At 59.3% G+C, this 57,069-nt stretch carries 58 protein-coding genes (2 of these 58 only partly in view); 27 read left to right on the top strand and 31 right to left on the bottom strand.

Annotated elements, in window-relative coordinates; all coding sequences use genetic code 11:
• From JH25_RS18805 to JH25_RS18755, 12 genes are all read right to left on the bottom strand, one after another.
• Positions 1–365: the 5' portion of a tail protein gene (locus JH25_RS18805; protein WP_032877508.1), read on the bottom strand. Its footprint begins 802 nt before the window's first position; the window shows 365 of its 1,167 coding nt (coding positions 1–365); it begins with the start codon at positions 363–365; its stop codon lies off the left edge, out of view.
• A 2-nt stretch (positions 366–367) separates the two neighbouring features.
• A complete protein-coding gene (locus JH25_RS28620; protein WP_003189022.1) occupies positions 368–541 on the bottom strand; it encodes a hypothetical protein in 174 nt (57 codons plus the stop codon).
• An 85-nt stretch (positions 542–626) separates the two neighbouring features.
• On the bottom strand, positions 627–863 hold the full coding sequence (locus JH25_RS27895; protein WP_032877509.1) for a tail fiber assembly protein: 237 nt from the start codon (positions 861–863) through the stop codon (positions 627–629).
• An 11-nt stretch (positions 864–874) separates the two neighbouring features.
• The gene (locus JH25_RS18795; protein WP_032877510.1) at positions 875–1,627 is read right to left on the bottom strand and encodes a hypothetical protein; all 753 of its coding nucleotides are present in this window, start codon (positions 1,625–1,627) and stop codon (positions 875–877) included.
• Positions 1,628–1,716: 89 nt separating this feature from the next.
• Complete coding sequence (locus JH25_RS18790; RefSeq protein WP_032877511.1) at positions 1,717–2,253, bottom strand: hypothetical protein; 537 nt, start codon at positions 2,251–2,253, stop codon at positions 1,717–1,719.
• Positions 2,250–2,888, bottom strand: a complete 639-nt coding sequence (locus tag JH25_RS18785; protein WP_032877512.1) for a phage tail protein I — start codon at positions 2,886–2,888, stop codon at positions 2,250–2,252. The genes JH25_RS18790 and JH25_RS18785 overlap by 4 nt, the downstream gene beginning before the upstream one ends.
• Positions 2,885–3,880, bottom strand: a complete 996-nt coding sequence (locus tag JH25_RS18780) for a baseplate J/gp47 family protein (RefSeq protein ID WP_032877513.1) — start codon at positions 3,878–3,880, stop codon at positions 2,885–2,887. The genes JH25_RS18785 and JH25_RS18780 overlap by 4 nt, the downstream gene beginning before the upstream one ends.
• On the bottom strand, positions 3,877–4,209 hold the full coding sequence (locus JH25_RS18775; protein WP_005785388.1) for a phage baseplate protein: 333 nt from the start codon (positions 4,207–4,209) through the stop codon (positions 3,877–3,879). Before JH25_RS18775 ends, JH25_RS18780 begins: the two co-directional genes overlap by 4 nt.
• A gap of 9 nt (positions 4,210–4,218) precedes the next feature.
• Complete coding sequence (locus tag JH25_RS18770; RefSeq protein WP_032877515.1) at positions 4,219–4,830, bottom strand: phage baseplate assembly protein V; 612 nt, start codon at positions 4,828–4,830, stop codon at positions 4,219–4,221.
• 3 nt (positions 4,831–4,833) lie between these two features.
• The gene (locus JH25_RS18765) at positions 4,834–5,349 is read right to left on the bottom strand and encodes a hypothetical protein (RefSeq protein ID WP_032877517.1); all 516 of its coding nucleotides are present in this window, start codon (positions 5,347–5,349) and stop codon (positions 4,834–4,836) included.
• Between the two features lie 23 nt (positions 5,350–5,372).
• Positions 5,373–5,711: a phage holin family protein gene (locus JH25_RS18760; RefSeq protein WP_005785384.1), complete on the bottom strand. Its 339-nt coding sequence runs from the start codon at positions 5,709–5,711 to the stop codon at positions 5,373–5,375.
• A 591-nt stretch (positions 5,712–6,302) separates the two neighbouring features.
• On the bottom strand, positions 6,303–7,046 hold the full coding sequence (locus JH25_RS18755; RefSeq protein WP_177327421.1) for a LexA family transcriptional regulator: 744 nt from the start codon (positions 7,044–7,046) through the stop codon (positions 6,303–6,305).
• Positions 7,047–7,279: 233 nt separating this feature from the next.
• Between JH25_RS18755 and JH25_RS18750 the strand changes: the two genes are divergently transcribed.
• The 4 genes from JH25_RS18750 to fdxA all read left to right on the top strand — a co-directional run bounded on the left by JH25_RS18750 (position 7,280) and on the right by fdxA (position 11,471).
• A complete protein-coding gene (locus JH25_RS18750) occupies positions 7,280–7,768 on the top strand; it encodes a Panacea domain-containing protein (protein WP_032877518.1) in 489 nt (162 codons plus the stop codon).
• The gene (locus tag JH25_RS18745; protein WP_032877520.1) at positions 7,761–8,132 is read left to right on the top strand and encodes a hypothetical protein; all 372 of its coding nucleotides are present in this window, start codon (positions 7,761–7,763) and stop codon (positions 8,130–8,132) included. Before JH25_RS18750 ends, JH25_RS18745 begins: the two co-directional genes overlap by 8 nt.
• 281 nt (positions 8,133–8,413) lie before the next feature.
• Entirely contained in the window at positions 8,414–11,005 is a 2,592-nt protein-coding gene (gene mutS, locus JH25_RS18740) for a DNA mismatch repair protein MutS (RefSeq protein WP_032877521.1), read from the top strand.
• Positions 11,006–11,147: 142 nt separating this feature from the next.
• Positions 11,148–11,471, top strand: a complete 324-nt coding sequence (gene fdxA, locus JH25_RS18735; protein ID WP_003208688.1) for a ferredoxin FdxA — start codon at positions 11,148–11,150, stop codon at positions 11,469–11,471.
• Between the two features lie 462 nt (positions 11,472–11,933).
• Here fdxA and apbC read toward each other — a convergent pair whose 3' ends face one another.
• Positions 11,934–13,028 carry an iron-sulfur cluster carrier protein ApbC gene (gene apbC, locus JH25_RS18730; RefSeq protein WP_032877523.1) on the bottom strand — a complete coding sequence of 365 codons (1,095 nt, stop codon included), beginning with the start codon at positions 13,026–13,028 and terminating at the stop codon, positions 11,934–11,936.
• Positions 13,029–13,200: 172 nt separating this feature from the next.
• Between apbC and metG the strand changes: the two genes are divergently transcribed.
• The 4 genes from metG (at position 13,201) to JH25_RS18710 (ending at position 17,292) form a co-directional block, all read left to right on the top strand.
• On the top strand, positions 13,201–15,252 hold the full coding sequence (gene metG, locus JH25_RS18725; RefSeq protein WP_032877525.1) for a methionine--tRNA ligase: 2,052 nt from the start codon (positions 13,201–13,203) through the stop codon (positions 15,250–15,252).
• Between the two features lie 87 nt (positions 15,253–15,339).
• Positions 15,340–16,308, top strand: a complete 969-nt coding sequence (rsxB, locus tag JH25_RS18720; RefSeq protein WP_032877526.1) for an electron transport complex subunit RsxB — start codon at positions 15,340–15,342, stop codon at positions 16,306–16,308.
• Positions 16,309–16,366: 58 nt separating this feature from the next.
• The gene (gene nth / locus JH25_RS18715) at positions 16,367–17,005 is read left to right on the top strand and encodes an endonuclease III (RefSeq protein ID WP_032877527.1); all 639 of its coding nucleotides are present in this window, start codon (positions 16,367–16,369) and stop codon (positions 17,003–17,005) included.
• A 107-nt stretch (positions 17,006–17,112) separates the two neighbouring features.
• Positions 17,113–17,292 carry a PA3496 family putative envelope integrity protein gene (locus JH25_RS18710; protein WP_005785279.1) on the top strand — a complete coding sequence of 60 codons (180 nt, stop codon included), beginning with the start codon at positions 17,113–17,115 and terminating at the stop codon, positions 17,290–17,292.
• Positions 17,293–17,374: 82 nt separating this feature from the next.
• Here the strand turns inward: JH25_RS18710 and JH25_RS18705 are convergent, their stop codons facing one another.
• The 3 genes from JH25_RS18705 to JH25_RS18695 form a co-directional block, all read right to left on the bottom strand.
• On the bottom strand, positions 17,375–18,007 hold the full coding sequence (locus tag JH25_RS18705; protein WP_005785278.1) for a response regulator transcription factor: 633 nt from the start codon (positions 18,005–18,007) through the stop codon (positions 17,375–17,377).
• Between the two features lie 632 nt (positions 18,008–18,639).
• On the bottom strand, positions 18,640–19,857 hold the full coding sequence (locus JH25_RS18700; protein WP_005785276.1) for an argininosuccinate synthase: 1,218 nt from the start codon (positions 19,855–19,857) through the stop codon (positions 18,640–18,642).
• Positions 19,858–19,985: 128 nt separating this feature from the next.
• Positions 19,986–20,894 (bottom strand): flagellar protein MotY, encoded by a 909-nt coding sequence (locus JH25_RS18695; protein WP_032877528.1) that lies wholly within the window; start codon positions 20,892–20,894, stop codon positions 19,986–19,988.
• 156 nt (positions 20,895–21,050) lie between these two features.
• On the opposite strand from JH25_RS18695, the gene pyrC reads away from it, so the two are divergent.
• Both pyrC and rnt read left to right on the top strand, forming a co-directional pair.
• A complete protein-coding gene (pyrC, locus tag JH25_RS18690) occupies positions 21,051–22,097 on the top strand; it encodes a dihydroorotase (protein ID WP_005785273.1) in 1,047 nt (348 codons plus the stop codon).
• The gene (gene rnt, locus JH25_RS18685) at positions 22,094–22,765 is read left to right on the top strand and encodes a ribonuclease T (RefSeq protein WP_005785271.1); all 672 of its coding nucleotides are present in this window, start codon (positions 22,094–22,096) and stop codon (positions 22,763–22,765) included. The genes pyrC and rnt overlap by 4 nt, the downstream gene beginning before the upstream one ends.
• Before the next feature lie 66 nt (positions 22,766–22,831).
• Here the strand turns inward: rnt and JH25_RS18680 are convergent, their stop codons facing one another.
• A complete protein-coding gene (locus tag JH25_RS18680) occupies positions 22,832–23,434 on the bottom strand; it encodes a peroxiredoxin (RefSeq protein ID WP_003172097.1) in 603 nt (200 codons plus the stop codon).
• A gap of 244 nt (positions 23,435–23,678) precedes the next feature.
• On the opposite strand from JH25_RS18680, the gene JH25_RS18675 reads away from it, so the two are divergent.
• Both JH25_RS18675 and bfr read left to right on the top strand, forming a co-directional pair.
• A complete protein-coding gene (locus JH25_RS18675; RefSeq protein WP_005785268.1) occupies positions 23,679–23,897 on the top strand; it encodes a bacterioferritin-associated ferredoxin in 219 nt (72 codons plus the stop codon).
• Between the two features lie 200 nt (positions 23,898–24,097).
• Positions 24,098–24,568: a bacterioferritin gene (bfr, locus tag JH25_RS18670; RefSeq protein ID WP_032877530.1), complete on the top strand. Its 471-nt coding sequence runs from the start codon at positions 24,098–24,100 to the stop codon at positions 24,566–24,568.
• A 61-nt stretch (positions 24,569–24,629) separates the two neighbouring features.
• Here the strand turns inward: bfr and grxD are convergent, their stop codons facing one another.
• Positions 24,630–24,968 carry a Grx4 family monothiol glutaredoxin gene (gene grxD / locus JH25_RS18665; protein ID WP_005785264.1) on the bottom strand — a complete coding sequence of 113 codons (339 nt, stop codon included), beginning with the start codon at positions 24,966–24,968 and terminating at the stop codon, positions 24,630–24,632.
• A gap of 86 nt (positions 24,969–25,054) precedes the next feature.
• On the bottom strand, positions 25,055–27,163 hold the full coding sequence (locus tag JH25_RS18660) for a molybdopterin oxidoreductase family protein (RefSeq protein WP_032877531.1): 2,109 nt from the start codon (positions 27,161–27,163) through the stop codon (positions 25,055–25,057).
• Positions 27,164–27,596: 433 nt separating this feature from the next.
• Between JH25_RS18660 and argF the strand changes: the two genes are divergently transcribed.
• Together argF and JH25_RS18650 are read left to right on the top strand one after the other, a co-directional pair.
• On the top strand, positions 27,597–28,517 hold the full coding sequence (gene argF, locus JH25_RS18655; protein WP_032877533.1) for an ornithine carbamoyltransferase: 921 nt from the start codon (positions 27,597–27,599) through the stop codon (positions 28,515–28,517).
• Entirely contained in the window at positions 28,514–29,557 is a 1,044-nt protein-coding gene (locus JH25_RS18650; RefSeq protein ID WP_032877535.1) for an ABC transporter ATP-binding protein, read from the top strand. The genes argF and JH25_RS18650 overlap by 4 nt, the downstream gene beginning before the upstream one ends.
• A gap of 62 nt (positions 29,558–29,619) precedes the next feature.
• Here JH25_RS18650 and ybaK read toward each other — a convergent pair whose 3' ends face one another.
• Positions 29,620–30,090 carry a Cys-tRNA(Pro) deacylase gene (gene ybaK, locus JH25_RS18645; protein ID WP_005785257.1) on the bottom strand — a complete coding sequence of 157 codons (471 nt, stop codon included), beginning with the start codon at positions 30,088–30,090 and terminating at the stop codon, positions 29,620–29,622.
• Between the two features lie 327 nt (positions 30,091–30,417).
• Here ybaK and JH25_RS18640 point away from each other — a divergent pair, with 327 nt between their 5' ends.
• The 11 genes from JH25_RS18640 (at position 30,418) to JH25_RS18590 (ending at position 42,873) form a co-directional block, all read left to right on the top strand.
• Entirely contained in the window at positions 30,418–31,272 is an 855-nt protein-coding gene (locus JH25_RS18640; RefSeq protein ID WP_032877537.1) for an MIP/aquaporin family protein, read from the top strand.
• A 76-nt stretch (positions 31,273–31,348) separates the two neighbouring features.
• Positions 31,349–32,854 carry a glycerol kinase GlpK gene (gene glpK / locus JH25_RS18635; RefSeq protein WP_005785253.1) on the top strand — a complete coding sequence of 502 codons (1,506 nt, stop codon included), beginning with the start codon at positions 31,349–31,351 and terminating at the stop codon, positions 32,852–32,854.
• A gap of 73 nt (positions 32,855–32,927) precedes the next feature.
• Positions 32,928–33,683, top strand: coding sequence for a DeoR/GlpR family transcriptional regulator (locus JH25_RS18630; RefSeq protein ID WP_003188962.1), 756 nt, complete (start codon positions 32,928–32,930; stop codon positions 33,681–33,683).
• Between the two features lie 276 nt (positions 33,684–33,959).
• Positions 33,960–35,498, top strand: a complete 1,539-nt coding sequence (glpD, locus tag JH25_RS18625) for a glycerol-3-phosphate dehydrogenase (protein WP_032877538.1) — start codon at positions 33,960–33,962, stop codon at positions 35,496–35,498.
• A gap of 362 nt (positions 35,499–35,860) precedes the next feature.
• Entirely contained in the window at positions 35,861–36,787 is a 927-nt protein-coding gene (locus JH25_RS18620) for a glutamate/aspartate ABC transporter substrate-binding protein (protein ID WP_005785249.1), read from the top strand.
• A gap of 193 nt (positions 36,788–36,980) precedes the next feature.
• The gene (locus JH25_RS18615) at positions 36,981–37,727 is read left to right on the top strand and encodes an amino acid ABC transporter permease (RefSeq protein ID WP_003188956.1); all 747 of its coding nucleotides are present in this window, start codon (positions 36,981–36,983) and stop codon (positions 37,725–37,727) included.
• Complete coding sequence (locus tag JH25_RS18610) at positions 37,727–38,398, top strand: amino acid ABC transporter permease (protein ID WP_003188954.1); 672 nt, start codon at positions 37,727–37,729, stop codon at positions 38,396–38,398. Before JH25_RS18615 ends, JH25_RS18610 begins: the two co-directional genes overlap by 1 nt.
• Positions 38,395–39,129, top strand: a complete 735-nt coding sequence (locus tag JH25_RS18605) for an amino acid ABC transporter ATP-binding protein (RefSeq protein WP_003188952.1) — start codon at positions 38,395–38,397, stop codon at positions 39,127–39,129. Before JH25_RS18610 ends, JH25_RS18605 begins: the two co-directional genes overlap by 4 nt.
• Positions 39,130–39,299: 170 nt before the next feature.
• Entirely contained in the window at positions 39,300–41,201 is a 1,902-nt protein-coding gene (locus JH25_RS18600; protein ID WP_032877539.1) for a sensor histidine kinase, read from the top strand.
• Positions 41,198–42,535 (top strand): sigma-54-dependent transcriptional regulator, encoded by a 1,338-nt coding sequence (locus tag JH25_RS18595; RefSeq protein ID WP_032877540.1) that lies wholly within the window; start codon positions 41,198–41,200, stop codon positions 42,533–42,535. Before JH25_RS18600 ends, JH25_RS18595 begins: the two co-directional genes overlap by 4 nt.
• Positions 42,535–42,873 (top strand): GlpM family protein, encoded by a 339-nt coding sequence (locus tag JH25_RS18590; RefSeq protein ID WP_032877541.1) that lies wholly within the window; start codon positions 42,535–42,537, stop codon positions 42,871–42,873. Before JH25_RS18595 ends, JH25_RS18590 begins: the two co-directional genes overlap by 1 nt.
• Positions 42,874–42,932: 59 nt before the next feature.
• Here the strand turns inward: JH25_RS18590 and JH25_RS18585 are convergent, their stop codons facing one another.
• From JH25_RS18585 to JH25_RS18560, 6 genes are read right to left on the bottom strand one after another with little or no spacing between them, the layout of a single operon-like run.
• Complete coding sequence (locus JH25_RS18585; RefSeq protein ID WP_005785239.1) at positions 42,933–44,330, bottom strand: sigma-54-dependent transcriptional regulator; 1,398 nt, start codon at positions 44,328–44,330, stop codon at positions 42,933–42,935.
• On the bottom strand, positions 44,320–46,098 hold the full coding sequence (locus tag JH25_RS18580) for a sensor histidine kinase (RefSeq protein ID WP_032877543.1): 1,779 nt from the start codon (positions 46,096–46,098) through the stop codon (positions 44,320–44,322). Before JH25_RS18580 ends, JH25_RS18585 begins: the two co-directional genes overlap by 11 nt.
• Complete coding sequence (locus JH25_RS18575) at positions 46,098–47,222, bottom strand: GNAT family N-acetyltransferase (protein ID WP_032877545.1); 1,125 nt, start codon at positions 47,220–47,222, stop codon at positions 46,098–46,100. Before JH25_RS18575 ends, JH25_RS18580 begins: the two co-directional genes overlap by 1 nt.
• A 58-nt stretch (positions 47,223–47,280) precedes the next feature.
• Positions 47,281–48,174, bottom strand: a complete 894-nt coding sequence (locus JH25_RS18570; protein WP_005785233.1) for an alpha/beta hydrolase — start codon at positions 48,172–48,174, stop codon at positions 47,281–47,283.
• Positions 48,171–49,565: an aspartate aminotransferase family protein gene (locus JH25_RS18565; protein ID WP_005785231.1), complete on the bottom strand. Its 1,395-nt coding sequence runs from the start codon at positions 49,563–49,565 to the stop codon at positions 48,171–48,173. Before JH25_RS18565 ends, JH25_RS18570 begins: the two co-directional genes overlap by 4 nt.
• Positions 49,558–50,262: an MtnX-like HAD-IB family phosphatase gene (locus tag JH25_RS18560; RefSeq protein ID WP_032877547.1), complete on the bottom strand. Its 705-nt coding sequence runs from the start codon at positions 50,260–50,262 to the stop codon at positions 49,558–49,560. The genes JH25_RS18565 and JH25_RS18560 overlap by 8 nt, the downstream gene beginning before the upstream one ends.
• Before the next feature lie 226 nt (positions 50,263–50,488).
• On the opposite strand from JH25_RS18560, the gene JH25_RS18555 reads away from it, so the two are divergent.
• Positions 50,489–51,259 (top strand): MipA/OmpV family protein, encoded by a 771-nt coding sequence (locus JH25_RS18555; protein ID WP_005785228.1) that lies wholly within the window; start codon positions 50,489–50,491, stop codon positions 51,257–51,259.
• A 108-nt stretch (positions 51,260–51,367) separates the two neighbouring features.
• On the opposite strand, the gene JH25_RS18550 is transcribed toward JH25_RS18555, so the two are convergent.
• The 5 genes from JH25_RS18550 to JH25_RS18530 form a co-directional block, all read right to left on the bottom strand.
• On the bottom strand, positions 51,368–51,772 hold the full coding sequence (locus tag JH25_RS18550; RefSeq protein ID WP_032877548.1) for a transporter: 405 nt from the start codon (positions 51,770–51,772) through the stop codon (positions 51,368–51,370).
• A complete protein-coding gene (locus JH25_RS18545; protein WP_032877549.1) occupies positions 51,769–52,149 on the bottom strand; it encodes an EamA family transporter in 381 nt (126 codons plus the stop codon). Before JH25_RS18545 ends, JH25_RS18550 begins: the two co-directional genes overlap by 4 nt.
• Positions 52,146–53,066, bottom strand: a complete 921-nt coding sequence (locus tag JH25_RS18540; RefSeq protein ID WP_032877551.1) for an arginase family protein — start codon at positions 53,064–53,066, stop codon at positions 52,146–52,148. Before JH25_RS18540 ends, JH25_RS18545 begins: the two co-directional genes overlap by 4 nt.
• Before the next feature lie 159 nt (positions 53,067–53,225).
• Entirely contained in the window at positions 53,226–53,879 is a 654-nt protein-coding gene (locus tag JH25_RS18535; protein ID WP_032877552.1) for a DsbA family oxidoreductase, read from the bottom strand.
• Between the two features lie 55 nt (positions 53,880–53,934).
• Positions 53,935–54,954 carry an alpha/beta fold hydrolase gene (locus tag JH25_RS18530; RefSeq protein WP_032877553.1) on the bottom strand — a complete coding sequence of 340 codons (1,020 nt, stop codon included), beginning with the start codon at positions 54,952–54,954 and terminating at the stop codon, positions 53,935–53,937.
• 281 nt (positions 54,955–55,235) lie between these two features.
• On the opposite strand from JH25_RS18530, the gene JH25_RS18525 reads away from it, so the two are divergent.
• On the top strand, positions 55,236–57,069 hold the beginning of the coding sequence (locus JH25_RS18525) for a dermonecrotic toxin domain-containing protein (protein ID WP_050549339.1). Its footprint extends 3,737 nt past the window's final position; the window shows 1,834 of its 5,571 coding nt (coding positions 1–1,834); its start codon is at positions 55,236–55,238; its stop codon lies beyond the right edge, outside the window.

A 57,069-nucleotide genomic window follows, 5' to 3' on the forward strand; every position in this document is an offset into this window, starting at 1 on the left:
CTCAGGGCCGCCAGGCCCAGCTTGCGACCGGTGACCGGGTCGTTGCCGCCGATCACATTGTTGATCGTATCGGCCGGGGTGGCGCCTTCTTCGACGATGACCACATAGACCGGCACCTTGACCACTTTGAGGATCTGATACACCGCCTGGAACAAGGTGCCCGACTCGGTGCCGGTGGGGTCCAGCAGCGCCTGGGTGGTGAAGCTGTTGATACGGAACGGGGCGTTTTTCGGGATCGATGCGTGGGCGTTGGGGGCAGTGCCGACCAGGCCGATCACGTTATCGCCAAGGCCACCCATGGCCTCGGGGGATTCAGTGGCATTCACAGTGATGCCGTTGTGCTCGAAGTTCAGGACTTCTGCCATGGTTATTCAGCCTTCTTGGGGGTGGAGTTGAGGACGCTGGTCAGTTCCAGGCGGCCAGCGGTGCGCAGGGCGGATGCTTCGACGTCGAGCAGTTCCAATTCCTCGCCAGCGGTGGACCAATGGCCGTTGCCGATGGGGAATGGGATGAGGACGGTGTAGGTTTGGCGGGTGGGCATGGGTGGAAATCTCCGGGTGGAAAATGCCAAAGCCCCTGCGGGGAGGGGCTTGGGGGAGGCGAAAAAAAACCGCTTTCGCGGTGGGTTATTTCAGAAAACCAGGTTTAGGGGGCCATACAACTGCATCAGGATCGCTGCCTTGATCGGGAATATCTCGCAAGCCCTGACGGTAGGCCATAAATACAGGACGATCCTTATCGAGCATTGGATAGTCAGGCATGGCAGCATAATCACTGGCCGCCAAGTCAGCATCACGAGCTTTACGAATCAGTGTCCATTTAATCAGCGGGTGAATCTCAGCAAGTGTAAATTCAGGTTTCATCAGTATTTTCCTTAACCCAGAGCCAACATAGTTCCCCAATCGGATGGGTGAGTGACGACACCTGTACAGGCACCGCCAAGCATGACTTCAACTAGTCCACTATTAGAAGTACGCATAGGGTGAATATGCATATAGTGAGAAAAGAACCCTGTCGGTGGTACAGGCACAGCGCACCAGCGCCATTTACCCTTTTTGTTGCCGGTAGTCCATGTGCCATCGACAGAACCCTCTACCACCCGAACAAAAGCAGCTATCGTCATATGGGTGTTGAGAGGCACAGGTGTTGTTCCGCTCAATCGTTCCATATCGACCGCACAAGGGAACGCAAGCCACGGACTGACATTGTCCTCCGACCATTTCATCTGCCAGACATGAATCGGGTTTCGCCAATACTCGGCTGAACTAATATCGAAATCAGGAAACTGCTCACGCACATCTGCCTGAACCTGGCGCATAAAATCGACGTCTGCCTGAGGGCGTCCCGCCGACTGAGCTACCTGAGTAATCGTTCGTGTTTTTGTCGCCGTGACTTGGGTATGAACATACCAGCCGTCAATCAGGTTGCCCGTCGCATCGGGAGCCATATGAAAGTTTTTTGTCATCGCCACTCTGGGTATATGGCGACTCAAACTCAAAAGCTGGTCTTCATACTTCCTCTGGGCATCTGCAAGGGCTTTGTCAATTTCCCCTACCTTACCCGCCACAGTATTCGTCAAGTTGTTTGCCGCGCTGACAACGGCGGCCAATTGCTGTTCAGTACTCAATGTTTGAGCTCCTTGTTTTACTGGTCATCCCTTAACGGCTTTCAATCAAGCCAACGTATTCCGTCCTCAGGGTCATTTGAAAGAGGCGGTTAAACTGTTCTCTCCTCCAGCGCCATCAGGCGAAATAGAACCCCGATACCCCGTGTCATATTGTCGATGCTCGCTGCCGAGAGTGAAGCCAGCTCTTCCGTTAGTAAGACATTGAGATTCTCAGTCCCCACCACTACTGTCACGCTATCCGCCGGCAAGGGCGATACATCCAACGTAAACTTCTGCAGCACCCGAGCCGCCGCCGCCTTATACGTCAGCAACTTCCCCGCCACGGAATACACCGCCAGCAAAGTCCCGCTTGCGAGGTAAAAACCGAACTCGCCAATCTCATATTCACCGTCGCCATCAAACAGCGCGGCCATCCTGAGTTGGCGCGCGCCCAGGTCTTCGTAATCGACGATGGCCACCCGTTGGCGCTCATCGCGCAAGGCTACCTCGCTACCGTCGGGGGTATAGCGGCCAGTGCCGGCGCCGATATGGGTAATTTCGCCTTTGAGGCCCTGGTTCTTTGCCTGCAGCACTTCATCCAAACCTTTGGAAGTGAAGCGCACCAGGCGCGTGATTTCATCTGTCATGGCTGCGCCCTGAGGTCGTAGTCGTTAATAGTGTAGTGCTGGGCAACCCCGGCACTGTTAAGCCGAGCAACCAGCGCCAATTCCGGCAACGCGCCGTTTAGATAAAACTCGCCGTCGCTTAAAGGGGCATCTAGCACTTGCGTGAATGCAAGCTGACCTTCGGTTTCATGCACGATGGTGATCGTCGCCTGGTCGCGCTCACTTTTCGCTGCGTTGATACGCCGGATCAGCCGGTTGTGGTCGCCGCTGGACCAGCTGCGCCCGATGATCGCCTGTACGTCGAAGGTGTAAGGCACACCCAAGGGGCGCTGCTGATACCAGGCGCTGATGTTGGGAGTGAAGCCCAATGACTCCACCGCATGACTGAGTGCCTTGGGCGTGCCGGCCTGGCGCTGGATTTGCCAGGACAAGGCCACGGTCAGGCGCTTTTCCGCCTCGCTGGCCTCGGCATCCCATTCACTGACGCCGCGGTCGGCGGCCAGGTAAGGCAGGAATTCGCTGGGGGTTTGCAGCGGGTTCATCAACGCTGGAAACGGCGGTGTGACGCGCTCGAGCAATGTGCCGAAACCCAGGTCCAGCGCCTTTTCCAGCGGTGAACTGTTGGCCGGTAGCAAACTCGCTTTAGATTCACTCATAGCGTGCGCACCTCCACCTCGACGCCCGTGCAATACGGGGCCTGGAACGCGGTGCTGACGATGGGCGCCAGCGGTTCAAGAATTTGCAGCTGGGCCGCTCCGGCACTGTGGATGGCGTAATCGATCCAGCTGGGGTCCACCCGTCCTTCCAGGCGGTGGCAGGACTCAGCGTAGTCTTGCAGCAGTTTCTGCGCGGCCACTTGGGTCAGCCCCGAGTCCGGGCCGGCGTTGATCTTGGCCACCACGCGAATTTTGTAGGGTTGAATCTGCGCGCCTTGGACGCTGACCAGGTCGGTTTCGGGCCGTACATCCGGCCGTGCGAAATGTCGACGCACACCGTCAAGCAAGTCCGCAGACGGCGTGCCGTCGCCCTCGCGAGAAAGCACAGTGACCATAACTTCACCCGGTGCGGTGCGTCGGGCGTTGCCGTCCTTGACCTGGGCTGCGTAACCATCTGGATCGAAGGTGTAGGTGACCGTCACCACACCCGGCGTCGCGCTTTGCACTTTCACCGCCGGGCGCTCGCCAAGGGTGAACACTTCGCGGCGATACTGCATCCGCGAGCCGGCCGCCGGAGCATGGGGCGCCAGGTAGTAACGCAGGCGAGCGTCGTCGTCGCTTTCCAGGGTGGGCGGCACGGGCGGGAACGCCGCCGGGTCGCCAGGGTCGAGCACTTGGCGCTCCAGGCCCATATCGGCCAGGCGCGCATCCAGGTTGCTGCCGGTGGCCCACCACGCCAGCATCTGCTTGATGCGGGCGTTGTATTTGCGCTCGTGGGTTTGCAGACGCACGCAAAACGCTTCCAGGGCCAGGGTCAGCAGTTCGCTTTCATTGTCGAGACTGACTTTGAGTTTGGCCGCGCTTTGCGGAGCTCGGCTGTCAACGTAGTCGATGACAAACGCCTTGAACTCGGCGAGCAACGGTTCGAACTCATCCACCTTGATAATGGTCGGTTCCGCCAGTTGGTTCTGGCCGGGGATCAACATGCTCATGTCACGACCTCGAAGGATTGTTGGCGGTTTTTCCAGGTGCCGGCAAACCGCAGCAACAGGCCGGCGCCTTGGCGAGTGGCGACGATGACCTGGGGGTCAAAATCGCTGATGCCGTTATGGGTGTTGTAGAACGCCTGGGCGGCATGGCTCTGGGCGAGAATCAGCAGGTCGTCGCCGAGGTTTTGCCCGAGCAACTGCGGGATCAGCGAGCCATACAACGGACGCTTTTGCCGGGTGCCCACGGGGGTGGTCAGCGCTCGGGTGGCGCGCTGCACAAATTGCAGCCAGTCATCGACGGCTGCCCCGGTGTTCCTCTCGATTCCGAGCATGGGATGTCCTTATCGCGGGCTGATGACGCGTCCTTGATGGTCCACTACCGGGCCGCTGAAGTGAGCTCCGCCAGCATCCAGCAACAGGCTGGTGCCGCCGATTTGCAAAGTGATGCTCTGGGCATTCATGGTCAGGCTGGCGGCGCCGACGTTAATGTCGACCTGTTCACGGGAGCCGCTGACGGCGGTTGGGCCGTTGACCCAGTTGAAGGTATGGCTGGCGTCGTCGTAGTCGCTTTGGGTGCCGTCTTGATGGCGACGCCTGGTCAGCGTCGCGACGCTGGAGACCGGCGGAAAGCGATCACTGTTGAGGCCGAACAGCGCCACTGACTGCACGCCGCCCTCCCCACCACCGTAGTTAAGCAATAGGCATTGCTCGCCCACCGTTGGAATGCGGGTTTCCGTTTGCGCACCGGCGCTGGGGTTGAAAAAGCGGATCGCCGGGGTCAGCAAATCACCGTGGCTGACCTTGCAGGTGTTGCTGGCCGCATCGACCTGCTGGCAAATGCCAATCCGGCAGAAGCTTTCAGCGCGGCGGTAAAGGTCTTCGAGTTGGGTCTCCATCTCTGCCAGGCGTTCGACGATCGGTCCCAATTGCATGCGTAACAGCGCGTCGAACATGGGCTACTCCGCCAGTGGTTTGTATTGGGCCGGGTCGTCGATGTTGGAGACGTCCCAGGTGCAGGCAAACAGCGGCTGGCCTGTAGGATCTTCAAGTAACGGCGGCCCCAGATAGAGGGTTTGAGTGAAGGAAACCGTCCAGGTGTCGTAGTCCGCATCAAGGGTGCTGCGCACAGCCGGAGCGGCGACGATATTTGCGGGCAAATCGCACTGTGCCTGGGGCAGGTCCCAACGGTTGTCCAGCACAAGGTCCATGAGTTGGCTGGCCAGGTCGCAGGCATCGAACGGCAATGCCCCGGGGGCGACCATGGCCCTGAGTGAAATGCTCAGCACGTGAGCCTTGCGCCCTTCGCGAGAGCGAATGCCCGGGCCATTGCCTTCGACTGTGACCTGCACACCGTTTTTTTCAGTGTCGCCCTGGAAGTCCTGATGACTGCCGACCTTGAGGTCCGGGAAGGCTGCATGCAGCGCAGCGCCCACGGCCTGGGGCAGTTGGGATGGCTTTTCGATAAGCGTCATTTTATGTAGCGTCCTTGCAACGATTACTGCGGGTCCTGGCGGGAGCCTTGGTTGATCCCGATGCGCTTGGCCGCCCACCGCTCATAAAGGCCGATAGCCACGTCGGCACCGGCCATGGCGGTCAGGCAACCAATGGCGCCGGCGGTCCAGATCGACATCCCCGCTGCGTAGCACAGCATCAGAGCCGAAACCCCGCAGACCATGCACGCCCCGGAACGCAGGGCCAGGCGTCGGATCAGCGACCAACCGCGAGCCCCTTCCTTATCGGCGCGCCACATCTCGCCGGATACGCCGCCGATCACGGCCAATACGATGACCAGCCAGATAGGCATTTCCGCTAACGCTTGCTGTTCATTTGTCATGTCACGCCTCCTGGCTGAGCATTTAATAATCCATATTTCATTTACAGATGCTTCGATAGGTAGGCATTCCAAAAAGCCCGGTTGCCCGGGCTTTTCAGTAATGCTGTCCTCGGACTTTCGGCGCTACTGGCGCGGTACGGTCCTTTCCTCGATGTTTTTCCGACCACGATCCCTGTCTGCCGGATAACTGCTTCTGGTGCTTTACGCTGCACACCCGGGTCAGTTGCCAACCCTCTGAACCGTCAAGGCCGGTTCATCGCTGCCTGTTTTTGAAGCGTTGAAACTAAAGAGCGTCGGCATCCTTGCCGGTATTGCCTGGCATCCCTGCCATCGCTTCGATGGCGTCCTTGCCGATGTTGCGTGCCTTCCTTGTCTTCCTTGGCAGCATCCTTGCCACCTCCACCAGGCCTTGTTGGCTGGCTTGAGATGGAGAATATGCATGTATGCATATACAGTCAATGCATAAATGCATTTATTTTTGCTATGGAAATGCACAAATGCATTTGAGGCCTTGCCAGCATGGGGTTTGCCGGTTTTTTCGGGCCGTAAAAAAAACCCGCTCATGGGCGGGTTTCGTCTTACGCGAGGGGGTTAGCGGGCGTACATGCCCCACCAGAAAACATGACCGAGGATGCTGATCTGCTCATCCTGTATATCCTGGAAGCTGTAGTCCTCATCCGGATGCTCATCACGGTTGAAGCTGCGCAGGCGAATCCCGGAAGGCAGGCGGTAGAGCTGTTTAACTCGCAGCTGGCCGTTGTGATTGATGGCATACAGATCACCATCGACGATATCGCCAATGCCGCTTTTACCGGCGTTCACGCCAACCGTGGCGCCGTCGCGCAGTACCGGCAACATGCTGTTGCCGCGTACCGTCACGCACTTGGCCTGGTCGAACTGCACGCCGTTATGCCGCAGACTGCGCTTGCCGAACCGCAGGCTGGCCTTCTCGCTTTCCTCGATGACGAATCTTCCTGATCCAGCAGCCAATTCAACCTCGCGCAGAAAGGGGATCGACACCTCGTCATCATTGACGGGGGTGTCGTCGTCCCACAGGCTTATGTCCTTGAGTTCCGAATGCATCGGGTCGCGCCCGTCATCGCGCAAGGCTCCCACCGCAGCGCGCCCGCGCAGTTGGTCGGTGCTCACGCGAAAATACTCGGCGATACGGGAGATGTGTTTATCCGACGGATCAACGATCTTGCCGCTGAGGATCCGGGACAGTGTGGATTGAGGCACGCCGGTGCGCCGATGAAGCTCCGTGGGGGAGATCCGGTCGCGATCCAGCAGCTCTCTTAAGACGATAGAAACATTGCGTTTTTGCATAACGCGGATAGTGACGGGAGTTTTTAAGGTTGGCAAATGCTAATTTGCATATTTATGCATTAAACATCCAATTGTGTTTAGCCTGAAACAAAATACTGTATATCCAGACAGTTAAATACTCACTATTATTGCGAGCGCCTGAGGTAAGACGCGGCAAATGAACAGCCTCCCTTGCTTATCGACAATTCAGGGGCTATGTATAAAACTCGTCAATCACCTAGCCAGCAACGACGGAGGTGCTCATGGCTTATTCAGCGCTAGCTGTTGCTAACGCCTTCATTGAACGCGCGAAGGAAGGCAAGGTTTCGGGCCTGACCCCGATGAAGCTGCAGAAACTGCTGTTCTATACACAGTCCTGGCATTTGCGCGAGCGAGACCAGCCCCTGATGGATGACCACTTCGCCCGCTGGCAATATGGCCCGGTCATTCCGTCGCTTTACCATGAGCTGAAATCCTACGGTAATCGCCCGGTGACCTCGCTGCTCAGCAACCTGAAGCCCGACGCCGAAGACATTGTCTTCGTTACACCGAGGGTTCCGGAGAGCGATACCTATACCCATCGTTTGATTGACCGGATCATTAACAAATACGGCAAATGGTCCGGTACCCAACTGTCCAACCTGTCCCACGAGGACGGCACAGCCTGGGCCCTCAAGGGCGCCGACGGCTCCGCCATCGACTGGGAAGACATGGCAGCACTCATTCACCCAAAGAGCCGCATCCGTGAGTGAAGAACTCGACAACCTGGAACTCACCCTGCCCCCCGTGGCAGGGCCTGACCAGGACTCCCAGGCCGGTGGCGAGCAAGCCATAGGTACCGACGATGAAAGAAGCCAAAACCTCAAAGACCAGAAAGCCGAACGGCAACTGCGCAAGAAGTATGCAGGGCGTGCGTTTTGGTTTGCCGCCTGCGGGGTGATCTTCTGGGCGGTTCTGCTGGTGTGGAATGGCTGGTCGACGTATTACTCGGGTAAAGCGCCGTTCTCGGACAATGTATTGATAGCCATCACTACGGCGACTTCAATCAATTTGTTTGCGGCGTTTCTTGGGGTGATCAGAGGGTTGTTTCCGGCCAGTGGGCGTAGGTCCAAATAGTTTGGTCGTCTTCACGATCTGCATCCTGCATTGAGATATGAAAAGTCAGCTCATCATCTTCCAGGCACTGACCGGATTGTTTAACGCTGCTGCAATGCCTGATTAAACCGCTAACCTGTGGCGAGGGAGCTTCTTGAGGCGACGCCGCTTTCGCGTTTTACCTGGCCGTTTGCGACCTGCGAAGGGCCGACCTCGCGTGTTAACCTTGCCTCCATCGCAAAAAATGCTGGGCCAAGCGCCCCCTTTGCCCCATCACTTTCAACGAATTTGCCTACTACCCAATGAGTAAAAACACTTCAGACCTATCCTCCCACACCCCGATGATGCAGCAGTACTGGCGCCTGAAAAACCAGCACCCTGATCAGTTGATGTTCTATCGCATGGGCGACTTCTACGAGATCTTCTATGAAGATGCGAAGAAGGCCGCCAAGCTGCTGGACATTACCCTGACCGCGCGCGGCCAGTCGGCGGGGCAGTCGATTCCGATGTGTGGGATTCCTTATCACTCGTTGGAAGGCTACCTGGTCAAGCTGGTGAAGCTGGGCGAGTCGGTGGTGATCTGTGAGCAGATCGGCGACCCGGCTACCAGTAAAGGGCCGGTGGAACGTCAGGTGGTGCGCATTATTACGCCGGGCACGGTGAGTGATGAGGCACTGCTGGATGAGCGTCGCGATAACCTGATCGCTGCGGTGTTGGGCGATGAGCGTCTGTTCGGCCTGTCGGTGCTGGATATCACCAGCGGCAACTTCAGCGTGCTGGAGATCAAGGGCTGGGAGAACCTGCTGGCGGAGCTGGAGCGTATCAACCCGGTGGAGTTGTTGATCCCGGATGATTGGCCCAAGGACTTGCCGGCGGAGAAACGTCGTGGGACCAAGCGTCGTGCGCCGTGGGATTTCGAGCGTGATTCGGCGCTGAAAAGTCTGTGCCAGCAGTTCTCGGTGCAGGACCTTAAAGGCTTTGGCTGTGAAACGCTGACCCTGGCCATCGGCGCTGCTGGCTGCCTGCTCAGCTACGCGAAGGAAACCCAGCGCACCGCCCTGCCCCACTTGCGCAGCCTGCGTCATGAACGCCTGGACGATACCGTGGTGCTCGATGGCGCCAGCCGTCGCAACCTGGAATTGGATACTAACCTGGCCGGCGGGCGCGATAACACCCTGCAATCGGTGGTCGACCGCTGCCAGACCGCGATGGGCAGTCGCTTGCTGACTCGTTGGCTGAACCGTCCGCTGCGGGACTTGACCGTGCTGCAAGCGCGTCAAACCTCTATTACCTGCCTGCTCGATGGCTATCGCTTTGAAAAGCTGCAGCCGCAACTCAAAGAAATCGGTGATATCGAGCGTATCCTGGCGCGGATCGGCCTGCGCAATGCACGACCCCGCGACCTGGCGCGCCTTCGTGATGCCTTGAGCGCCCTGCCGCAGTTGCAACTGGCAATGACTGAGTTGGATACGCCTCACTTGCAACAGCTGGCGGTGACTGCCGGCACTTACCCGGACCTCGCGGCGCTGCTGGAAAAAGCCATCATCGACAACCCGCCCGCGATCATCCGTGATGGCGGCGTGTTGAAAACCGGCTACGACAGCGAGCTGGATGAGCTGCAGTCCCTGAGCGAAAACGCCGGCCAGTTCCTGATCGACCTGGAAGCCCGCGAAAAAGCCCGCACCGGTCTGGCTAACCTGAAGGTGGGCTACAACCGCGTGCATGGCTACTTTATTGAGTTACCGAGCAAGCAAGCGGAGTCGGCGCCTATCGATTATCAACGTCGCCAGACGCTCAAGGGTGCCGAGCGTTTTATCACCCCAGAGCTCAAGGAGTTCGAAGACAAGGCGCTGTCAGCCAAAAGCCGCGCCCTGGCCCGGGAAAAGATGCTTTACGAAGCCTTGCTCGAGGATTTGATCAGCCGTTTGGCGCCATTGCAGGACACTGCGGCCGCCCTGGCGGAGCTGGATGTACTGAGCAACCTCGCCGAACGAGCGCTGAACCTTGACCTGAACTGCCCACGGTTTGTCAGCGAGCCATGCATGCGCATTGTGCAAGGTCGCCACCCGGTGGTGGAGCAGGTATTGACCACGCCGTTCGTCGCCAACGACCTGTCGCTGGACGACGATACCCGCATGTTGGTGATCACCGGTCCGAACATGGGTGGTAAATCCACCTATATGCGCCAGACCGCGTTGATCGTGTTGTTGGCCCATATCGGCAGCTTTGTGCCGGCGGCCAGTTGCGAGCTGTCCCTGGTGGACCGCATCTTCACGCGGATCGGCTCCAGTGATGACCTTGCGGGTGGCCGTTCGACCTTTATGGTGGAAATGAGCGAGACCGCCAACATCCTGCACAACGCTACCGAGCGCAGTCTCGTGCTGATGGACGAAGTGGGTCGCGGCACCAGCACCTTCGACGGCCTGTCCCTGGCTTGGGCGGCGGCCGAACGCCTGGCGCATTTGCGCGCTTATACACTGTTTGCCACGCACTACTTCGAACTCACGGTGTTGCCGGAAAGCGAGCCACTGGTGGCCAACGTGCATCTCAATGCCACCGAGCACAATGAGCGCATCGTGTTCCTGCACCATGTGCTGCCAGGGCCGGCGAGCCAGAGCTATGGCTTGGCCGTAGCACAGTTGGCCGGCGTGCCGAATGACGTGATTACTCGCGCCCGCGAACACCTCAGCCGCCTGGAAACCACAGCCCTGCCCCATGAAACCGTGGTCGCCAGCCCTGCCAAGGCCAGCAAGAAACCCGCCGCGCCGCACCAGAGCGATATGTTCGCCAGCCTGCCCCATCCGGTGCTGGATGAGTTGGCAAAGCTTGATCTGGATGACTTGACGCCGCGTAAAGCGCTCGAAATGTTATATGCACTGAAGACTCGGATATAACGCAGACGCTTGCAAGCTGATAGAATCTCGCGCGGTTTGGGATGCTGCGGGCTTTTAGCCTGGTCCGCAGACTATCGCTCTCAAACCTCGCGAACCCCACCACAAGGGGTTTCGCTGCCGCCGCCTGAGGAGAAAATTAGAAATGACCTTCGTCGTCACCGACAACTGCATCAAGTGCAAGTACACCGACTGCGTAGAAGTGTGTCCGGTGGACTGCTTCTACGAAGGCCCGAACTTCCTGGTTATTCACCCGGATGAGTGCATCGACTGCGCCCTGTGTGAACCAGAATGCCCGGCCGTCGCGATTTTCTCCGAGGACGAAGTGCCTGCGGAGATGCAGGAGTTTATTCAGCTGAACGTCGAGTTGGCGGAAATCTGGCCGAATATCACCGAGCGCAAAGACCCGATGCCCGATGCAGCGGAGTGGGATGGCAAAAAAGGTAAGATTGCAGACCTCGAACGCTGATAGCGTCGCCGCCCCCAAAAGGCCCCTTGCGGGCCTTTTTGCGTTTCTGATGGAAGCGTTTTTACTTTTCTACAGGCGAAAAAAGGGGCGGTATGACCCGCCCACATTTTTTCCCTAGTCCCTGTATTCCTTTTCATCATCCTGATGAATCGCATCCTGCGACGTTCCTTCAAACCATCGTTCCTTGATGGCTGTGTCAATCCGTGGACACAGGGCTGATGTTAGAGGGTTCGAAGATAAGTTCAACGCGACCCGGTTCGATCGACTGGCACGCTCTGACACATAAACACAGATAAATAAGTCTTGTTTTTCAATGAGATGAAAAAAGTCTCAAAAAAATCGAGACGTCCATGCACGATAAAAAAACCGATCGCTTACGCAAAGGTAAGCAAATGCTTACACGCACAATTGCGGAAAAGGGCAATAAGCCTCATTGCCCCCACCGCTTACTGTTGAAAGGCATCAGTCGTCACTGACAGTAATGGTCGGCATCGCCGGCGCAGCAGCTTCCTGCAAGACAATTCTCGCGCCGACATGCCGGGCCAGTTCCTGGTAGATCATCGCGACCTGCCCGTCCGGTTCGGACGCCACGGTTGGTTTGCCGCCATCTGCCTGTTCACGAATGCCCATCGCCAGCGGCAACGAAGCGAGCAGCTCGACACCGTATTGGGTCGCGAGCTTTTCGCCCCCACCTTCACCGAACAGATGCTCGGCGTGACCACAGTTGGAGCAGATGTGCACCGCCATGTTTTCCACGACGCCGAGCACCGGGATATTGACCTTGCGGAACATCTCGACGCCTTTCCTGGCGTCCAGCAGCGCGAGGTCCTGAGGCGTGGTGACGATCACCGCACCGGCCACCGGCACTTTTTGCGCCAGGGTCAGCTGGATGTCGCCGGTGCCTGGCGGCATGTCGATCACCAGGTAATCGAGGTCGCCCCAGGCGGTCTGTGTGACCAATTGCAGCAACGCCCCGGAAACCATCGGCCCGCGCCAGACCATCGGCGTGTTGTCATCGGTAAGAAAGGCCATGGACATCACTTCCACACCGAGCGACTCGATGGGTACAAACCATTTCTGATCCTTGACCTTCGGCCGCGTGCCTTCGGCGATGCCGAACATCACGCCTTGGCTTGGGCCGTAGATATCGGCGTCGAGAATCCCCACCCGCGCGCCTTCGCGGGCCAGGGCCAGGGCCAGGTTGGCCGCGGTGGTGGATTTGCCCACGCCACCCTTGCCGGAGGCCACCGCCACCACGTTCTTGACGTTGGCCAGGCCCGGGATCTGCGCCTGGGCCTTGTGCGGGGCGATCACGCATTGGATATCGACCTTGGCCGAACCCACGCCGTCGATGCCCTCAATGGCCATTTGGAGCATCTGCGCCCAGCCGCGTTTGAACAAGCCTGCGGCATAGCCCAGTTGCATCTGTACCGACACCTGGTCGCCCTGGACCTCGATGCTGCGCACACAACCGGCACTGACCGGGTCCTGGTTCAAATAAGGGTCGGTGTACTGGCGAAGAACGGCTTCCACCGCTGCGCGATTGACGGCGCTCATGGGCTACTCCCGAAAAAAGACTGACTGAAACAGGCGGCTATCCTAACCGTTCCGGCGGTTGAACGGCACGCTTTCGAGGTTCCGGAAGATTCTGAAACAGCGTCACGGGGTGAAATAAATTTCCCGGCGCTTTATAGTGGCCGACCTCCGTTTCATCAAGTAGCCGAGCCCCATGTCCGAGCCACGCAAGATCCTCGTCACCAGCGCCCTGCCCTATGCCAATGGTTCCATCCATCTTGGCCATATGCTTGAGTACATCCAGACCGATATGTGGGTGCGCTTCCAGAAGCATCGCGGCAATCAATGCATTTATGTCTGCGCGGACGACGCCCACGGTTCGGCCATCATGTTGCGCGCCGAAAAGGAAGGTATCACCCCGGAACAACTGATCGCCAACGTGCAGGCTGAACACAGCGCCGACTTTGCCGAGTTCCTGGTGGACTTCGACAACTTCCATTCGACCCACTCCGACGAAAACCGCGAGTTGTCGAGCCAGATCTACCTGCGGTTGAAGGAAGCCGGGCACATCGACCAACGTTCGGTGACCCAGTATTTCGACCCGGAAAAGAAGATGTTCCTGGCCGACCGCTTCATCAAGGGCACCTGCCCCAAATGCGGCACCGATGACCAGTACGGCGACAACTGCGAAAAATGCGGCGCGACCTACGCACCGACCGACCTGAAGGATCCCAAGTCGGCGATCTCCGGTGCCACTCCGGTGCTCAAGGACTCGCAGCACTTCTTCTTCAAGCTCCCGGATTTCCAGCAAATGCTGCAAACCTGGACGCGCAGCGGTACCTTGCAGGACGCCGTGGCCAACAAACTCTCCGAATGGCTCGACAGTGGCCTGCAGCAGTGGGACATCTCCCGCGACGCGCCATACTTCGGCTTCGAGATCCCGGGCGAGCCGGGCAAGTACTTCTATGTATGGCTGGACGCGCCGATCGGCTACATGGCCAGCTTCAAGAACCTGTGCGACCGCACCCCGGAGCTGGACTTCGACGCGTTCTGGGGCAAGGACTCCACTGCCGAGCTGTACCACTTCATCGGCAAGGACATCGTCAACTTCCACGCGCTGTTCTGGCCGGCGATGCTTGAAGGCTCGGGCTACCGCAAGCCGACCGGCATTGCCGTGCACGGCTACCTGACGGTGAACGGGCAGAAAATGTCCAAGTCCCGTGGCACCTTTATCAAGGCGCGCACCTACCTGGACCACCTGTCGCCTGAATACCTGCGCTACTACTACGCATCCAAGCTGGGCCGGGGTGTCGACGACCTGGACCTGAACCTGGAAGACTTCGTACAGAAGGTCAACTCGGATCTGGTGGGTAAAGTCGTCAACATCGCCAGCCGTTGCGCCGGGTTTATCCACAAGGGCAACGCCGGTGTACTGGTAGCCGAGAACGCCGCACCGGAACTGACCGACGCCTTCCTGGCCGCCGCACCAAGCATCGCCGACGCCTATGAGGCCCGCGACTTCGCCCGCGCCATGCGCGAAATCATGGGCCTGGCCGACCGTGCCAACGCCTGGATCGCCGACAAGGCCCCGTGGTCGCTGAACAAGCAGGAAGGCAAGGAAGCTGAGGTTCAGGCTATCTGCGCCACCGGCGTCAATCTGTTCCGCCAGTTGGTGATCTTCCTCAAGCCGGTGCTGCCATTGCTGGCCGCCGATGCTGAGGCGTTCCTGAATGTGGCGCCGCTGACCTGGAACGATCACGCCACCTTGCTCGGTAATCATCAGTTGAACGCGTTCAAGCCCTTGATGACCCGCATTGACCCGGTGAAAGTCCAGGCCATGACCGATGCTTCGAAAGAAGACCTGGTCGCCAGCCAGACCGATACCGGCCAATCTGCGCCTGCGGGCAATGGCGAACTGGCCAAGGACCCGATTTCTCCGGAAATCGATTTCGACGCCTTTGCCGCCGTGGACCTGCGCGTAGCACTGATTATCAAGGCCGAAGCCGTGGAGGGCGCCGACAAGTTGCTGCGCCTGACATTGGATATCGGTGACGAACAGCGCAACGTGTTCTCCGGGATCAAGAGCGCTTACCCGGACCCGTCCAAGCTCGATGGGCGCCTGACCATGATGATCGCCAACCTCAAGCCACGGAAAATGAAGTTTGGCATTTCCGAAGGCATGGTGATGGCGGCGGGCCCTGGCGGCGAAGAAATCTACCTGCTGAGCCCCGACAGCGGCGCCAAGCCGGGCCAACGCATCAAGTAATTCCTGCAAAATGCCCCGCTGTTGCCACGGCGGGGCTTTTCAGCTTGCCCACCTCCCTGGGCCGGGCGTCAACGCTATGATCACAGCATGAACCTCATTCAACGTATCGACGCGCTGCTGCCGCAGACTCAATGCGGCAAGTGCGGGCACCCGGGTTGCAAGCCTTATGCAGAAGGCATCGCCAGGGGCGAGGCCATCAACAAGTGCCCGCCCGGTGGGCAGGAAACTATCGCCGGGCTTGCGCAACTGCTACACCTGCCAGTGCTGGACCTGGACACCAGCCGCGGGGAAGCGCCCGCGCAGATTGCCTATATCCGTGAGGCCGAATGCATCGGTTGTACCAAATGCATCCAGGCTTGCCCGGTGGACGCCATTGTGGGCGCCGCCAAGCTGATGCACACCGTGATTACCGACGAGTGCACCGGTTGCGACCTCTGTGTCGCCCCCTGCCCCGTCGACTGTATCGAGATGCGTGCGCTCGCTGACGTACTGCCTATCGTGGGCGGCTTGGCAGGCACCGATGACGAGCGGCGTGAACGCGACCTCAAACGTGATCGGGCGCGACGGCGTTTCGAACAACGCAACGCCCGCCTGCAACGTGAGGAAGCCTGCAAGCTCGCCGAACGCCTGACACGGGCCAAACGCGCAGCTGCGGTGGAAACGACACAGGTCAATAATCATCAGGCCGCTCAGGACGCCGCGATCAAGCAGGCCAAAATCAGCGTCACCATGAGTCGCGCTCAATTGCACAAATCGTTGAAGGCGTTTGGGCATCCCCCTACCTTTGAGCAACAGTCGCAATTGATTATGCTGCAACGGCAGTTCGAGGCTTGCGAACAGGCGCTTGCCGCGCTGGAGGCCAACAGTGCGCCGCCGACAACGCCCCCCAAGAGCGCCGACCTCAAGCGTGCAAAAATCCAACTGGCCATGCGCCGAGCCGAGTTGAAAAAGGCCCAGGCCGAGCAGGCTGGCGAGCAGCAACTGGCAGCCTTGAGCGCTGCGTTGAACGCCGCCGAGCAGACGCTGCAGGATGCCGAGGCCAACACCGACGCCTGAACCTGCGCTTTGCATTGCTAACATCACGTCGACCGCCAGCAAGGAAACGTCCGCCCCTATGAATGCCGCAAAACGCCTGGAAATCTTCCGCAGGTTTCATGAAGACAATCCGGAACCGAAAACCGAACTGGCCTACTCCTCCCCTTTCGAATTACTGATTGCGGTGATCCTGTCAGCCCAATCCACGGACGTCGGTGTCAACAAGGCCACGGCGAAGCTGTATCCCGTGGCCAATACCCCGGCCGCGATTTACGCCCTGGGTGTGGAAGGTTTGTCCGAGTACATCAAGACCATCGGCCTGTATAACAGCAAGGCCAAGAATGTGATCGAAACGTGCCGCCTGCTGGTAGAGCTGCATGGTGGTGAAGTCCCGAAAACGCGCGAAGCCCTGGAAGCCTTGCCAGGGGTGGGCCGCAAAACGGCCAACGTGGTACTCAATACCGCATTCCGGCAGTTGACCATGGCTGTGGATACGCACATCTTCCGGGTCAGTAACCGAACCGGCATTGCGCGGGGCAAAAATGTGGTCGAGGTGGAAAAGCAACTGATGAAGTTCGTGCCCAAGCCGTATTTGCTCGACTCCCATCATTGGCTGATCCTGCATGGGCGCTACGTTTGCCAGGCTCGCAAGCCCCGCTGCGGCAGCTGTCGCATCGAAGATCTGTGTGAATACAAGGACAAGACGTCCGACGATTGAGCGACCATTGATTTTTTTGATCAGTCGATTGAAAAAATCTTTTTTACCCGTTCGCAGATTATCGCTATAAGGAGCCCCAATGGCAGTCTTAGCCCGGAGTTAATCTTATGAGCGCTGGCAAAGAACAACTGGAAGTGGAAGACGACCTCGCTGAGTCGGATGAGGACGCGGTAGAGACACCTGTAGAGGTAGCCAAGACCAATTTGAGCAAACGTCGCACTATCGACAATCTTCTGGAAGAGCGACGCTTGCAAAAACAGCTGGCCGATTACGACTTCGATCTGTGATCGATGCGTGAACGACCGGAAGCCTCCCTGACGGAGGCTTTTTTCTGCCGGATACACGGGTTTTGAGCGGTGCAACGTCCTCCTACACCAAGCCGTTGCGCTGGGCCAACTCGATCAGGTCCACAAGGGAGCGGGCATTGAGCTTGAGTAGCAGGCGAGTCTTGTAGGTACTGACGGTTTTGTTACTGAGGAACATGCCGTCGGCAATCTCCTTGTTGGTTTTGCCACGTGCCAGTTGCTGCAGCACCATCATCTCTCGCCCCGACAAGCGTTCAACCATTTCAGCTTCGCTGGCGTTGCCCATGGTTGAACGCACTGAATTGAGCGCCTGGTTCGGGAAGTAGCTGTAGCCGGAGAGCACCGCCTTGATGGCGCTCAACAACTCGGTAAGATCCTGCTGCTTGCAGACATAGCCGGCCGCCCCTGCCTGCATGCAGCGCATGGAAAAATGGCCAGGGGCCTGGGACGTCAGCACCAGCACCTTGAACGATATGGCTTGCTTGGTTGAAGCCAACCGGCAAATCACCTCCAGGCCGTCGAGCTTGGGGATTCCGATATCCAGTATCACAATATCCGGCATGTGTTCCCGTGCAAGTTGCAACGCATCGACACCGTTATCGGTCTCGGCAACGACCTCATAACCATGACGCTCCATTAGCATGCGCACAGCAAGACGAATGACGGGATGATCATCCACGATCAGCACTTTATTCATGAGAAAGTCCAATTTCGCTGTTCGAATTATTTAGAGCAAACACAATAGCCTAGTCGATTACTAGTTGGCATAGCATTCCACCCCGAGCAACGGCAGGGAGAGACCCAACCCACAGGAAGATAGGAATTAGCCTACAAAAAATCGCAAACTTAGATGTATAGGGCTTTATGGATGCTTTCAGACTTTTCTCGACGCGCACATATTTTGAGTGAAATGTCCTTGGCATAAGCCTATGAAGGTAAACGCACCGCACAAGACTTTCAGGAAATACCCCTTGCCTGGAGCCTGGCTGCACGCAGAACGACAAGGAAAGCCCGTCTGTATTAGTTCCATTTAACATATTTATAGATTTCCATAATTCCTACAGAAAATTCAACGAATAACCTCGCTATTGCAGTTACATGAGTGAATTTTCTGTCAGACATAGTTCCTCAGCAGATGTAAAAAATCATTCAGCGTTAAAAACAAAACGCAAAAAAGTAAAACAACCAGTAAAGTTTCAGAAAAAACACACTCAAGCACCCGCTAAACACTGATAAACATCATTGCCCTATTTATGTTCATCCAATAATAAACAAGCAAAAAAAATGGCCCCTTGGATAAGGGGCCATTTTTCACAACCGAGGCAACACTCAGAACAACGAGCGCCCCTTGTTGGCAGCAATCCGCATACGCAGGGCGTTCAGCTTGATGAAGCCCGCCGCATCCGCCTGGTTATAGGCGCCACCGTCTTCTTCAAACGTCGCAATGTTGGAGTCGAACAGCGACTCATCGGATTTACGACCCGTGACGATCACGTTGCCCTTGTAGAGTTTCAGGCGCACAACGCCGTTCACGTGGGCCTGGGAGGCGTCGATCATCTGTTGCAGCATCAGACGCTCAGGGCTCCACCAGTAACCGGTGTAGATCAGGCTGGCGTACTTGGGCATCAGCTCGTCTTTAAGGTGGGCGACTTCACGGTCCAGGGTGATGGATTCGATGGCACGGTGAGCACGCAGCATGATGGTGCCGCCCGGGGTTTCATAGCAGCCGCGGGACTTCATGCCCACATAGCGGTTCTCGACGATGTCGAGACGGCCGATACCATGCTGGCCACCGATACGGTTGAGGGTCGCCAGCACGGTGGCCGGAGACATTTCAACGCCGTCCAACGCGACGATGTCGCCGTTGCGGTAAGTCAGTTCCAGATACTGTGGCTTGTCTGGAGCGTTCTCCGGGGAGACGGTCCATTTCCACATGTCTTCTTCGTGCTCGGTCCAGGTGTCTTCCAGCACGCCGCCCTCATAGGAGATGTGCAGCAGGTTGGCGTCCATCGAGTACGGCGACTTCTTCTTGCCATGACGCTCGATCGGGATCGCGTGCTTTTCAGCGTAATCCATCAGCTTTTCACGGGAGAGCAGGTCCCATTCACGCCAAGGGGCGATCACTTTTACCCCTGGCTTGAGTGCATAGGCACCCAGTTCGAAACGCACCTGGTCGTTGCCCTTGCCAGTGGCGCCGTGGGAAATGGCATCAGCGCCGGTTTCGTTGGCGATCTCGATCAGACGTTTGGCGATCAGCGGACGTGCGATGGAGGTACCCAGCAGGTACTCACCTTCGTAGACAGTGTTGGCGCGAAACATCGGGAATACGAAATCGCGGACGAACTCTTCGCGCAGGTCGTCAATGTAGATCTCTTTCACGCCCATGGCTTGCGCCTTGGCACGTGCAGGTTCGACCTCTTCGCCCTGACCCAGGTCAGCGGTGAAGGTCACCACCTCACAGTTATAAGTATCCTGCAGCCACTTGAGGATCACCGAAGTGTCCAGGCCGCCGGAATACGCGAGAACGACCTTGTTTACGTCGGCCATGCCATCACTCCACGGGGTTGTACGGAAAGGCAACGATTCTACCGATCAAAACCGCGAAATTACAGGGGCGCGACAGCAAATGAAGATAAAGCGACAGATTATGTCGAGTGGGCGACCGATGGTCGCACCTACGAGGTAGCCGCCGGGTTGCTCGGTACCGTGGCTTGGGATGCCGGTTTCTCGGGGGCAGCGACCCGCTCAAGCTGGATATTCACACGGCGGTTGCGGGCGCGGTTGGCGGCACTGGTGTTGGGTGCCAGAGGGTAGCTCTCGCCGTGGAAACGCAGGGTGATCTGCGATTCCTGAATGCCATTGGCCTTGAAGTAATCCATCACCGCCAGGGCGCGGCGGCGCGAGACGTCGCGATTGGTCAGGCGATTGCCACTGTTATCCGAGTGGCCGTTCAACTCGACATGATTGACGGTAGGGTCGGCCTTCATGAACGCAAGAATCACAGACAGCTTCTTCCTGGCGGCAGCGTCCAGCTCAATGCCGCCACCGGGGAATCCGACTTCAGTCTGCTTGACCTGATCGTAATTCATGGGCAACAGCTTGGCAGTGCACGACTGATAGTCGCTGTAAGCCTTGCTGAACCTCACCGGCAGCAGACGCACCTCCGAGTACCCGCCCTCGCGCGCGTAATGCCGTACGGTCGGGCTGCGCCCCTCAAGCAATCCAGTGAACAGGCGCCCGGCCTGGGCCTGGGAGCTATTGAACAGTACGTCGCCACTGCCGACACGTACCGCCCCGAGGTTGATATCGCCTCGGCCCGGCTGCCAGGGCGCAGCGGCGGCCAACAAGGTTGCCGAGCCTGCGCCAAACGCACCGTTATAGGCTTTCAGGCGAAACGTCGCCTGCTCGCCGGCCCGGCGCACGAACTCCCCGGAACCAAAGTCGGTGATCGGCTGCGTCAGGCGGCACTCGAACTGGTCGCCCTCTACCTTCCACTCAATATTCTCCAGACGGGTCTGGAACGTGAGGGCCATAGCGGGCAGGCTGGCGAACACACTGAGCAGGGCTAGATAATGCTGGCGCACGGGAGGCTCCACTGGTTTCTACAACACTTCAAAGCGTCATACATCGTTAGGGCATACCCGGGGATATCGGTCGCATCCGGCAAAACTTGATAGCGAGTGCCTGCAAGAGTCTTTTCCGGTAGCATTCCCACCAGATTGACCCGCCTGGAATCCCCAATGTCCGACCGCCTGACCCTGCTGCGTCCCGACGACTGGCATATTCATCTTCGCGATGGTGCTGCGTTACCCCAAACCGTGGCCGATGTGGCGCGCACGTTTGGCCGTGCCATCATCATGCCTAACCTGGTACCTCCGGTGCGCAATGCCGCAGAAGCCGACGCCTATCGCCAGCGTATTCTCGCTGCACGACCGGCCGGCAGCCGCTTTGAACCGTTGATGGTGCTCTACCTGACCGACCGCACCCAGCCTGAAGAGATTCGCCAGGCCAAGGCTAGCGGCTTCGTCCACGCTGCCAAGCTCTATCCGGCCGGCGCGACCACCAACTCTGATTCCGGCGTGACCAGTATCGACAAGATCCTGCCGGCGATCGAAGCCATGGCCGAAGTTGGTATGCCGTTGCTGATCCATGGGGAAGTGACCCGTGGCGATGTGGACGTGTTCGATCGCGAGAAAATCTTCATCGACGAACACATGCGTCGTGTGGTCGAGTTGTTCCCGACTTTAAAGGTAGTGTTCGAGCACATCACCACCGCCGATGCCGTGCAGTTCGTCACCGAAGCTTCGGCTAACGTTGGCGCGACCATCACCGCTCACCACCTGCTCTACAACCGCAACCACATGTTGGTGGGCGGAATTCGGCCGCACTTCTATTGCCTGCCGATCCTCAAGCGCAACACTCACCAGGTGGCACTGCTGGATGCCGCCACCAGCGGCAGCCCGAAGTTCTTCCTGGGCACCGACTCGGCGCCCCACGCCCAGCACGCCAAGGAAGCCGCATGCGGTTGTGCCGGATGCTACACGGCGTTTGCCGCCATCGAGCTGTATGCCGAAGCATTCGAACAGCGCAATGCCCTGGACAAACTCGAAGGTTTTGCCAGCCTCAATGGTCCGCGTTTCTACGGCCTGCCGGCGAATACCGACCGCATTACCCTGGTCCGTGAAGATTGGACCGCCCCCGCCAGCCTGCCGTTTGGCGAGCTGACCGTTATCCCGCTGCGCGCCGGTGAAACACTGCGCTGGCGCCTGCTGGAGGAAAGCAAGTGAGTGAAGACCATTACGATGACGAACAAGAGCACAGTGGCGGCGGCTCGCGCCACCCGATGGCCGAGCGTTTTCGCGGTTATCTGCCGGTTGTCATCGACGTAGAAACCGGTGGCTTCAACTGCGCCACCGACGCCCTGCTGGAAATCGCCGCAACCACCATCGGCATGGACGAACAGGGTTTCGTGTTCCCGGAACACACCCACTTCTTCCGTGTCGAGCCGTTCGAAGGCGCCAATATCGAAGCCGCGGCCCTGGAGTTCACCGGGATCAAGCTCGACCACCCGCTGCGCATGGCCGTCAGTGAAGAAGCAGCACTGACCGATATCTTCCGTGGCGTGCGCAAGGCGCTGAAGGCCAATGGCTGCAAACGCGCGATCCTGGTCGGCCATAACAGCAGCTTCGACCTGGGCTTCCTGAATGCCGCCGTGGCGCGCCTGGACATGAAGCGCAACCCGTTTCACCCGTTCTCAAGCTTCGACACTGCCACCCTTGCAGGCCTGGCGTATGGCCAGACCGTACTGGCCAAAGCCTGCCAGGCAGCGGGTATCGACTTTGATGGTCGTGAAGCCCACTCGGCGCGCTACGACACCGAAAAGACCGCCGACCTGTTCTGTGGCATCGTCAACCGCTGGAAACAGATGGGTGGCTGGGAAGACTTCAACGACTGAGCCTGCACCGCCCCTCCCATAAAAAACCGGCCTTTTCAGGCCGGTTTTTTGTACCTCGACGCAGGCTTACAGCTTGCCGGCGTTCTCGGTCAGGTAAGCGGCAACGCCTTCTGGCGAAGCGTTCATGCCTTTGTCGCCTTTTTTCCAGTTGGCAGGGCAGACTTCACCGTGCTCTTCGTGGAATTGCAGGGCGTCAACCAGGCGGATCAGCTCTTCCATGTTACGGCCCAGCGGCAGGTCGTTGATGATCTGCGAACGCACGACGCCCTTGTCGTCGATCAGGAACGCGCCACGGAAAGCGACGCCACCTTCAGACTCAACGTCGTAGGCCTTGGCGATGTCGTGCTTCATGTCGGCAGCCATGGTGTATTTGACTTTGCCGATGCCGCCGTCGTTGATGGCGGTGTTGCGCCAGGCGTTGTGGGTGAAATGGGAGTCGATGGACACGGCAACCACTTCTACGTTGCGCGCCTTGAAATCGTCCATGCGGTGGTCCAGGGCGATCAGCTCCGAAGGGCAGACGAAAGTGAAGTCCAGCGGGTAGAAGAATACCAGGCCGTATTTGCCTTTGATGGCTTCAGACAGTTTGAAGCTGTCTACGATTTCGCCATTGCCGAGGACGGCTGGAACGTCAAAATCCGGGGCTTGTTTACCGACGAGTACGCTCATTGGATATCTCCTGATATAGGGGGTGACGATTGAAGTAAAAGGACCGGTCGAGTCTGCCTGTGGAAGCAGACAGAAATATGACGCAATCACGCTTCGTGAAGACCGACCATCATACACCGAAAAAACCGTTCGTCAGCGCACGGGCAATTCCTCTCGGATTGCTGCTGAAACTATTTTGACAATCATTCTCGTTAACATTAAGATCCATCGCACTTAAGCCATAAACCCGCGACGGTTCTCACTTATGTATGTCTGCCTCTGCACTGGCGTCACCGACGGACAAATCCGCGAAGCGATCTACGAAGGTTGCTGCAGCTACAAAGAAGTGCGTGAAACCACGGGCGTTGCCAGCCAGTGCGGCAAATGCGCCTGCCTCGCCAAGCAAGTGGTACGGGAAACCCTGACGCAGCTGCAAACAGCCCAGGCCGCGATCCCCTACTCGACAGAATTTACACACGCCTGATAGGCATGTTTTAAAGAGCCGGACCTTATGTCCGGTTTTTTTATGCCTGTAATTCAATTAGTTAGCGCCAAGACGCGGAACACAAACATTCTTATTCCGATTAATTTTCATTTATTATTCAATAACTTAGGTTTGACACTGGGATTTTCACCGCTCAGACTCCCCCTTATACACAGCTATTACAGGGCAGGACCCCAGTCATGAAAGGCGACATCTCAGTCATCCAGCGACTCAACAAAATCCTTGCCAATGAACTGGTCGCGATCAATCAGTACTTCCTGCATGCGCGCATGTACGACGATTGGGGCCTGGAAAAGCTCGGCAAGCGTGAATACAAAGAATCGATCAAGGCCATGAAGGACGCCGACGCGCTGATCAAGCGCATCCTGTTCCTGGAAGGTCTGCCGAACGTGCAGGACCTGGGCAAGCTGAACATCGGCGAGCACACTCAGGAAATGATCGGCAGTGACCTGGGCTTTGAGCGCAAAAGCCACAGCGACATCAAGGCAGCGATTGCCCACTGTGAGACCAAAGGCGATTTCGGCAGCCGTGAGCTGCTGGAAGACATCCTGGAAGACCAGGAAGAGCATATCGACTGGCTGGAAACCCAGTTGGGCCTGATAGACAAGGTCAGCCTGGAGAACTACCTGCAATCGCAGATGGGTGAATAACCCCTACATACAAAAAAGCCCCGCTCTCGTCAGAGAAGCGGGGCTTTTTATTGCAGGTCAATCAAGCTTCAGTCTTGGCTGCCGCTTTTTCCGCTGCGTCTTTGATCAGCGCTTGCAGCGAACCATCGGCTGCCATTTCAGTGATGATATCGCTGCCGCCAACCAGCTCACCGGCTACCCACAGTTGCGGGAAAGTCGGCCAGTTAGCGTATTTAGGCAGGTTGGCGCGAATTTCCGGATTCTGCAGGATATCCACGTAGGCGAACTTCTCGCCACACGCCATGATGGCCTGGGAGGCTTTTGCGGAAAAACCGCACTGAGGAGCGTTAGGCGCGCCCTTCATGTAGAGCAGAATGGTGTTGTTGGCAATCTGGTCTTTGATCGTTTCGATGATATCCATGGAACACCTCGGCTGGAACTTTGCGACTCACAGGTCGGCACGGTGGCGCATTGTAACGCAAAATCCCAGCGCAGTGCTCGGGCACCTCACGCAGCCGCCACTTGCACCGGCACCCCATTGAGCGCCGCATTACCCGATAACTCATCCAGTTGCCGCTCGTCGGTCAAGTCATTCGCACTCGCACCCGGCTGGCCGCTTGCGATGCTCATCTGCACGCCCGGACGATCATGACCCCAACCGTGAGGCAGGCTGACCACACCCGGCATCATGTCCGTGCTGGCCACGACTTCCACTTCGATCATGCCGATGCGCGAACTCACTCGCACTCGCTGGCCATCGCTCAACTGCCGACTGGCCAGATCGTCGGGGTGCATCAACAGTTGATGGCGCGGCTTGCCCTTCACCAGCCGGTGATAGTTATGCATCCACGAATTATTGCTGCGCACATGACGGCGACCAATCAGCAGCAGTTCGTCCACCGCAGGCACCGGTTGCGCGGCAAAACGCGACAGGTCCGCCAGGATCACCGGCGGTGCCGCCTGCACCTTGCCATCGGCGGTTTTCAGCCGCGCGCCCAGGTTTGGCTGGAGCGGGCCCAGGTCTACGCCGTGGGGGTGATCGGCCAGCATCGCCACCGACAGCTTATGTACAGACGCATCACCATAAGTGCCGGCGCGCAGCCCGAAATCGATCATTTGCGCGGGCGGCATTGTGGGTTTGAGTGACACGCCGGTCTGCGCCGCAAAGGCTTTGGCCAAGCCGACGAAAATTTCCCAATCGTGCAGCGCGCCTGCGGGTTTGGGCAGGATCGCGCGGTTGAAGCGCGTGACGTTGCGCACCGCGAACATGTTGAAGGTGGTGTCGTAGTGGTCATTTTCCAATGCCGATGTGGACGGCAGGATCAGGTCGGCATAACGCGTGGTTTCGTTGATGTAGAGATCGACACTGACCATGAACTCCAACCCATCCAGCGCCTGCTCCAGTTGACGGCCATTGGGCGTCGACAGGACCGGGTTGCCGGCCACCGTCACCAGGGCACGGATTTGCCCTTCACCTTCGGTGAGCATTTCTTCGGCCAAGGCTGACACCGGCAGTTCCCCGCCGTACTCGGGACGCCCGGACACGCGGCTCTGCCAGCGATTGAAATGCCCACCGCCAGTCGACGCCACCAGGTCCACCGCTGGTGTGGTGCACAACGCACCTCCCACCCGATCCAGGTTGCCGGTCACCAGGTTGATCAACTGCACCAGCCAATGACACAACGTGCCGAACGCCTGGGTCGAGACGCCCATGCGTCCGTAGCACACCGCTTTATCGGCGGCCGCAAAATCTCGCGCCAATTGACGGATCTGCTCGGCAGGCACTGCACATTGGCGGCTCATGGCCTCGGCGCTAAAGTTGGCGATCTCCCGGCGTACGTCGTCCAGGCCTTCGACCGGCAAATGGCTGGCGCGGGTCAGCCCTTCAGCAAACAGGGTGTTGAGCACCCCGAACAACAACGCCGCATCACCGCCGGGGCGTACGAACAAATGCTGATCGGCAATCGCCGCCGTCTCGCTGCGTCGAGGGTCGACCACCACCACTTTACCGCCCCGTGCCTGGATGGCTTTGAGGCGTTTCTCCACATCGGGCACGGTCATGATGCTGCCATTGGACGCCAGCGGGTTGCCACCCAGAATCAGCATGAAGTCGGTGTGGTCGATGTCCGGGATCGGCAGCAGCAAGCCATGGCCGTACATCAGGTGACTGGTCAGATGGTGGGGCAACTGGTCGACGGAGGTTGCAGAGAACCGGTTGCGCGTCTTCAAAAGGCCAAGAAAATAATTGCTGTGCGTCATCAGCCCATAGTTGTGCACGCTGGGGTTGCCTTGGTAAACCGCCACCGCGTTCTGGCCATGCCGGGCCTGGATACCCGCAAGGCGTTCGGCTACAAGCGCAAAGGCACTTTCCCATGAGATCGGCTGCCATTCGTTACCAACCCGCAGCATGGGCTGGTGGAGGCGGTCCGGGTCATTCTGGATATCCTGCAGCGCTACCGCCTTGGGGCAGATGTGTCCGCGGCTGAAGCTGTCCAGGGGGTCGCCCTTGATCGAGGTGATCGCCAGGCGACCGTCTTCGGCTTGAGTCGTTTCCAGGGTCAGGCCGCAGATGGCTTCGCACAGGTGGCAGGCACGGTGATGGAGAGTCTTGGTCATGGCCAGTCTCTTTATAAGGGCTTTGGCCAACTATGGCCCGCGACCGCCCAGGGCGCCAGCAACCTTCGCGCTGTGAATCGACGGGCATAGGCAAAGGCATGGCTAACCATGAGCAAATGTTTCAGAAGCCTCCCGCGCACCGACTAAAACCGGCACAACCTGGCCTGGGCCCGCCCCCGCGCATTGCAAAAGGTCTCGGCGCCAGTGTACAAATGGCCCGCTGCTGTCAGGAAATCGTCTTCAAACGCGCGTCAGCGCCCTGCTTGAACACTCTTAAAAACCGTAGCCCTATTGGTAAGACGCGACATTTAATGTCAATATCGCGCCTTCCCCTATTTCGTCGCCCCGTGCGGCTTTCGCCGCAGGTCTCGCCCGTTGTCACAATAAACAAGGCTTTGAGTATCTGCGGTCTGTTGCAAAAAGGTAGTTAATGATGAGCGCAAGGCACTTTCTCTCCCTGATGGATTGCACGCCCGAAGAGCTGGTCAGCGTGATCCGTCGAGGCATTGAGCTTAAAGACCTGCGTAACCGCGGCGTACTGTTTGAGCCCTTGAAAAACCGTGTACTGGGGATGATCTTCGAGAAGTCTTCGACTCGTACACGCCTGTCTTTCGAAGCCGGCATGATCCAGCTGGGTGGCCAGGCGATCTTCCTGTCCCCGCGTGATACCCAACTGGGCCGTGGCGAGCCGATCAGCGATTGCGCCATCGTTATGTCGCGGATGCTCGATGCCGTAATGATCCGTACCTTCGCCCACAGCACCCTGACCGAATTTGCCGCCAACTCGCGCGTGCCGGTGATCAACGGGCTGTCCGACGACCTGCACCCCTGCCAGTTGCTGGCCGACATGCAAACCTTCCTCGAACACCGCGGTTCGATCCAGGGCAAGACCGTGGCCTGGATCGGTGACGGCAACAACATGTGCAACAGCTATATAGAAGCGGCGATCCAGTTCGACTTCCACCTGCGTATCGCTTGCCCTGAAGGCTACGAGCCGAGCGCCGAGTTCATGGCCAAGGCCGATGGCCGCGTGCAGTTGCTGCGTGATCCGAAGGATGCGGTGGTCGGCGCACACCTGGTCAGCACCGACGTCTGGACCTCTATGGGCCAGGAAGACGAAACGGACAAGCGCCTGGCCCAGTTCGCACCTTTCCAGGTGACACGTGCCCTGCTCGATACCGCAGCGCCGGACGTACTGTTCATGCACTGCCTGCCTGCTCACCGAGGTGAGGAAATCAGCCTCGACCTGCTCGATGACCCACGCTCTGTCGCCTGGGACCAGGCAGAAAACCGCCTGCATGCGCAAAAAGCCTTGCTCGAGTTTCTCGTCCCACCGTCGTACCACCACGCATGAGCCAGCCATTACTGCTGAACCTGCGCAATCTGGCATGCGGCTATCAAGATCAACGGGTGGTGCAGAACCTCAACCTGCACCTCAATGCCGGCGACATCGGTTGCCTGCTTGGCTCGTCCGGTTGCGGCAAGACCACCACCTTGCGAGCCATTGCCGGCTTTGAACCGGTACACGAAGGCGAAATCAGCCTGGCGGGCGAAGTCATCTCCAGTGCAGGTTTCACCCTGGCACCGGAGAAACGGCGTATTGGCATGGTGTTCCAGGACTACGCACTGTTCCCGCATTTGAGCGTGGCAGACAACATCGTCTTTGGTATTCGCAAACATCCGCAAAAGGATCGTGTGGTCGCCGAGCTGCTGGAACTGGTGAACCTCAAGAATCTGGGCAAGCGCTTCCCTCATGAGCTTTCCGGTGGCCAGCAACAACGCGTCGCGCTCGCCCGCGCCCTGGCGCCAGAGCCGCAACTGTTGCTATTGGATGAACCCTTTTCCAACCTCGATGGCGAATTGCGCCGCAAGCTCAGCCATGAAGTGCGCGACATCCTCAAGGCACGCGGCACCAGTGCGATCCTGGTGACCCACGACCAGGAAGAAGCCTTCGCGGTCAGCGACCATGTCGGCGTGTTCAAGGAAGGTCGTCTGGAGCAATGGGACACGCCCTACAACCTTTACCACGAACCGCAGACGCCCTATGTCGCCAGCTTTATCGGGCAGGGTTACTTCATTCGAGGTCGCTTGAACTCACCGGAGTCAGTGAGCACCGAACTGGGAGACCTGCGCGGCAATCGCGCCTATACCTGGCCCACAGGTGGCGCGGTGGATGTATTGCTACGCCCGGACGACATCGTCTACGCGCCGGACAGCGCATTGAAAGCCCGGATCGTCGGCAAGACGTTCCAGGGCGCCTCGACCTTGTACCGGTTGCAACTGCCAACGGGCGCTCAGCTGGAATCGATTTTCCCCAGCCATGTTGATCAACAGGTGGGGGCGGACGTGGGGATTCGAGTGGCGGCCGAGCATCTGGTGCTGTTCCAGGCGTAAGCGGTTATACATGTGGGAGTGGGCAAGCCCCCTCCCCCATTAGATCTCCACACGGCTGATCATCAGGCCCGGCCGATGGCCGCGAATTTGGCTTGGGTATGTTCAGCCAGCACCGCGGCGGGCAATTCCACCTCCAGCCCTCGCCTCCCGGCACTGACAAAAATCGTTGCAAAGGGTTGCGCAGTTTCGTCGATAAACGTGCGCAAGCGCTTCTTCTGCCCCAGCGGGCTGATACCGCCCAACAGATAGCCAGTAGACCGCTGCGCTGCCGCCGGGTCTGCCATTTCGACCTTTTTTACGCCAGCCGCATGGGCAAGCGCCTTCAAGTCCAGACTTCCGACGACCGGCACCACCGCCACCAACAATTCGCCCTTCTCGCTGCTCGCCAATAACGTCTTGAACACCTGCGCCGGGTCGAGGCCCAATTTCTCCGCAGCTTCCAGACCATACGACGCCGCCTTGGGGTCATGTTCATAACTGTGAATGCGATGTTCGGCGCGAACTTTTTTCAACAAATCCAGTGCGGGCGTCATGGCGTCTCCGGCAGTGAAAACAGGTGCCCAATTCTAGGCCAAGCGCCGGCAAAACGCTCTAGTCCAAGCACTGCTGGGGCACAAGCTCGGTATAAAGGGCGTGATCATTCACCAGACCAATAGTTCGAAAGTGACCAATGGTTCACTTTCGACCTTTGACAGCGGTCATTCTTGTCTATATTTTTTCGTTTCCGAATACTGTAGGAATAGTCCATCAGTGCTCCAGCAGTAAGCCGCGGCTAAGGATGGGGATCCTCGTCACGGTGAAAATCGCGCAACCGCCCGTTGAGGCAGTGCGCCAGACAAGAACAACAACTGAGGTTTTCCATGACAACTGCTCTTCAACAGCCTTCACTTTCGAGCCAATGCATGGCCGAGTTCCTGGGCACTGCGCTGCTGATCTTCTTCGGTACCGGTTGCGTCGCTGCGCTCAAGGTCGCGGGTGCGAGCTTTGGGTTATGGGAAATCAGCATCATCTGGGGGATCGGTGTCAGCATGGCGATCTACCTGAGTGCCGGTATATCCGGGGCTCACCTCAACCCGGCGGTAAGTATCGCCCTGTGCCTTTTTGCCGACTTCGAAAAACGCAAACTGCCCTTCTATATTCTCGCCCAGGTCGCCGGCGCATTCTGCTCCGCCGCACTGGTGTACACGCTCTACAGCAATCTTTTTTTCGATTACGAACAAACCCACCAGATGGTCCGTGGCTCCCAGGCCAGCCTGGAACTGGCGTCGGTGTTCTCCACCTACCCCCATGCATTGCTGAGCACGGCCCAGGCATTCTTGGTGGAAATGGTCATCACCGCAATATTGATGGGCGTGATCATGGCCCTCACCGACGACAACAACGGCCTGCCTCGCGGCCCACTGGCCCCGCTGCTGATCGGTTTATTGATCGCCGTGATTGGTAGCGCCATGGGCCCGCTGACCGGCTTTGCGATGAACCCGGCACGGGACTTCGGGCCCAAGCTGATGACCTTTTTCGCCGGTTGGGGTGAAATGGCCTTTACTGGCGGTCGCGATATTCCTTACTTCCTGGTACCGATATTCGCCCCGATTGTCGGTGCTTGCCTCGGTGCTGCCGCCTATCGCGGGCTGATCGCTCGCCACCTGCCGAGCGCAGCACCTGCTATAGCTGAAACACCTGACACGGCTGTCGACGGCAAGACTCGTATTTCCTGAAAGCGCCAGCCTGGTCCCCTGCCCTTCACGGCCCAGGCTGATTTCTGACTTCCTTATTTCGTTCAAGGCAATTGACATGACCGACCTTCAGAATAAGAACTACATCATTGCCCTCGATCAGGGCACCACCAGTTCGCGGGCGATCATCTTCGATCGCGACGCCAACGTGGTGTGCACCGCGCAACGTGAATTCGTCCAACACTACCCGCAGGCCGGCTGGGTTGAGCATGACCCGATGGAAATCTTCGCCACCCAAAGCGCGGTGATGGTAGAGGCGCTGGCCCAGGCCGGTTTGCACCATGATCAGGTTGCCGCCATCGGTATCACCAACCAGCGTGAAACCACCGTGGTCTGGGATAAAATCACCGGTCGCCCGATCTACAACGCCATCGTCTGGCAGTGCCGACGCAGCACCGAAATTTGCCAGCAACTCAAGCGAGACGGCCATGAGCAGTACATCAGCGACACTACCGGTCTGGTTACCGACCCGTACTTCTCCGGCACCAAGCTCAAGTGGATCCTCGACAACGTCGAAGGCAGCCGCGAACGTGCGCGCAATGGCGAGCTGTTGTTCGGCACCGTCGACAGCTGGCTGATCTGGAAATTTACCGGCGGCAAGACCCACGTCACCGACTACACCAACGCGTCGCGCACCATGCTCTTTAACATCCACACACTGGAGTGGGATGCGAAGATGCTGGAGATTCTCGACATCCCGCGGGAAATGCTCCCCGAAGTGAAGTCGTCCTCCGAAATCTACGGCCGCACCAAAAGTGGCATCGCCATTGGCGGTATTGCCGGTGACCAACAGGCCGCGCTGTTCGGCCAGATGTGCGTCGAAGCCGGCCAGGCCAAGAACACCTATGGCACCGGTTGCTTCCTGCTGATGAACACCGGCGACAAGGCGGTGAAATCCAAGCACGGCATGCTCACCACCATCGCCTGCGGCCCCCGCGGTGAAGTGGCTTACGCTCTGGAAGGCGCGGTATTCAATGGTGGCTCCACTGTGCAATGGCTGCGTGACGAACTGAAAATCATCAACGACGCCCACGACACCGAATACTTCGCCGGCAAGGTCAAGGACAGCAACGGCGTGTATCTGGTACCCGCCTTTACCGGCCTGGGCGCACCGTACTGGGACCCGTATGCCCGTGGCGCGCTGTTCGGCCTGACACGAGGCGTACGCGTGGACCACATCATTCGTGCGGCGCTGGAGTCGATTGCCTACCAGACCCGCGACGTACTCGACGCCATGCAGCAGGACTCGGGCGAACGCCTCAAGGCCCTGCGCGTGGACGGTGGTGCGGTCGCCAACAACTTCCTGATGCAATTTCAGGCCGACATCCTCGGCACTCAGGTCGAACGCCCACAAATGCGCGAGACTACTGCCCTCGGCGCCGCCTACCTGGCTGGCCTGGCGTGTGGCTTCTGGGGCAGCCTGGAGGAGTTGCGTGGCAAGGCGGTGATCGAGCGCGAGTTCGAACCACAGCTGGATGAAGCGGCCAAAGAGAAACTCTACGCCGGCTGGCAAAAAGCGGTGAGCCGCACCCGTGACTGGGAACCGCACGAAGGCGCTGAATAAGGTTGTAACTGGCAGGGAGCGGATTCCTGCGTCATCATGGGCCACTTTTGTATGGCAGCCCAAAGGACGCCCCATGAATCTGCCTCCCCGCCAACAACAAATCCTCGAACTGGTCCGCGAACGCGGCTACGTCAGTATCGAGGAAATGGCGCAGCTATTCGTTGTCACCCCGCAAACCATCCGCCGCGATATCAACCAACTGGCGGACGCCAATCTGCTGCGCCGCTACCACGGCGGCGCGGCCTATGACTCCAGTGTCGAGAACACCGCGTACGCCATGCGGGCCGATCAGATGCGTGACGAGAAGCAACGCATCGGCGAAGCGATCGCCGCTCAGATTCCCGATCATGCCTCGCTGTTCATCAACATCGGCACCACCACCGAATCCATCGCTCGTGCGCTGCTCAATCACAGCCACCTGAAAATCATCACCAATAACCTCAACGTCGCCACCATGCTCAGTGCCAAGGACGACTTCGATGTGTTGCTGACCGGCGGCAACGTGCGCCGCGATGGCGGTGTGGTGGGCCAGGCCAGTGTCGACTTCATCAATCAGTTCAAGGTCGACTTTGCCCTGGTAGGTATCAGCGGGATCGACGAGGACGGCAGCCTGCTGGACTTCGATTACCAGGAGGTACGGGTTTCCCAGGCCATCATCGCCAATGCGCGGCAGGTGATCCTGGCGGCGGACTCCAGCAAATTCGGGCGCAATGCGATGATTCGCCTGGGGCCCATCAGCCTGGTGGATTGCCTGGTGACTGACCAGCAGCCGGTGCCCGCATTGGTGCAAGTGTTAAATGAGCATAAGGTGCGGCTCGAGGTCGTGTAGCGCCTGCACTGCCGCCATCGGGAGCAAGCCCCCTCCCACATTTTGAGCTGTGAACACATACCAAAGTGGGAGGGGGCTTGCTCCCGATGGCGATCTATCCAGCACTCAACCTCTTGAGTCCTCCCTCAACTCATGTTCACAATTCTTCCTTTTCCCACCCTTCGATGAGTTTTTTCAATCGAAGTCAGCTGGCTGTGCCTGCATTTATCAGCTACCATTTTCGTAAATGAACATTAATGTTCGAATTCCAAGACGAAAAGATCGCGAGGCTAGCCGATGAACCCTTCCACCTTGCCTGCTCCACCGCTTGCCGAAGTCTATGACATTGCCGTAATTGGTGGCGGGATCAACGGCGTCGGCATTGCAGCAGACGCAGCCGGTCGCGGGTTGTCGGTATTCCTTTGCGAAAAGGATGACTTGGCCAGCCACACGTCTTCGGCCAGCAGCAAGCTGATCCACGGTGGTCTGCGTTATCTGGAACATTACGAATTCCGCCTGGTGCGTGAAGCCCTCGCCGAGCGTGAAGTACTGCTGGCCAAGGCCCCGCACATCGTCAAGCAAATGCGCTTCGTACTGCCACACCGCCCGCACCTGCGCCCGGCGTGGATGATTCGTGCCGGTCTGTTCCTTTATGACCACTTGGGCAAGCGCGAAAAGCTGGCAGGTTCCAAAAGCCTCAAGTTCGGCGCCGACAGCCCGCTCAAAAGCGAAATCACCAAGGGCTTTGAATACTCCGACTGCTGGGTCGACGACGCCCGCCTGGTGGTACTCAACGCCATGGCTGCCCGCGAAAAAGGCGCGCACATCCACACGCAGACCCGTTGCGTCAGCGCCAAGCGCAGCAACGGCATGTGGGAAATGAACATGGAACGTGCCGACGGCAGCCTGTTCTCGATCCGCGCACGCGCGCTGGTGAATGCCGCCGGCCCGTGGGTAGCCAAATTCATCAGGGACGACCTGAAGCTGGATTCGCCTTACGGCATCCGCTTGATCCAGGGCAGCCACCTGATCGTGCCAAGACTGTACGAGGGCGCCCACGCGCATATCCTGCAGAACGAAGACCAACGCATCGTCTTCACCATTCCGTACCTGAACCACCTGACCATCATCGGCACCACCGACCGCGAATACACGGGCGACCCGGCTAAAGTAGCGATTACCGAAGGTGAAACCGACTACATGCTCAAAGTGGTCAACGCGCACTTCAAGAAGCAGCTGAGCCGCGAGGATATCGTCCACACGTATTCCGGCGTGCGCCCACTGTGCAATGACGAGTCGGACAACCCATCGGCCATTACGCGTGACTACACCCTGTCGCTGTCCGGCGGCTCCGGCGAAGCGCCGATCCTGTCGGTATTCGGCGGCAAGCTGACCACCTATCGCAAGCTGGCCGAATCGGCCATGGCCCAACTGGCGCCGTACTTTACCCAGATGCGCCCAAGCTGGACCGCCACCGCCAGCCTGCCCGGCGGCGAAAACATGAGCACGCCTGAAGCGCTGGCCGAAGCCATCCGCAACAAGTTCGACTGGGTGCCGAGCGAGATCGCCCGTCGCTGGTCCACCACTTATGGCAGCCGCACCTGGCGCCTATTGGAAGGCGTGCAATCGCTGGCCGACCTCGGTGACCACCTGGGTGGCGGCCTGTATACCCGCGAAGTCGACTACCTGTGCGCCGAAGAGTGGGTGACCCAACCGCAGGACGTGCTGTGGCGCCGTACCAAGCTTGGCCTGTTCACCACACCTCAGGAGCAGGAAAACCTGCAGCGTTACCTGTCCAAGGTCGAGCAGAGCCGCAGCAAGATCGAAGCGGCCTGACCGCCCAATTGTAGGAGCGAGCTTGCTCGCGAAAAACCTGAGAGCGCCGCGTTTATTCAGCATAAACGCGGCGTTTTTGCGTTTTTCGCGAGCAAGCTCGCCCCTACGGACTATTCGGTTTTCCGAACACACCCCTCCACCCTATTCGGTTTGCCGGACCTCCGCCTGAAAATATCGCCGAAACAAAAAGTTAATCTCCATATAAATCATGTAGTTAACCTTTTATTTTCGGTATGGCACGACTCATGCTCTACACTCTCTGACGATTACCTGAGGCGCCTTAGGAGCCGTCACGGGCATTCGCTATACAAGAGAGCCGTTCACCTGGCTTCATAAAAAAAACAAATGTCGAGGAAGTATTGATGCGTATCGTTCCCCATATCCTGGGCGCAGCTATCGCTGCTGCTCTGATCAGCACTCCAGTTTTCGCCGCAGAACTCACCGGCACGCTGAAGAAAATCAACGACTCCGGCACCATCACTCTCGCTCACCGCGACAGCTCTATTCCGTTTTCCTACATTGCGGATGGTTCGGGCAAACCCGTGGGCTACTCCCACGACATTCAGTTGGCCGTCGTTGAACAACTGAAAAAAGACCTGAACAAACCCGACCTGAAAGCCAAATACAACCTGGTGACCTCGCAAACCCGTATCCCGTTGATCCAGAACGGCACCGCGGATCTGGAGTGCGGCTCCACCACCAACAACGCCGAACGCGCCCAGCAAGTCGACTTCACCGTCAACATCTTCGAAATCGGCACCCGCCTGCTGGTCAAGAAAGACAAGGAAGGCAAGCCGTCCTACGCTGACTTTGCCGACCTCAAAGGCAAGAACGTCGTGACCACCGCCGGCACCACGTCCGAGCGCATCATCAAGGCGATGAACGCCGACAAGCAGATGGGCATGAACGTTATCTCCGCCAAAGACCACGGCGAATCCTTCCAGATGCTCGAAAGCGGCCGTGCCGTTGCGTTCATGATGGACGACGCGCTGCTGGCCGGCGAAGAAGCCAAGGCCAAGAAGCCGGATGACTGGGTTATCACCGGCACTCCGCAGTCCTTCGAAGCCTATGCTTGCATGGTTCGCAAAGGCGACCCGGACTTCAAGAAAGCCGTGGATGACGCCATTGTCGCCCTGTACAAGTCCGGCGAGATCAACAAGATCTACGCCAAATGGTTCGAAAGCCCAATCCCACCGAAGGGCCTGAACCTGAACTTCCCGATGAGCGACAAGGTCAAGGAGCTGATCGCCAACCCAAGCGACAAACCAGCGCCAGAAGTAAAAATCTGATACCTGACTAAGCTTATCTCCTGAGGGAGCCAACCCTCCCTCAGGCGTCTGTAATTACCTGCTAGCTTCAACTTGGAACACTCGACCTGGCGGTTTTCGAGCCGATCGCGTGTGCCTGGCATTCATTGTCGGGCGGAAAAGGATCTTCCCAAGCGGGTGCTTGTACATCGATCGATCTCGAGGGGAGACCCTAATGAATTACAACTGGGACTGGGGCGTGTTCTTCAAGTCCACCGGCGTGGGCAGCGAGACTTATCTCGACTGGTACCTCTCCGGGCTGGGCTGGACCATCGCCATCGCCATCGTGGCATGGATTATCGCCTTGCTGCTGGGCTCCATTCTGGGGGTCATGCGCACGGTGCCAAACCGCCTCGTGTCGGGCATTGCGACCTGCTACGTAGAACTGTTTCGTAACGTGCCGCTGCTGGTTCAGCTGTTCATCTGGTACTTCCTGGTACCGGACATGCTGCCGCAAAACCTGCAGGACTGGTACAAACAAGACCTGAACCCGACCACCTCGGCCTACCTGAGCGTTGTGGTGTGCCTGGGCCTGTTCACCGCCGCCCGTGTGTGTGAGCAAGTACGTACAGGCATCCAGGCGCTGCCACGTGGCCAGGAATCCGCCGCGCGCGCCATGGGCTTCAAGCTGCCGCAGATCTACTGGAACGTGCTGCTGCCCCAGGCGTATCGCATCATCATTCCACCGCTTACCTCCGAATTCCTCAACGTGTTCAAGAACTCCTCCGTGGCGTCCTTGATCGGCTTGATGGAACTGCTGGCGCAAACCAAACAGACCGCCGAGTTTTCGGCCAACCTGTTTGAAGCCTTCACCCTGGCCACGCTGATCTACTTCACCCTGAACATGAGCCTGATGCTGCTGATGCGCGTAGTGGAGAAGAAAGTCGCAGTGCCCGGCCTGATCTCCGTGGGGGGTAAATAATGGACTTCGATTTCAGCGGCATCATCCCCGCCATCCCGGGCCTGTGGAACGGCATGGTCATGACCTTGAAGCTGATGGTCATGGGCGTGGTCGGCGGCATCATCATCGGGACCATCCTGGCCCTGATGCGCTTGTCGTCCAATAAACTGCTGTCGCGTGTGGCCGGCGCCTATGTGAACTACTTCCGCTCGATCCCGCTGCTGCTGGTGATCACCTGGTTCTACCTGGCGGTGCCGTTCGTACTGCGCTGGATCACCGGCGAAGACACGCCGATCGGTGCGTTCACTTCCTGCGTCGTGGCATTCATGATGTTCGAGGCTGCGTACTTCTGCGAAATCGTGCGGGCCGGCGTGCAGTCGATCCCCAAGGGCCAGATGGCAGCGGCACAAGCGATGGGCATGACCTACGGCCAGACCATGCGCCTGATCATCCTGCCCCAGGCGTTCCGCAAGATGACGCCGTTGCTGCTGCAACAGTCGATCATCCTGTTCCAGGACACCTCCCTGGTCTACACCGTGGGCCTGGTGGACTTCCTCAACTCCGCCCGCTCCAACGGCGACATCATCGGCCGCTCCAATGAGTTCCTGATCTTTGCCGGTGTCGTCTACTTCATCATCAGCTTTTCCGCCTCGCTGCTGGTCAAGCGTCTGCAAAAAAGGTTTGCCGTATGATCTCTATCAAGAACATCAACAAGTGGTATGGCGACTTCCAGGTGCTGACCGATTGCAGCACCGAGGTTAAAAAAGGCGAAGTGATCGTGGTGTGCGGGCCCTCCGGCTCGGGCAAGTCCACCCTGATCAAGTGCGTCAACGCGCTGGAACCGTTCCAGAAGGGCGACATTGTGGTCGATGGCACCTCCATCGCCGACCCGAAGACCAACCTGCCAAAACTGCGTTCACGCGTTGGCATGGTGTTCCAGCACTTCGAGCTGTTCCCGCACCTGACTATCACTGAAAACCTGACCATCGCGCAGATCAAGGTGCTGGGCCGCAGCAAGGAAGAAGCCACCAAGAAGGGCCTGCAACTGCTCGACCGCGTGGGCTTGTCGGCACACGCCCACAAGCACCCTGGCCAGCTCTCCGGCGGCCAGCAGCAACGTGTGGCGATTGCCCGCGCCCTGGCCATGGACCCGATCGTCATGCTGTTCGACGAGCCGACCTCGGCGCTGGACCCGGAAATGGTCAACGAAGTGCTCGACGTGATGGTGCAACTGGCCCATGAAGGCATGACCATGATGTGCGTGACCCACGAAATGGGCTTCGCCCGCAAAGTGGCCGACCGCGTGATTTTCATGGACGCCGGCAAGATCATCGAAGACTGCCCGAAAGAAGAGTTCTTCGGCGACATCAGCGCACGCTCCGAACGTGCGCAGCACTTCCTTGAGAAAATCCTGCAGCACTAAGTACTAAACAGCTCCCACTGTAGGAATATGGCCAATGTGGGAGGGGGCTTGCCCCCGATAGCGGTGGATCAGTGACAGATGTATCGACTGACACACTGCTATCGGGGGCAAGCCCCCTCCCACACTGGATCGCACAGGCTGGCAGCTCTGGTTGACCCAAGGCATCTGTGATGAAATGCGACCCCAATCAATATCGCGCCGCGCCGCCATCACTTGCCGTGAAGCCTCGTCTGATACGCCAACTGTTCCTGCCGCCGTTGATCATCGCCCTGATGATCGGCCTGGGTTATATCGGCTTTTGGGTCAGCGAGTACTATGGTATCCGCACCCTCAGCGACAACGGCGAACGCCAGTTGGAGTTGCACGCCCGCACCGTCGAAAGTGAACTGAGCAAATACACCTACCTGCCCAGCCTGCTGGAGCTGGAGTCCAGCGTGTCGCAATTGCTGGCCGAGCCGAACCAGGAAACCCGCAAAACGGTCAACGACTACCTTGAGGGCCTGAATCGTCGCAGTCGCAGCCGAGCCATCTACGTGATGGACACCACCGGCCGCGTGCTGGCCACCAGTAACTGGCGCGATGCCGACAGTTACCAGGGTGAGGACCTGTCTTTTCGCGCCTATTTCCAGAATGCCGTACGCGGCCAGCCCGGCCGTTTCTACGGTATCGGCAGCACCAACGGCGAACCCGGCTATTACCTGGCCCATGGCCTGGAAGAGCACGGCAAGATCATCGGCGTCGCCGTGGTCAAGGTGCGCCTCGAAGCCCTCGAAGAACGCTGGCAGCGCGCCCGTCTCGAGGCGTTCGTGAGCGACGAGAATGGCATCATCATTCTGTCCAGTGACCCGGCGCGCCGCCTCAAGGCTGTACGCCCGCTGAGCGATGACACCAAGGATCGCCTGGCCCACAGCCTGCAATATTACTGGGCGACGCTCAATGAACTGCAACCCCTGGCCCGCGAGCGCCTGAACGAAGGCACCGAGAAACTGACCTTCCCGGCCAATTCGGAAGTGGTCAACGACCAGCACGCCGTCAGCTACCTGGCGCAAACCCGACCGCTCAACGACACGCCGTGGAATTTCACCCTGCTCACCCCGCTCAATGATCTGCGCCGTGCCGCGATCAATCAGGGCATCCTGGTGGCAGTTGCCTTCGGCCTTGTCGCCTTCCTGCTGATTGCCTGGAACGAGCGACGCAAGGTCATCGCCACCCGCCTCGCCGCTCGGGAAGCCCTGCAGGAAGCCAACAGCCAACTGGAGCGGCGGATCGCCGAACGCACCGCCGACCTGCGCGCCAGTAACGAACGGCTCAAGGGCCAGATCCGCGAACGGCGCCAGGCCGAAGAGACCCTGCGCCGCGCCCAGGACGAACTGGTGCAGGCCGGCAAACTCGCCGCCATCGGCCAGATGTCCACCAGCATCGCCCACGAGTTGAACCAGCCGCTGGCCGCGCTGCGCACCCTGTCCGGCAATACCGTGCGCTTCCTTGAGCGCGGCGCCCTGGACACCGCCAGCACCAACCTCAAGACCATCAACGAACTGATCGACCGCATGGGCCGTATCACCGCCAGCCTGCGCTCGTTCGCCCGGCGCGGCGATGACCAGGGCGAAGCCAGCCTGGGCAAGGCCGTGGACGCTGCGTTCCAGGTGCTGGGCGCACGCCTGGACGGTTTGCCACTGACCTTGCACCGCGACTTCGCACCCGCCCAGTTGCAGATCGACCAGACACGCCTGGAACAGATTCTGGTCAACCTGATCGGTAATGCTCTGGACGCGATGCAGACGCAACCGGCGCCGCAATTGTGGTTGGAGGGCCAGAGTACCGAGGGCAAATACCGCCTGCTGGTACGCGACAATGGTCACGGCATCGCCCCTGAGGCACGCAAGCATTTGTTCGAACCCTTCTTCACCACCAAGCCCGGCGAACAAGGCCTGGGCCTGGGCCTGACCCTGTCCGCGAGCCTCGCAGCCGCGACCGGTGGCAGCCTGGCCGTGGAACACCCGGCCGGTGGTGGTACTGCCTTTGTCCTTAACCTGCCGCTGGCGGGCGCTAAAAAAGTTGAGTCGACATGAATACTGATCCCCAAGAACTGACCGTGCTGATCGTCGAAGATGATCCCCACGTGCTGCTCGGTTGCCAACAGGCCCTGGCGCTGGAAGACATCCACAGCGTCGGCGTGGGCAGCGCCGAAGAAGCGCTCAAACGTATCGGCGAAAACTTTGCCGGCATCGTCATCAGCGATATTCGCCTGCCGGGCATCGATGGTCTGGAGCTGCTGACCCGCCTCAAGGCGTTGGATAAAAGCCTGCCGGTGGTCCTGATTACCGGGCATGGCGATATTTCCATGGCCGTCGGCGCCATGCGCAACGGCGCCTACGATTTCATGGAAAAACCCTTCTCTCCCGAGCGCCTGGTCGATGTTGCCCGTCGCGCCCTGGAGCAGCGTGGGCTGGCGCGAGAGGTCTGGTCACTGCGCCGCCAGTTGGCCGAGCGTGATTCGCTGGAAGGCCGCATCATTGGCCGCTCGCCGGCGATGCAGAACCTGCGCGAGCTGATCGCCAACGTCGCCGACACGTCGGCCAACGTGCTGATCGAAGGTGAGACTGGCACTGGCAAGGAGCTGGTTGCCCGTTGCCTGCATGATTTCAGCCGACGCCACTCCCATCAGTTCGTCGCCTTGAACTGCGGGGGCCTGCCGGAAAACCTGTTCGAAAGCGAAATTTTCGGCCACGAGGCCAATGCCTTCACCGGCGCCGGCAAACGCCGCATCGGCAAGATCGAACACGCCCACCAAGGCACGCTGTTCCTCGATGAAGTGGAAAGTATGCCGATCAACCTGCAGATCAAACTGCTGCGCGTGCTGCAGGAACGCACCCTGGAGCGCCTGGGTTCGAACCAGAGTGTGGCAGTGGATTGCCGGGTAATCGCTGCCACCAAGTCCGACCTCGACGAACTGAGCCGCGCCAACCAGTTCCGCAGCGACCTGTACTACCGCCTCAACGTGGTCACCCTGGAACTGCCGCCTTTGCGCGAGCGGCGCGAAGACATCCTGCAACTGTTCGAACACTTCCTGCAGCAATCGTCGCTGCGCTTCGACCGGGCGGTGCCGGAGCTGGACAACCAGACCTTGTCGAGCCTGATGAGCCACGACTGGCCGGGCAACGTGCGTGAACTGCGCAACGTCGCCGAACGTTTTGCCCTGGGGCTGCCCGCCTTCAAGAAAAGCGGCGCCAGCAGCGGCAACCATGGCCTGGCCTTTACCGAAGCGGTAGAAGCCTTTGAGCGCAACCTGCTGGTGGACGCCCTGCAGCGTAGCGGCGGCAACCTGACCCAGGCCAGCCAGGAATTGGGCATGGCCAAGACCACGCTGTTCGACAAGGTCAAGAAATACGGGTTGAGCCACTGATGGATCTGTTCTTGAAGGCCGCACTTGGCGCGGCGGTGGTGCTGATCCTGGCGGCACTGGCCAAGACCAAAAACTATTACATCGCAGGCTTGGTGCCACTGTTTCCGACCTTCGCGCTGATCGCCCACTACATCGTCGGCAAAGGGCGTTCGGTGGAGGATTTGAAGACCACCATCGTGTTCGGGATGTGGTCGATCATTCCGTACTTCGTGTACCTGGCGACCTTGTATGTGATGGTCGATCGGATGCGGCTGGAGGCATCACTGGCAGTGGCTGCCGTGGCCTGGTTGGTGGCCGCGACGATCCTGGTCAGCATCTGGGTTCGCCTCCACTCCTGACTCAACTCGGTCAAAAATGTGGGAGAAAGCCCCCTCCCACATTTTTTGCCCGCCGTGTGTCAGCGGACGATTTTGTCGACTTGAATCCCGAGTTTTTTCAGGCGATACCAGAAACTGCGTTCGGAAATGCCGATCCGCTGCGCCGCCGCGGCCTGCACCCCGTTGCTCTCCTGCAATGCCGCTAGAATGTAGGCTTTCTCCACCTCGGCCAGCGCCGCATCCAGATCCTGCGGCACGCCCGGGCCGTCGCTGAGGATCGCCGTCACATCGCCCTCGCTCGGTTTTGAAGCAAACAGATAACCCGGCAAATCAATATCCTCGATCACCGGCGACGCTGCCACGATGGTCGCGCGCTCCACGCAGTTTTGCAGCTCGCGGATATTGCCCGGCCAGTGATACGCCGCCATCGCCTGCAATGCCTCGGGGCTGAAGCCGGTAATGCGCTTACCGGCGGTGGCGCTCAAGGTCTGGGCGAAATGCCGGGCCAGGGGCGCGATATCTTCCACGCGCTCACGCAGGGCCGGCAATGGAATCGGGAAGACGTTGAGGCGGTAGTAGAGGTCTTCGCGAAACTCTTTGTTCGCCACTGCGTCCAGCAGGTTCTTGTTGGTGGCGGCAATGACCCGCACATCCACCTTGCGCTCGCGTGGGTCGCCCACCGGCTCGATGACCCGCTCTTGCAAGGCGCGCAAAATCTTGGCCTGCAACGCCAGGGGCATGTCCCCCACTTCATCGAGGAACAGCGTGCCCTTGTCGGCCTGCATGAAGCGCCCTACCCGGTCGGCCACGGCGCCGGTGAAGGCGCCTTTGCGATGGCCGAACATCTCGCTTTCCAGCAAACCTTCGGGAATCGCCGCGCAGTTGACAGCCACAAAGGGTTTGTCGGCGCGGCTGCCATGCTTGTGGATGGCGCGGGCGACCATTTCCTTGCCGGTGCCGCTTTCGCCGGTCAGCAGGATGGTTGCGCTGCTGTCACGCACCGAATCCACGGCTTGCAGCACCTTGCGAAACGCCGGGCTGTCGCCCACCAGGCTGTCGAACTGCGCATGTTCATCCAGCTCGGCGCGCATCCGCGCGTTATCGCGCATGATGTCGCGAAATTGCAGGGCCTTGGCCACGGTGATGTCCAGCTCGTCGATATCGAACGGCTTGGCGATGTAGTCATAGGCACCGTTGCGCATCGACTGCACGGCATTTTTTACCGTGCTGTAGGCGGTCATCACAATCACCGGCACCTGTGGATAGCGCACCTTGATCTCGGCCAGCAATGCCGGCCCGTCCATGCCCGGCATACGCCAGTCGCTGATCACCAGGTCGATGTCCTCCTCGCCCAGCACCTTGAGCGCATGCAGGCCGTTGCCCGCGCTGAACACCTGGATACCGTTCTGGCTCAGGGCCTGGGTCAGCAAATCACAGAGCTTGGGCTCGTCGTCCACCACCAATACGTTATGCGTCATGCCCTTCCTCATCCTCGCCGTCGTCTTCACCGTTAGCCGGAATGTACAGGCTGAAGGTGGCGCCGGCATCTTTCTCACTGGCGCATTCGATGCTGCCGTCGTGACTTTCCATGATCGAATAGACTTTGGCCAGGCCCAGTCCGGTGCCCGATGCCTTGGTGGTGACAAACGGCGTGAAGATACGCTCGACCATATCCGCCGGGATACCCTGGCCCGTATCGGCGATGCTGATCACCGTGTTGTCGCCCACGTTGCGGATGCCCAGGGTCAGGCGCCCGCCTTCGGGCATCGCGTCGATGGCGTTGAGTATCAGATTGAGGCAAGCCTGCTTGAGCTGCTTGGCATCGGCATAGATCGTGGCGTCGGGCGCCTGATCGTCAATCTGTGCATCAATATTGTGAGTGCTCAGCTCCGGGCCGCAGAAACCGAGGATTTCTTCCACCAGGGCACGTGCCGGCTGCAGCACGCGTATCGGTGGATTGGGCTTGGCGAAATCGAGGAACTCGGTAATCAGCTCGTTGATGCGGCTGACCTCGCTGATGACGTACTCCAGGTGACGCTTATCGGTTTCCGCGAGGTCGGCCCGCCGATGCAACAATTGGGTGGCGGTCTTGATGATGCCCAGCGGGTTGCGGATTTCATGGGCCAGGCCCATGGCGACTTCACCCAGGGCATGCAGCCGATCACGCCGGCGTAGTTGGGCTTCCAGGTGGTGCAGTTCGCCGAGGCGCTCGGTCATGTGGTTGAAGGTGCTGCTCAACTGCGCCAGTTCATCACCGCCACTGACCACCACGCGATGCGCGTAACTACCGGAGATCACCGCGTTCACACCTTGGGACAAGTCGCGCAGCGGTTTGGTCAGGCGCTGCGACACCAGCACCCCGGCCGCCAGTGACAGCGCCGAGCTGAGCAGGAAGATCAGCACGAACAGGTTGCTCTGGTTCACCAGCCCTACCAGGCTGGTGTGACGCAACAGGCCGCTGAATATAACGCCTTGCAGTTCGCCGGCATCATTGAAGATCGGCCAGTACAAACCGCTGTACTGGTTAGTGAATTGCTCGCTGGGCTGCTTGGTGCTGCGCAGCGCGGCCTCGACGTTCTTCGGGATGCGCGAAGGGTGATTCTCGAAACGCTGGGTGGAAAATATCTCTGAAAAACCCGCCGGGTTGGCCAGGTACAAACGCAGGTCCAGGGAGTGCACATCGGCCACGCTGGTGAGGAAACTGCTGTCCAGGTAGGTCGCCACCAACAACAGGTAATCAACGCCATCGCGGCTGGTCTCGAAGGTTGACACCACCAGCCCCGTGCTCACCCCCGCGACTTGCACGGTCTGTAGCACGGCATTGCTGGTCAGGTTGATCTGCCTGACGATGTCATCGGCGGCTGTGCTGAACACCACTTTGTGGTCGCTGGTGCGAATCAGCGCGACCACGTCGATATCGGTGGCATCGGCAATGTCGGCGGTCAGCCGGTCATGCTTGGCCGCCTGTTTGGACGACGGTGGGCTGGTATAGCGCAAGAACAGCTTGGCCATGCGCGCGTTGTCATGAAGGATGTCACCGATCTCATCCTTGACGATCTTGGTCGATTCTTGCAGCCAGATACGCACGTTGCTGTCGAAAATCTGCGACAGCGTGGTGGCGGCCAGCTCAGCGGCAATCATGGTCGGAATAACGCTGACCAGCCAGAACGCCAGCACCAGCTTGCGCTGGACGCTCCAACGCGAAATGGCAAAGGGGCGGGCTTTCTGGCGGGTCTTGGTGATCATCAGGTTTCGCTTATCGCAGCAGCCATGGCAGGGTCGGAACGATCCGGTCGAATAAACAGTTTTACAAGCTTGAGCAGGCCGTTGACCAGCCGGTTGCGGTGGCGGAAGAACAGGCTGTTGCCCTCGAACTCGCACCCCAGCCGCAGTTTACTGGCATACCCGGCCTGGCCGCACTCGTACACCGGGATATTGTGCTCAATACAATAGTCGACATTGGTCAGCCAACTGCGAAAGTACAGGTTGTACTCACGGCTGAATTCGATGTCGTGGCCAAAGAACTTATCCACCAGCCGCTGCTCATCCAGCAGGATCAGGTTGAACGCCACCAGGCGTTCGTCCACCCAGTAAAGAACACAGACCGCCCGTTCGTGAAGGTGTTCAAGCACGCCGGTGAAGTAAGCGGCAGGCAGGCGCTCGAACTGTAGATCTGCGCGCGCAAGCGTGGCCTCGTACAGGCGCATGATCTGGGGCAGCACATCATCGACGTTGTGCCGCCACTCGATGCGCGGCCCGGGTGCCCGTAGCTTGCGACGCAGGTCCTTGCGCGTGGATTTGCCCAGCGAGCCCAGGTACGCATCCACCGACCCATAGGGCAACGGCAACACCCCGGTCGGCAAGCTCGGCATGGTCTGAAAGCCGGCCGCACGACAACTGTCGGCCCAATGCGGGTCGTTGGTCGGCGCGTCCTTGACCGCCACCAGCCCAATACCGAAATGGTCGGCATCCCGACGCGCAGCCGCCAGTAACTGGCGCAACAACAACGCGCGGCGGGCCTCGGGCACATGGCTGGCGACCCCCGCATCACAACGCTCAGCCACCGGCGAACCAATGGCGTACAGCGCCAATTGCAAAGCCTGCGGCCACAGGCGAGCCAGGCGTTCGGTCACGCGCTTGCCCGCCCCCGACACCGTGGTGTCGAGGCGATAATGGGTAATGAACGCAGCAGCCACAGCCACTAACGTTTCATCTTCGTAGACCGCCAGGTAACGCCACTGAAAATCATCGATAGCGGCGTTTTCTACAGCCAGGTAATAGTCCCAATCCTCCAGGGCACCGGGAAAACAATCATTCCAGGCATCGCGCTGGATCGCCCGGATGGTCGGGAAGGCTTGGGTGGTTATCACAGATTGCCCTTATTTCTATGGCGAACGCCGATCAAATGTGAGAGCTGGCCTCGGTGCGTCAGGCAGACCGCAGTGATGCCATGGCTGGCAAGCCAGCGCCCACCTTGACCGGCGTTGACCTGAAGGCTGTGTGCTGCTCGACAAACTCGGCACTCAGCTCGATTACCCGTCGGTATTGCAGGTCGACCGTGATCATGTGGTAGCAGTTATCCAGCAAAATCTTGGTCACCGGGCCGCCGAGGTGGCGTTCCACGTAGTCGGCGTTCCAGCGGCTGGTGATGTCGTCTTCGATCGAATGCAGCACCAGCGCCGGCACCTTGATGTCGGGCATGCGCTTTTTGACCACCGCGTTCATGCGGTGCAATTCGCGCACGGTAATGCCTTCCATGGTCAGCAAACCGGCCTCGCTGCTTTCGCCTTCCTTCATCTGTCGCTCGACGATGGCCCGCAGGCGCTCATTCTTGATGCCGTAGGGCGGCTTTTCTTCGAAGCTGCAAACGTGCACGCCGAATGGAATCTTCATCAGCAACGGCGTGAGGAACGCCAGCTTGTTGATGCTCCAGCCGTCGTACTTCAGGGTGGTGGAGTACATCAGCAGCCCGGCGACCTGGCCTGGGTGTTCGGCGGCCACATACATGGACATCACCGCGCCCATGGACAAGCCGCCGACAAACACCTGCCCGTGGCGTTGCTTGACCTGCAGGAAGGTCTTGCGCACGCCTTCGTACCAGTCACGCCAGCCGGTAGCCTGCAAGTCGCTGTTATCGCCGCAGTGCCCGGCCAACGTGGGCACATACACCGTGCAATTGCCTGTCTTGGCCAGGCCCTTGGCGACCTGGCGCAACTCGGTCGGTGTGCCGGTCAGGCCGTGGATCAACAGGATCCCGACCGGACCTTCACCGAGAACGAAGCCGGCGGTACCTTCACCGAGGTCGATCCCTTGCGCATTCACCGATTGGTCGCTCGCACCAGTAGTTGCTCAAGCAGCTTGAGACCCAATTCGATTTCCGGGTAGCTGATTTCCAGGGACGGTGCCAGGGTGATCACGTTCTTGTAGTAACCGCCCACGTCGAGGATCAGACCCAGCTTCTGGCCGTCCACCACCATGTCGCCTTTCATGCCTTCCTCGACCATGTAGTCCAGGGTCGCCTTGTCTGGGGTGAAGCCGTCCGGGCCGCAGATTTCGCAGCGCAGCGCCAGGCCCAGGCCGTCGACATCGCCGATGATCGGGAAGCGTTTTTGCAGGTCCTGCAAGCCTTCCAGGAAGAACTTGCCCTTGGCCATGACCATCGCGCCGTAATCGACTTCGTTGGTCATCTTGAACATTTCCAGGCCGACGGCGGTGCCCAACGGGTTGGAGGCGAAGGTGGAGTGAGTCGAACCTGGCGGGAACACCTTCGGGTTGATCAACTCTTCACGGGCCCAGATACCGCCCAATGGGTTGAGGCCATTGGTCAGGGCCTTGCCGAACACGATCACGTCCGGCTGCACATCGAAGTGCTCGATCGACCAGAGCTTGCCGGTGCGGTAGAAGCCCATCTGGATTTCGTCGGACACCATCAGGATGCCGTGCTGGTCCAGGACGTGCTTGAGCTCGCGGTAGAAGTTCATCGGTGGGATCACGTAGCCGCCGGTGCCCTGGATCGGCTCGACATAGAAAGCTGCGTATTCGCACTGGTTGGTTTTGGGGTCCCAGACGCCGTTGTATTCGGTCTCGAACAAACGGGCGAACTGCTGCACGCAATGGCTGCCATATTCTTCCTTGGTCATGCCCTTCGGGCCACGGAAGTGGTAAGGGAATGGGATGAAGTTGGCGCGTTCACCAAAGTGGCCGTAGCGACGACGATAGCGGAAGCTGGAGGTGATCGACGAGGCGCCGAGGGTGCGGCCGTGGTAGCCGCCTTCAAAGGCGAACATCAGGCTTTTGCCGTTGCTGGCGTTGCGTACCACCTTCAACGAGTCTTCGATGGACTGCGAACCGCCGACGTTGAAGTGCACGCGGCCGTCGAGACCGAACTTCTTCTTGGCATCGACCGCGATCATTTCCGAGAGCTCGATCTTGCCTTTGTGCAGGTACTGGCTGGCAATTTGCGGCAGGGTGTCGATCTGTTGTTTCAGCGCATTGTTCAGACGCGGGTTGGCGTAGCCGAAGTTGACCGCCGAGTACCACATTTGCAGGTCGAGGTAAGCCTGGTCTTCGGTGTCCCACACGTAGGAGCCTTCGCAACGGCTGAAAATACGCGGAGGCTCGATGTAGTGAACGGTGTCGCCGTAGGAGCAATACTTGGCTTCTTTATCCAGAAGGATCTGGTCTTCGGCGGTAGCGATACGGATATCAGACATGATGGAAGAGTTCCTGAGTGTCAGAAGAGGTGTTGAAGGTGGTGGCGTTGGCGGCGATGCCTTGGGGCAGCTTGGCCAGCAGTGCGGTCACTTGCGCAAAGGTGTCGAAGCGCGCGTGAGGAATCTGGTTGGCGACGCAGTACTCGGCGAGGCTGCCCTTGGCGAACACGAAGTCGGCGGTGGAAGCCACGCACATGTCGGACTTGCCGTCACCTATCACCAGTACGCGCTTGTTGCGCGGGGTGGATTTGCACTTGCAGTTGCCGGAAGCGGCGCGGCAAGCATCGCTGGCGTAGGGGAAGTCGATACGCCAGCTGTTCTGGTCGACCTGGCGCAGGCGGTTGGCGAGGATCGGCAACAAGGTCACGTAATTGCGCGACAGGATGCGCGCGATGCCCTGCTCGATGCCGTCGCTGACCACCTCGATAGAGGCGCCCAGGTCCATGACGTGATCAACGAAATCCGGGAAGTCCGGGTCGATCTCGACGCTGTCGAAATACGCCAGCAGTTCGCTTGGGGTGGCCTTGATCAGCGCCAGTTGGCGGCTCAGGCATTCGCGTGAACCGATATGCCCGTCCAGCCATTGCTGTTCAATGGTTTCCCACTCGGGGCCGGCGAAGCGTTGGAGGACGTTGTCGATGACATCCGTGGGGGTAATGGTCCCATCGAAGTCACACACGATATGCCAGTGGATCATCTACCTGTACCTGAGAGAGCGCGCTGTATGCGCTTGCAACAGGGATAGAGCAGGGAGTGTGCCAACTAGTCAAAACCCAGTGGGGCTGGGGGTTTGCCGGCAGAGTCGCAGTGATAGGCGTGCTGCAAGCTACAATTTTTGTAGCTTGCTACAAACAACATGAGTGCTTGCGCAGGCGCGAGGGTTTGCGCGTTCATGCGCGCCTGTCACCTCAGGAACGTACACCATGACCAACATCACTTCTGCCGTATTCGCAGGTTTGCTCGGCCTATGGGGCTGCTCCAGTGCCGCCTGGGCAGACGGCATCAGCGGCGACGTGGGCGCGGGCCTGAGCTATCAGCCCCATGACCCCACCGGCAGCCGCTACGAAACCCGACCCGTGCCCTACCTGGACCTGGATTGGGGCGACGTCAGCCTGAGCACCGACGACGGCCTGACCTGGAGCGCGCTGAACACCCACGGCATCACCGCCGGCCCCTATATCAATTACCTGGCAGGGCGTACCTCCAACGGTGAGTTGCAGGGCTTGCGCAATGTGTCGGACATGGCTGAGGTCGGCGGTTTCATCCAGTACGCCCCGGCCAACTTCTGGCGGGTCTACGCGCAACTGGGCCAGGCCGTGGGCGGCGGGCATTCCCAGAGCGGCACCCTGGGTAAGATCGGCGGCGAACTGGGCTACCCGTTGGGCGGCGGGATTATCGGCAGCAGTGGGCTGGTGGCGCATTTTGCCGATGCACGCCAGGCCAATACCTTCTTTGGCGTAGACAACAACGAAGCCGCCGCCACCGGCTTTCGGCCCTACAACGCCAGCGGCGGCTTCCAGAACGTGACGTTGAGCCAAAGCTTCGCCTTTCCCCTGGCGCCCCACTGGTCGCTGCTGACCAGCGCAAGCTGGGTGCATCTGGTTGGCTCGGCGGCCCGAAGCAGCATCGTCAAGCAGGCCGGCGAGGTGAATCAGGGGCAGGTGCAGACGGCGATCAGCTACACCTTCGATTAGAACCCGATGCAGTTCTGCCTTAAGTAAGCACATCCAAAATGTGGGAGGGGCAAGTCGAATCGTCGCACCGCCCCTCCCACATTTTGCCTGTGATTCGCAGCACAGTTTTCAGTGCTCTTCGCCCTCAGCCAAAAGCGCGATACCACCGATAATCACCCCCACCCCCACCCAATGCAACATGCTGATGTGCTCACCCAACCCCAACCACGACCCCAGCAGCACCGCCACAAACACCAGTGAACTCAGGGGAAACGCCAGCGACAAACTGCTGCGCCGCAAGATCAGCATCCACACAAAAAACGCCCCCAGGTAACTGGCAATCGCCGCCAGGATCCCCGGGTTACGCGCCACGTCGGCCAGCCACTGCCAAGTGAAATCCATCTGCCCCAATTGATCACCGGCCACCTTGGTAAACAATTGCCCGGCGCTTTCGGTGGCAATCAGCAGCGCCCACAGCACCAGGGTGCCCAGGCGCCCATGTAACCAACCGCTATCGACTGTCTGCGTCGTCATGCCTGGCTCCCCGCAATCGCGACCAACATCACACCCAAGGTAATCACCAGCGTGCCCAACCAACGCCTTGGGCTGACCCTTTCCTTGAGCACCACCCTGCCCGCCAGAACCACCAGGCAATAGGCCAAAGCCGCCAACGGAAACAGCAGACTCAATGGCGCACGGGACAGGGCTTCGAGCCAGACGAAAAACTCGATGACATAGGCCCCCACACCGGCCCAGAGCAACGGTGCATTGAACACCTGGCCCCAGAATGCGCGCAGGCTGAACCCGCCATCGAGTTGCGGTAAGCGGTCCACGCCCAGTTTGAAACACAGCTGGCCAATCACATCGAGAACAATGGAAAACGCCAGCAGCAACACCACGGTCAGGGTCACGGGAACAGCTCCTCAAACAGGTTGATCAAGGCCTCATTGGTCGCGGCATTGCGCTGCAAATCTTGCACGCTCCAGCGCTGCGGCGGCGGCTGGTCGGACTTGGCTTCCCAGCGCTTGAACGCGTTGCTGAACTCCGGCGTGGCGAACTCACCGCACACGTCGATGCCAATGATGCGTTTGTGCGCCGCCAACGCCCGCAGGGCCTGGAGCAGATGGGTCAGGCGCATACCGCCCTGATCCCAATTGGTGGCGGCGTCTTCGCTGGCCAGCACATCCTTGTCGATGGTGATCCAGATCGCTTCGGTGGGCAGGCTGGCGATCATCTGGTCGAGGAATTTCGCCCAATCGAGCTCTGCCAGGTTGCGCCAGTGCAGGTGGTTTTCCTGCTGCTGGTGACCCGCTCCATCACCGACCCGACCCCAGACCTTCGACGGCGGGTGCTGCCAGGGAAACAGCTGCAATTGCCCGCGTTTGAGCGCGCCAAGGTTGCCGCCACGCAGTTGTGGGTTATGCAGGTCATCGCTGCACGGGCCGAGGGTGACGATGCGCTTGATCGCCGGCATCTTCAGTGCGCGGTTGACCCAAGAACCACAGTGGCGCTTGGGCGCAAAGCGTACCCAGTCGGGGTGGTTGTCGAAGTGGATCAGGCTGACGGGCTCTTTCAAATCAGCCAAAAAGGCCGGCGTAAGGTGGTGATAGTCACCGGAGCCGACAAACAGGATTTCCGGGCGCGCATCCCTGGGCCGAGGCCGTTGGGCCAGGCGTTCGGTGAATCGTTTCCAGGTTTTTTCTGTGGACCACAGGCGCAGTTTCGGCCCCAGATCGAGCAGGTCCAGACGCGTGGCCCGGCCGTTGGCCAACCGTCGGGCAATGGGTGCCTGGCCGGTAAGGCTGTGGTCGAGGTCAAGTATGTTCAAGGTAGTGTTTCACCCCTAATGGCAGCGCCCAACCGCAGGCCGGCCGGGCTTTAGGGGGGTAATGCAAGGGATGGGCCAGCGTTTGGATGAGCGCCGTTTTTGAAAACAATGAGTATCAAGTGTGGGAGCTGGCAAGCCAGCTCCCACATTAGAGCGGCGTCAGGATCGCGCTTCGGCAATGATCTGGCGAATCGCGCCCACAAAGGCTTCAGCCGGCTGGCCGCCGCTGACAGCGTACTGGTCGTTGAACACAATGGTCGGCACCGAGGTCACTCCGCGGGTGATCCACAGTTTTTCCTGCTCGCGCACTTCGGCGGCATATTCATCAGAGGCGAGAATTTCGGCGGCGCGCTTCAAGTCCAGGCCGACGCTTTCGGCAATGATCGCCAGGGTCGCGTGGTCGGACGGGTCCTGGCCATCGCTGAAGTACGCCTTGAAGAGTGCTTCCTTGAGGTTGTACTGCAAGCCTTCCAACCCGGCCCAATGCAACAGGCGATGCGCATCGAAGGTGTTGTAGATGCGGCTCTGGCCGTCGGTGCGAAAAGCGAAGCCCAACGCTGCGCCCATGTCGCGGATGCGCGCACGGTTGGCCTGGGATTCTTCGGCGGTGGAGCCGTATTTTTCAGTGATGTGCTCGACGATGTTCTGACCTTCGGCGGGCATGTTCGGGTTCAGCTCGAACGGCTGGAAATGAATCTCGGCCTGCACCTCGGCACCAAGCTGGTCGAGGGCTTCGGTCAGGCCGCGCAGGCCGATGATGCACCAGGGGCAGGACACGTCGCTGACGAAATCGATTTTCAGGGGAGTACTCATGGTAGGCAACCTCGCTGGCTTGAATGCGCCGCAAAGGTTGCACGATACTCCAACTTCACAACACCTTCGAAGGCTCACCCAAGTCGATCTGCGCCCAGTGCGCGGTATCTTCACGATGAGACTGCAGGTAGGGCAACACCGCCGCCAGCAACGGCGCCTTGAACGCTTCCTGGAAACGGTGGGCCAGGCCGGGTATCAGTTTCAACTGGCTACCCTGGATATGCGCGGCCAGGTGCACGCCGTGCATCACCGGCAACAACGGATCGGCCGTGCCGTGCACCACCAGGGTCGGCACGCGCAGTTGGTTGAGCAACGGCACGCGGCTGGGCTCGGCGAGGATCGCCATGATCTGGCGCTTGACGCCCTCGGGGTTGAACGCACGGTCGTAGGACAGCGCCGCCTGATGCAGCAACGCTTGACGATCATCCTTCACATTCGGGCTGCCCAGCGCCGCAAGCAAATCGGCTTGCTGCTCCAGGGCCACCTCACGATTGGGCGCGCTGCGCCGTGACAATAATTGCACCAGCGCCGCGTTCGGGGCGGGCAGGCCCTCGGCGCCGGAGCTGGTCATGATCAACGTGAGGCTTTCCACCCGCTGCGGCGCCATTGCCGCCAGGTGCTGGGCGATCATGCCGCCCATGCTTGCGCCAAGGACATGGAATTGCTGCACCTGCAACGCATCCATCAAGCCCAGCGCGTCGTCGGCCATGTCGGTCAATGTATACGGCGCAGCCACCGGCAAACCGAGCTTGTAGCGCAGCACCTCGAAGGTCAGGTTGGCACTGGCCGGCGCTTGCCGCCAGGTGGACAGGCCGACGTCACGGTTGTCGTAACGGATCACCCGAAACCCTTGCTCGCACAGGGCGACCACCACTTCATCCGGCCAATGGATCAACTGCCCACCCAGGCCCATCACCAGCAGCAAGGCAGGGTCCGACGCCCGCCCGATACTTTGGTAGGCGATGCTCACCTGTTCCAGGTCGACGGTTTGGGTCGGGACATTGACATCACATCGAGAAGCCGCAAAGGACGGCAGGCCGAATAGCAGAGCGGCCAGTAAAAGCAACACACGCATGAAAAACACCGAAACGCAGAACCCCAGTAGAGCGCGAGTCTGATGAAGTTTGTTCAAGCGCGCTGCCACAGTTGCGTGACAATTTGATGAATGACGCCGAGCGGTCATCGGCCTCTAACTATGTAGGCCACAACCTTCCTCTTGCTCAACGTTAATGAGGCTCTCTTTTTTCGTGAGCACCGTCCCCTTTGGGTCGCCAGCGAATAAAGCTTGTTCACTTCAGCACAGTCCGCAACGTAGCGGCCTGTGCGCTCCAACGCCCTACTTCAAGGATTGAAACCATGACCCACACTACAGGCCCCACCGATTTCGGCGTCTGGTCTCCACTGCCGCTACCGAGCATTGACGAAGACCTGTTGGTCGACGCCACCCAACGCTGGCAAGACTGCCGCCGCGATATGCTCACGCTGATGGCCGGCATTCCGACGGTTCGCAGTTCGATCAACCGCCTGCTCCAAACCGATCTGCAACTGGACGGCGAGCGCGTGATGCTGCAATTCCCCGCTACCGAACAACGCGGCCGCAGCCTGATCAGCCTGACCGATGCCTGCCTCTACCTGCAACAACACCCAAACCTGGACACGACGCAAATACCGGAATGCAACCTGCTTTACCTGCCGGCGCAACCGCCCCTGGCGCAACACACCGTTGCCCAACTGCTCGATGAGCTTAAAACCCTGGATCTGGAGCAAGCGATTGAGGACAACTGGTTGCGCTATTGGCGCACGGAGCGGGCCCCCAATACGCCTCTGACCTGCCTCAACCGGGCGATCGAACTCTACCGGATCCACTTCGAAGCCAGTGGTGAACACTTGCTGGCCGAAAAAAAGATCCATCCCGAAGTGCTCACACCGTTGTTCTCGCTGATCAACCCGGTAGCGCCCACGGCCGACGCGCCAAAATTCTGCGCCGAGCAGCTGTTGCTCAAGCGCACCGGGGCCAATGCCATCGCGCTGCCCGGCGCCTGGGTCCTGACCCTGGATACAGAACAACCGGTCAGCCAACTGGTGTACCTGCCGACACAGGCGCCTGCCTGGCATACCTTTAGCCGGCGCCTGGACCTGGAACGTTGGTTGCTCGACCGGCAAACCACATTGTTCGCAGCCAGCGACATCGATCCCCTGGCCAGTATCGAGTACAAGATCAACAACAACCCGCTGGAAGCCGGCCTCAACCTTTGGCTCAAGCAGTTGGCCAACCAGCAATACCAGGACGCGATCAAGCCGTTGGCCCACGTCAAGCTCCACGATGCCTTCCAGGCCAGCCAGCATATTGACCAACGCGATGTTCAGCGCCGGGCCCAGGCACTCTTTGCGCAAGCGCCCGACCAACCGGGGACGACCGTCGATGCACAGGTCGACAGTAACCTGCCACAGTTCGGCCTGCTGCATAACGGCATGCACGCCAGCCAACGCAAGGTCCTGATAAGACAGCACCGCCGCGCCCTGGAAAAACTGTTCGGCAGCAACACGCCGACGAGCCCAGCCTGGCAATCGTTCAAACAGCAACTGGACAACCTGAAAGTGCAGCAACGCGCCGCTGAAGACGCGGCACGCGCCATGCTGAACCGTAGACACTTGGATTTCGCCGCACTCAACACCCACTACTCCGCGCTCTACCAGGCGCGCCTGCAGGGGCTGCGGATCGAGGCGAACATTCAGCGGGCCCTGGACCAGATCACCGAAGCCGAACTGCTACAGATCACCAGTGCCCTAGATACGCCTGAGCCTGACGTCATGACGTTGGTGTTGTCGGTCAAGCGGCCCGGCGATCTCCAGCCGACACACACCGAACTCAACGGGCCGCTGGTCTTGCTTCCCCCCCAGGACCCGCAAACCCCAACCACCGGCAGCGGCACGCATTTCGTCTACTGGCCCGGTAACGACGGCGGCTTGCAACGCTTCGCCTCCCGACAGGCGCTGGAAGAAGCTTTGTTCGCCATCCATCCCCAAGATGAGGTACTGGCCCTGCAGTTCAAGCCATTGGCCCAAGATCCCTTCGAGTACAGCCTGAGCAGTCAACAAACCGCCTTCGAAGAAAAAGCCGCGAGACTGCGCCAAACCTGGTCCGCCCCGGAAGACGCCGCAACGCTAGCCGGTGAGTTGGAAAGACTGC

This window comes from Pseudomonas sp. BRG-100 (assembly GCF_000737955.1).
Classification (GTDB): Bacteria; Pseudomonadota; Gammaproteobacteria; order Pseudomonadales; family Pseudomonadaceae; genus Aquipseudomonas; species Aquipseudomonas synxantha_A.

Bases quoted from the DNA above. Each gene is read 5' to 3' on its own strand.
- JH25_RS28620 (WP_003189022.1), bottom strand. From the start codon at position 541: ATGCCCACCCGCCAAACCTACACCGTCCTCATCCCATTCCCCATCGGC.
- JH25_RS27895 (WP_032877509.1), bottom strand. From the start codon at position 863: ATGAAACCTGAATTTACACTTGCTGAGATTCACCCGCTGATTAAATGG.
- JH25_RS18790 (WP_032877511.1), bottom strand. From the start codon at position 2,253: ATGACAGATGAAATCACGCGCCTGGTGCGCTTCACTTCCAAAGGTTTG.
- JH25_RS18785 (WP_032877512.1), bottom strand. From the start codon at position 2,888: ATGAGTGAATCTAAAGCGAGTTTGCTACCGGCCAACAGTTCACCGCTG.
- JH25_RS18780 (WP_032877513.1), bottom strand. From the start codon at position 3,880: ATGAGCATGTTGATCCCCGGCCAGAACCAACTGGCGGAACCGACCATT.
- JH25_RS18775 (WP_005785388.1), bottom strand. From the start codon at position 4,209: ATGCTCGGAATCGAGAGGAACACCGGGGCAGCCGTCGATGACTGGCTG.
- JH25_RS18770 (WP_032877515.1), bottom strand. From the start codon at position 4,830: ATGTTCGACGCGCTGTTACGCATGCAATTGGGACCGATCGTCGAACGC.
- JH25_RS18765 (WP_032877517.1), bottom strand. From the start codon at position 5,349: ATGACGCTTATCGAAAAGCCATCCCAACTGCCCCAGGCCGTGGGCGCT.
- JH25_RS18760 (WP_005785384.1), bottom strand. From the start codon at position 5,711: ATGACAAATGAACAGCAAGCGTTAGCGGAAATGCCTATCTGGCTGGTC.
- JH25_RS18750 (WP_032877518.1), top strand. From the start codon at position 7,280: ATGGCTTATTCAGCGCTAGCTGTTGCTAACGCCTTCATTGAACGCGCG.
- mutS (WP_032877521.1), top strand. From the start codon at position 8,414: ATGAGTAAAAACACTTCAGACCTATCCTCCCACACCCCGATGATGCAG.
- fdxA (WP_003208688.1), top strand. From the start codon at position 11,148: ATGACCTTCGTCGTCACCGACAACTGCATCAAGTGCAAGTACACCGAC.
- apbC (WP_032877523.1), bottom strand. From the start codon at position 13,028: ATGAGCGCCGTCAATCGCGCAGCGGTGGAAGCCGTTCTTCGCCAGTAC.
- metG (WP_032877525.1), top strand. From the start codon at position 13,201: ATGTCCGAGCCACGCAAGATCCTCGTCACCAGCGCCCTGCCCTATGCC.
- rsxB (WP_032877526.1), top strand. From the start codon at position 15,340: ATGAACCTCATTCAACGTATCGACGCGCTGCTGCCGCAGACTCAATGC.
- nth (WP_032877527.1), top strand. From the start codon at position 16,367: ATGAATGCCGCAAAACGCCTGGAAATCTTCCGCAGGTTTCATGAAGAC.
- JH25_RS18710 (WP_005785279.1), top strand. From the start codon at position 17,113: ATGAGCGCTGGCAAAGAACAACTGGAAGTGGAAGACGACCTCGCTGAG.
- JH25_RS18705 (WP_005785278.1), bottom strand. From the start codon at position 18,007: ATGAATAAAGTGCTGATCGTGGATGATCATCCCGTCATTCGTCTTGCT.
- JH25_RS18700 (WP_005785276.1), bottom strand. From the start codon at position 19,857: ATGGCCGACGTAAACAAGGTCGTTCTCGCGTATTCCGGCGGCCTGGAC.
- pyrC (WP_005785273.1), top strand. From the start codon at position 21,051: ATGTCCGACCGCCTGACCCTGCTGCGTCCCGACGACTGGCATATTCAT.
- JH25_RS18680 (WP_003172097.1), bottom strand. From the start codon at position 23,434: ATGAGCGTACTCGTCGGTAAACAAGCCCCGGATTTTGACGTTCCAGCC.
- JH25_RS18675 (WP_005785268.1), top strand. From the start codon at position 23,679: ATGTATGTCTGCCTCTGCACTGGCGTCACCGACGGACAAATCCGCGAA.
- bfr (WP_032877530.1), top strand. From the start codon at position 24,098: ATGAAAGGCGACATCTCAGTCATCCAGCGACTCAACAAAATCCTTGCC.
- grxD (WP_005785264.1), bottom strand. From the start codon at position 24,968: ATGGATATCATCGAAACGATCAAAGACCAGATTGCCAACAACACCATT.
- JH25_RS18660 (WP_032877531.1), bottom strand. From the start codon at position 27,163: ATGACCAAGACTCTCCATCACCGTGCCTGCCACCTGTGCGAAGCCATC.
- argF (WP_032877533.1), top strand. From the start codon at position 27,597: ATGAGCGCAAGGCACTTTCTCTCCCTGATGGATTGCACGCCCGAAGAG.
- JH25_RS18650 (WP_032877535.1), top strand. From the start codon at position 28,514: ATGAGCCAGCCATTACTGCTGAACCTGCGCAATCTGGCATGCGGCTAT.
- ybaK (WP_005785257.1), bottom strand. From the start codon at position 30,090: ATGACGCCCGCACTGGATTTGTTGAAAAAAGTTCGCGCCGAACATCGC.
- JH25_RS18640 (WP_032877537.1), top strand. From the start codon at position 30,418: ATGACAACTGCTCTTCAACAGCCTTCACTTTCGAGCCAATGCATGGCC.
- glpK (WP_005785253.1), top strand. From the start codon at position 31,349: ATGACCGACCTTCAGAATAAGAACTACATCATTGCCCTCGATCAGGGC.
- JH25_RS18630 (WP_003188962.1), top strand. From the start codon at position 32,928: ATGAATCTGCCTCCCCGCCAACAACAAATCCTCGAACTGGTCCGCGAA.
- glpD (WP_032877538.1), top strand. From the start codon at position 33,960: ATGAACCCTTCCACCTTGCCTGCTCCACCGCTTGCCGAAGTCTATGAC.
- JH25_RS18620 (WP_005785249.1), top strand. From the start codon at position 35,861: ATGCGTATCGTTCCCCATATCCTGGGCGCAGCTATCGCTGCTGCTCTG.
- JH25_RS18615 (WP_003188956.1), top strand. From the start codon at position 36,981: ATGAATTACAACTGGGACTGGGGCGTGTTCTTCAAGTCCACCGGCGTG.
- JH25_RS18610 (WP_003188954.1), top strand. From the start codon at position 37,727: ATGGACTTCGATTTCAGCGGCATCATCCCCGCCATCCCGGGCCTGTGG.
- JH25_RS18605 (WP_003188952.1), top strand. From the start codon at position 38,395: ATGATCTCTATCAAGAACATCAACAAGTGGTATGGCGACTTCCAGGTG.
- JH25_RS18600 (WP_032877539.1), top strand. From the start codon at position 39,300: ATGAAATGCGACCCCAATCAATATCGCGCCGCGCCGCCATCACTTGCC.
- JH25_RS18595 (WP_032877540.1), top strand. From the start codon at position 41,198: ATGAATACTGATCCCCAAGAACTGACCGTGCTGATCGTCGAAGATGAT.
- JH25_RS18590 (WP_032877541.1), top strand. From the start codon at position 42,535: ATGGATCTGTTCTTGAAGGCCGCACTTGGCGCGGCGGTGGTGCTGATC.
- JH25_RS18585 (WP_005785239.1), bottom strand. From the start codon at position 44,330: ATGACGCATAACGTATTGGTGGTGGACGACGAGCCCAAGCTCTGTGAT.
- JH25_RS18580 (WP_032877543.1), bottom strand. From the start codon at position 46,098: ATGATCACCAAGACCCGCCAGAAAGCCCGCCCCTTTGCCATTTCGCGT.
- JH25_RS18565 (WP_005785231.1), bottom strand. From the start codon at position 49,565: ATGTCTGATATCCGTATCGCTACCGCCGAAGACCAGATCCTTCTGGAT.
- JH25_RS18560 (WP_032877547.1), bottom strand. From the start codon at position 50,262: ATGATCCACTGGCATATCGTGTGTGACTTCGATGGGACCATTACCCCC.
- JH25_RS18555 (WP_005785228.1), top strand. From the start codon at position 50,489: ATGACCAACATCACTTCTGCCGTATTCGCAGGTTTGCTCGGCCTATGG.
- JH25_RS18550 (WP_032877548.1), bottom strand. From the start codon at position 51,772: ATGACGACGCAGACAGTCGATAGCGGTTGGTTACATGGGCGCCTGGGC.
- JH25_RS18535 (WP_032877552.1), bottom strand. From the start codon at position 53,879: ATGAGTACTCCCCTGAAAATCGATTTCGTCAGCGACGTGTCCTGCCCC.
- JH25_RS18530 (WP_032877553.1), bottom strand. From the start codon at position 54,954: ATGCGTGTGTTGCTTTTACTGGCCGCTCTGCTATTCGGCCTGCCGTCC.